Raw genomic sequence first — 48,970 nt, 5'->3', positions numbered from 1 at the left:
GGACGCGCGGACGCCGGCGGGGCCGGATATCGAGGCCATACTCCGAGCCGCGACCGACGTGGACGGCATTACGGTAGCGGGCGTCGCCGTCCCGGACGCCGATCCGTCGACGCTCCGCGCGCTGGGCGATCGGATGCGAGGACGGTTGGACTCAGCGGTCCTCGTGGCCGCCACGACCGGCAACGGCCGCATGGAGGTCATCGTGATGGCAACGCCCGGCGCGGTCGCCCGCGGCGCCGAAGCGCGGCGGGTGATGCAGGTGCTGAACCGGCGCCTCGGCACGCGGGGCGGCGGCCGGGCCGAACTCGCGCAGGGCGGCGGTGGCGATCCGTCGCGTCTTCCCTCGGTCCTTGCCGATATCGGCGCCGTCGTGCGGGAGGCGCTGGCCGGTTCCGCCGCCGGTCGCGGGTGAGCGCCGCGGCCGGCGGCGGACGTATTCTCGCGATCGACCTCGGCACCCGGCGCATCGGCGTCGCGCTAAGTGACCCGACCGGCACGATCGCGTTTCCCCTCGAGACGATAACCACCGCCAGTGCGGCGGGGCGCCGCGCCGCCGAGCGGGTCGCCGACCTCTGCCGGCGCCACGACGTGGCGCTCGTCGTGGTCGGATGGCCGCGCAACATGGACGGCTCGCGCGGCCCGGCGGCGAGGCTCGCGGAGGTCTTCGCCGGCCGTTTGCGGGCGGCGCTCCTCGTGCCGGTGGAGCTCTGGGACGAACGGCTGTCGACCGCGGCCGCCGACCGCACACTAATTGAAGCCGGCGTGCGGCGCGAGGAGCGGCGCCACGCGCGGGACCGGGTGGCCGCGGCCTTGATCCTTCAGGGATATCTGAACGCGCGCCGGGGCGAAGCCGGGTCTGTCAAGTCGACAGGTCTGCGTCCGCCCCCCTCTGGGCATAACGACGAGCGGTCATGATGGCCATCATTCGCCGGGTAAGGCGACAGCGGTGGACTGTGGGCGTCGCGATTGCCGCGCTTGTGGCGGCGGCGTCGCCGCCGGTTGCGGCCGTGCCGTCCGCCGCGGCCGCCGCGGAGCTCGTGCCCGGCGAATCGATCGGGCCGGCCCGTCTCGGGATGACGGTGAACGCCGCGGCTTCGGCGCTCGGGCAGTCCGTGCAGCTGGGTTCGGGCCGTTGGATGTATCCTCGATTCCGTCTCGTCCTGGACTTTGATGCCGGGGTGGCCGTCCGGATCTCGACCACCTCTGCGGAGTACCGAACGGCAGCCGGCGCAGGCGTCGGTACCGCGGCCGTCGATGCCGCTCGGCTCGTCGGTGACGTGAACTCCGTGACAACGACATCGGGTGAGAACGCCACCGTTCTGTACGCGTTCCAGGGCGTCGGGTTTGTCTTCCGCGGCGGACGCGCCGTCGAGGCGTTCGTGACGGCCGCGATACCGTTCGGTGCGCCGCAGAAGTCCGAGATCGTGCCGGTGATGCCCCCGGGACCGCCGATCCCAGTACAGACGGGTCCGCCGGCGGCCGGCGCATCTGCCGCGGTGGTGCGCGACGTCAGCGCCAACGTGCTTTCAGTCGGCGGGCTCACCGTGACCGGGACCGTGGCCAACGCCGGGCCGGCCCCCGTCGGCCCCCTGTTCGTGACGGCCAGGTTCACGCGCGCGTCGGGTGACCAAGTCGACGGCCGGACGATGATCGCGGGCCCACTCGCCCCCGGCGGCAGCGCGCCGTTTGAGCTGCAGACCGCGGCCCTGGTCGACATCGTCGTCCGCTACCAGGTCTTCCTCACGAACGCCACGGGAACGCTACTGGCCGAGACGAGGGCCGAGGCCGTCTCACCGGAGGCGTACGCGGACTTCGCACAGCGTCAAATTCACATCAAGGTCGATCTCGGCGCACCGTCTCAGATGATTGGACCGCCACGGGTGCAGGCGCTCGTCTCCGTGACCGACACCGGCGTGATTCCCGCGGCGTGGGTACAGCGGGTCACAGTGACCGTGCCGTATGTCAGCAACGGTGAGGCCGGATCGGCCACCGTGCAACTGTCGCCGGGGGAAACGGAGACCGTGGTTGTGCCGGCGAGCGCGACGCTCGGCGCGCCCCAAGTGACAGGAGTGGTGCTTCGTGGCCAGTAGGCCCGCCTCGTTCCCGCGCGCCGCGGCGCCGGCCCTCATCGCCGTGCTCGTCCTTCTGGCGTTCGCGCTGGGGACCGTGGCGCTGCGGACGGTGATGCACACCGCCGCGGACGAGGTGGCCGATCGGAGCGTGGCGCCCCGCGCGCGGATCGGAACGGACCCGGGTGCGATAGCGCCGGCCTTCAGTGCCCCGGCGTACCGCGGCGCGACAGTGTCTCTCGACCAATTTCGCGGACACCCGATCGTTCTCAACTTCTGGGCGTCGTGGTGCCCGCCGTGCCGGGCGGAGATGCCGGCGCTCGAGGCCGCGTACCTGAAGTATCGCGCCCGCGGCGTCGTGGTCCTGGGCATCGACGGGGCGACCGATACGTGGGCGGCGAGCCGGACATTCCTGGCCGCCCGCGGCGTGACCTATCCTGTCGGACGCGACGATCACGGGCAGGTGGCGGCGGCCTACCATGTGGCGGCACTGCCCACGACGTTCTTTATCAGGGCCGACGGGCGCGTCGCCGGCGTGGCCCTGACGGGTGGCTTCACGGGCCCGGACGGAACCGGGGAGCTGACGAGACAGATCGAGGCGCTGCTCCATTAGCATTCGACACCCGCGTGCGCGCGTGCGCTCGGCGGGCAGGGGGAGGACACAGATGCGACATGCGGTAAAGGCCGGCCGTATCGCGGCGATCGTCCTGATGCTAGCCCTTCCATTAGGCGCGGTGGCACAGTCCGGCGCGCAGCCGCCGGCGCCGCTGGTGGTGGTTCCCGGGCTAGGCGTCGGTCAGTGGACGGTGGACAGGCACCTCGCGGATATCGTCTTCGCGTTGGGCGACACGATCGTCGCCGACATGAGGCCCAGCGGGACAGATTTGGTGTTCCGCCCGCAGCTCGATGAAAAGTCCTGGTCGGGCCCCAGGATCTTCGTCGTCTATCCGCACACGTCCGACGTCGTCTGGGCCGTCGGCACCAGTGAGCCGGACGCTCGAACGATCGACCACGTCGGCATCGGATCGAGCGCGCAGCAGCTCACCGCCGCCTACCACGATCCGCAGATGACGCTCGAACTGGCGACCAGGAGCCGCACGCTGATCTACGACACCCTAGGAATCGCCTTCGAGTTCCAGTACGCACCGGAAAGCGGTCAGTTCAGCCCGACGGTCGGGCGGGTGGTTGTCTTCCGGCCCGGGCAAGGGAAAGCGATCTGGCGGGTGCCCTAGTATCCTCACAGGGCACTGCGGAAGATCCGCTCTCGGCTAGGGTGGAAGGTGTAGGGTGAAGGTATGATTTCGCGTAGGTCTGGGGGAGAACCTATTGACTTTAGGCTACGCTTGTGATTAACTTGCGGTGACAATTTCATAGCCTGACCGCTTTGTAGGGGCAAACCCAGAGCGATCTGGGGACGCAAAGCCACGGGACTGGCCAGCAGAAGCGCTGGCGAGTCGGCCGGGTTGCCAAAGCTGGCACCTCGACGCTCTCCGTGGCCGCGGAGAGCGTTTTTTTCTCCCCGGCCGCACACCCAGCATCGTCCATCCCCGCCGCGTGAACCAGCGCGGCCTTGGCTTCCCGGCAGACCCGGTGACGTGGCGCAAAAGGTGCCGGGGGGCCGATGGATATCACAGAACTGCTGATCCTGACACGAGAGCGCGACGCCTCTGACCTTCACCTGACCGTCGGGACTCCGCCGTCCCTTCGTATTCACGGGAAGCTCGTTCGCCTCGACTATCCGCCGCTGACCGCGACGTCGCTGCACGAAATGCTCTACGACGTGCTCACCGACGAGCACAAGGCCCGGTTCGAGGATACGCACGACCTCGACCTGTCGCTCGAACTGCAGAACGTCGGCCGCTTCCGCGTGAACGTGTTTGTGCAGCGGCTTGGCGAGGCGGCCGTGTTCCGGCTCATCCCCACTGTGATCAAGAGCCTCGATCAGCTCGGCATGCCGCCCGTGCTGCGGACGCTCGCGATGAAGGACCGAGGATTGGTTCTCGTGACGGGACCGACCGGGTCCGGCAAGTCGACGACGCTCGCCGCGATGATCGACGTGATCAATACCGAGCGCACCGACCACATCATCACGATCGAGGATCCGATCGAGTTCGTGCACCAGCACAAGGGCTGCATCGTCAATCAGCGAGAGGTCGGGCCCCACACCAACTCCTTCTCCGCCGCGCTGCGCAGCGCGCTGCGGGAGGACCCGGACATCATCCTCGTCGGCGAGATGCGCGATTTGGAAACGATCGCGATGGCGCTCACCGCGGCGGAGACCGGCCACCTCGTGCTGGCGACGCTGCACACCAACAGCGCCGCGCAGACCATCAACCGCGTTATCGACGTCTTTCCGCCGCACCAGCAGGAGCAGATTCGCGTGCAGCTGTCCGAGGCGTTGATCGGCGTGCTCGCGCAGACCCTGATCCCGCGGGTGGACGCCCGCGGCCGGGTGGCCGCGATCGAGATGATGATCGCCACCCCCGCGATCCGGAACCTGATTCGGGAAGGCAAGACGTTCCAGATCCCGTCGATGATCGAGACCGGCATGAAGGAAGGCATGACCAGCCTCGATCAGTGCCTGCGCGATCTGCTCCGCCGCGGGCTCATCTCCCCCGAAGACGCGTTCCTCCGGGCGGTGGATCGCGACGCCTTCGCGGCCGCCGCGCCCCGGGCCGCGGTGGGGGCGGGCGCGGCGGCCAAGGCGGCGCCGCAGCTTCGCCAGGTCGGTCCGGCCGCCGCCGTCGCGGAGCGGGCCGCCCGATGAGCCGCGTTCCGTACACGATGGAAGACCTGTTCCGGTCGGTCGTGGAGCGCGACGCCTCGGACCTCTATCTCAAAGCGGACACCCCGCCGATGCTCCGGATCGCCGGTGCGGTGGAGACCTCGGGGCTGGCCACGCCGTCGGCCGCGGCGCTCGACGGCCTCCTGGAAGGACTCATGAACGACGCGCAGCGCCAAGCGCTGCGAACGGCCGGGCACGCGGACTTCGCCTACTTCGAGCCGTCGCTCGGCCGCTTCCGCGTCAACATCTACCTCCAGCGGGGGACGAGCGCGCTCGTCGCCCGGCGCGTCCGCCAGGATATCCCGTCGTTCGAGGAGCTCGCGCTGCCGGCCGTGATCGCGGAGCTGGCGCTCACGCCCCGCGGCCTCATCCTGGTCACCGGGCCGGCCGGCTCGGGCAAGTCCACCACGCTCGCGGCGATGATCGACCACCGGAACCGCGCCATGTCGGGCCACATCATCACGATCGAGGACCCGATCGAGTACCTGCACGAGGACCGGCAGAGCATCGTCAGCCAGCGCGAGATCGGCACGGACGCCGATTCGTTCGCCTCCGCGCTGCGAAGTGCGCTGCGCCAGACGCCCGACGTGCTGCTGATCGGCGAGATGCGCGACGCCGAGAGCGCCCAAGCGGCCGTGTACTTCGCGGAGACCGGACACCTCGTGCTCAGCACTTTGCATACCATCAACGCCAACCAGGCGCTCGACCGCGTGCTCCACTTCTTCCCGCCCGAGATTCACGGTGAGATCTTCCTGCGGCTGGCGACCACGCTGGTCGGCGTCGTCGCGCAGCGGTTGGTGCCGCGGGCGGACGGCAACGGCATGGTGCCGGGCGTCGAGGTCCTGCGCGCCACGCCGCGGGTGCGGGACCTGATCCGGCGCGGCGACATCGGGGCGGCGCTGCGCCAGACGATGGCCGAGGGCCACGACGGCGGGATGCAGACGTTCGACGATTCGTTCTTCGACCTCTACCAGCGCGGGCTCGTCAGCGTCGAGACGGCGCTCGAGTCCGCGGAGAGTCCCAACGATCTGCGGCTCCGGCTCCGGGGATTTGCCCCGGCCGGACGCCGGACGAGTTGAAGACGATTCGCGGGGGGGAACGATCATGGGCAGCATGACCGGGCATGAGCGGATCGCGGGGTCGGGCGGAAGCGGGGCGCGCGGGCGCACGCCGCGGGCCGCCGGACCGGCGGCACGGACCAAAGAAGCGCCGGCGCCGCCTCAGGCGGCCGCGGTCGAGGCCGGCGCGGCGGCGGGGGACGCCGCGGACGTGCTCGACCAGTTTCACACCTACCGGCGGACGCAGGACCGGGCGCTCCAACAGACGCTGGTGCTGCGCTATCTGCCGCTGGTCAACCGGATCGCGCGGCGGTACGTGCGGCCCGGCGCCCCGCTCGAGGATCTCGTGCAGATCGGCTCGATCGGCTTGATCCACGCGGTCACGACCTTCGATCCGACGCGGGGCGTCAAGTTCGAAACGTACGCCTTCCACCACGTCGCGGGCGAGATCCGGCACTTCCTCCGCGACGGGCTCGAGGCCGTGCGCGCGCCGCGTTGGGTGCGGAAGATCTACGCGGATCTGACCGCCGCGGTGGCCCGGCTTCAGCAGGAGCTCGGCCGCACGCCGAGCGTCGCCGAGATCGCCGGCGCGATGAACATGACCGAAGCCGGCGTGCGCGAGGTCCTCGACGCGCACAGCCAGATGCGCGTGCGCTCGATGACGGACATGACCGAGGAGCACGACGTCCGGCCGGACCTGATCGCCCACCAGCGGTACGTGTCGCTGCAGCTGCCGGTGGAGGACCGGATCGTGCTGATGCAGGCGATGGACCGCCTTGCCGACCTCCAGCGCAAGGTCGTGTATTACCTCTACTACCAAGACCTGACCCAGAGCGAAGTCGCCCAGCGTCTGGGCGTTTCTCAACGGCACGTGTCGCGGCTGCTCGCCGCGGCGCTGAGGCACCTGGCCGAACCGCTTCGCGCGGCCGGCATCGGGTCGTCCGCGGCCGCGCGGTCATGACCCAGGAGGTGGGGACGGTGGTCATGCAGGACGATTTGCCGATCTATCCGATCCGGACGGTGGCGTCGCTGACCGGGGTCGACGCCCGCCGTCTTCGCAGCTGGGAGTCGGAGTACCATCTCCTCGAACCTGCCCGCAGCAAGGGCGGCCACCGGTTGTACTCGCCGCGCGACCTCCGGCTGGTGCACTTGATCCGCCGGCTGGTGGACCAGGAAGGGATGAGCCTGCAGGGGATCAAGGCCTTCCTGGCCGCGCAGTCCGAACTCGCCGGGGGATCTCCATCGCCGAACGGCTCGGCCCCGCAGACCGCGGGCGCCGCCACCGCGACGGCGACGGTGCCGCTCGCCGCGCGCTCACACAACGGACACGGCCGGACCGAACGGGGATAGGACTACCGGCTCTTGAGTGTCGAGCGTTTGCCAAATCGAGGCGCGGGTTGGCCGAGATGGCTCGGCCGCGGCGTTTTTGCGTCTTTGCCGGCGGACCGGCCGACGCCGGACTCGCCGTCCACGATATCGGCACCGCCGAACGGCGGCGCGGCCGATCCGGCGGTAGCGGCCGGCGCGCCGGGCGATGTGGAGCATACCACGAAGGGCAGCGGTAACGGCCGCGGCCCCGGCAACGGCATGAGCCACGCCGAGCTTCTCGACCAACGCGCGGCCGTGTCCCTGCGTCAACCGGGACGTCCCGCCCAACCCGAGGTTCCGCCGAGGGGCGCTCGTCCCGGCTCGCCGAACGGCCGGACCGCCGGTCCCGGAGCGATTCCGCAGGGGCCGACCAACGGCGCGGGGGCGCCACCGGCGGCCCTGGGCGACGGTAAGCCGACGCTGCCGCGCATCGAGCCGATCGGCGAGATTCTCCTGTCGCACAACGTCATCACGGTCGAGCAGCTCAAGCAGGCGCTCGAGGTCCAGCGGCGGAGCAAATCCCGCCTCGGCCGCGTGCTCGTGGAAATGGGCGTCGTCACCGAGCGCCAGCTCGCACGGGCCGTGGCTCAGCAGTGGGGGCTGCCGTATACGGAACTGGCGGAGGACAGCGTCAGTCCCGAAGCCGCGCGGCTGATCCCCGCCTACCTCGCGCAGCGTCACGGCATCATCGCCGTCGATCGCAAGCACGACCGTCTGGTCGTGGCGATGCCGGACCCCTCCAACGTGGTCGCGATCGACGACATACGCCTGCTCACGGGACTCGACGTCGAGATCATCATCGCGAGCGCGGAGGACGTCGGCCGGCTCCAGAGCAAGTTTCAGGGGCTCGTGGCGGACGTCGAGGAGCTGCTCAAGACGCAGGGCCCGGCGGTCGAATCCGAAATCCTCGACGATCCGAACCGTACCGAGGAGGTCACGATCGAGCGCCTCCGCTCGATGGTCGAAGAAGCGCCGATCGTCCGCGTCGTCAACCAGATCATTCACCAGGCCGTTCGCGCGGGAGCGAGCGACATCCACCTGGAGCCGCAGCGGCGCGAGGTCAAAGTCCGGTTCCGGGTCGACGGAATGCTGCAGGACATCATGGCGCCGCCGAAACAGATCCAGGCCGCGATGATTTCCCGCGTGAAGATCCTCGCGAACCTCGACATCGCCGAACGTCGCGTGCCGCAGGACGGCCACATTCACCTGCGTCTCGAGGGCAAGGAATACGATCTGCGGGTCAGCACGCTGCCGACCGTGCTCGGCGAGAAGATCGTGATCCGGCTTCTCGATCAGTCCAACACGAAGGCGTCGCTCAACCGGATCGGCATGCCGAGCGACCTGCTGACGACGTGGGAGGGGCTCATCACCAAACCGTACGGCATGATCATCGTCACCGGTCCGACCGGCAGCGGGAAGACGACGACCCTGTACACGTCCCTCGAGCGCATCAACACGCCGGAGCGCAACATCGTGAGCGTCGAGGACCCGGTCGAGTACCAGATCCCGCGGGTCAACCAGGTGCAGGTCAACGTCCGGGCGGGACTCACCTTCGCCAGCGGCCTCCGCAGCATTCTGCGGCAGGACCCCGACGTGGTGCTGATCGGCGAGATCCGGGACCGCGAAACCGCCCAGATCGCCGTCCAGGCGGCGATGACCGGGCACCTCGTGCTGACGACGCTGCACACGAACGACGCCCCCGGGGCGGCCACCCGCCTCGCCGACATGGGCATCGAGCCGTTCCTCGTGACGGGGTCGCTGATCGGGGTTCTCGCGCAGCGGCTGCTCCGGGTGATCTGCTCCCAGTGCAAGGAGGCGTACACGCCGCCCGCGGACGCGCTGCGCCGCCTGGGCCTCGACCCCGAGGAGCATGGCGGCCTCAGCCTGTACCGCGGGCGCGGCTGCGACTTCTGCCGCGGCACCGGGTACCGCGGCCGGATCGGCGCCTTCGAGCTGATGGTGATGCACGACCGGCTGCGCGGGCTCGTGCTGGACGGCGCCTCGGCGGACCAGCTCCGCGCGGCGGCGCACGAGGACGGGATGCGTCTGCTCCGCGAGGACGGAGTGCAAAAGGTACTGGAGGGCGTCACGACGGTCGAGGAACTGCTGCGCGTGGTCTTCGTTTCAGAGGACCGCTAGCGCACCGGAGGGGTTGGACGTGTCGACGTACGCATACGTAGGACGGAACGGGGCGGGCCAGGTCGTGAGCGGAGCGATCGACGGCGACACAGAGAGCGCCGCGATCTCCCGCCTGCAGGAAATGGGCTACCTCATCACCTCGCTCAAGCGGCGGGCCACGCAGCCCAAGATCGAGGACATGCTCGCGCGCTTCCGCGGGGTCAAGCTCAAGGACCTCACGATCTTCACGCGGCAGCTGACGACCATGATCAACGCCGGCCTGTCGATCATCGCCAGCCTTACCATCCTGCAGGCCCAGACCAGCAGCCAGCGCCTGCGCGAGATCATCGGTAAGGTGCGCGGCGAAGTCGAGGGCGGGGTGCCGCTCTCGGACGCGCTGGCGTCGCACCCGGAGGCCTTCAACCAGTTGTTCGTCAACATGGTCCGCGCCGGGGAAACCGGCGGGGCCCTCGATGATGTGCTCGGCCGTCTCGCCGGGTTCTTGGAGAAGGAACTCACCCTCCGCCAGAAGGTCAAGGCGGCGATGGTCTATCCAATCCTCGTCGCCAGCGCGGCCGGCGGCATCGTGTCGTTCATCGTGTTCTTCATCCTGCCGAAGTTCGTCGGCGTGTTCCAGGATCTCAACGTCCCGCTGCCGCTGCCGACCCGGTTCCTGATGTGGTTTACGATCACGAGCCGCCAGTACTGGTACGTGTTCGTGCTCGTCTTCGTCGTCGCCGTGTACGGGTTCCGGTACTATATCGGAACGCCGGACGGGCGCCGGTGGTTCGACCGCTTCAAACTGCGCATGCCGTTGTTCGGGCCGGTCAATCGCAACGTCGTCATGGCGCGGTTCTCCCGCACGCTCGGGACCCTGATCCACAGCGGCGTCCCGATCCTCCACGCCCTCGACGTCGTCTCGAAGGCGACCAGCAACGTCGTGCTGATGAAGGCCCTCGACACCGTTCGCACGAGCATCCGGGAGGGCGAGAGCATCTCGGCGCCGCTGCAGGCGAGCGGCATCTTCCCGGCGATGGTCGTGCAGATGGTCGCGGTCGGCGAGCGCACCGGCGCCCTCGACACGATGCTGGCCAAGGTGGCCGACTTCTACGACACCGAGGTCGAGTACGCGGTCACGGCGCTCACGTCGGTGCTGGAGCCGGCGCTGATCATGGTGATGGGCGGCATCGTCGGCTTCATCGTGATTTCGTTCTACCTGCCGCTCTTCACGCTCGTCGGCGCGATCAAGTAGGCCGCGGCGCCCGGCGGCGCGGGCGCCACGGTTACCGGGGAAAGGGCGTCTCGCCGTCGAGCGGCCACACCGGCCTCGCGAGACGCCGGTAGGGGAACGTCGTGAGGTCGAGCGTCGTCAGCCCGGGCGAGTCGGCGGTGATGATGCGCGCGGCGATCGGCTCGAACCCCGCCCGGAAGTGCTGGCTCGATTTGAGAGCGACGATGCGGCGGCGCGCGACGTCGATTCCGTGGAGCAAGAACACCTCCGCATCGAGGGTCTGCGACCGCACCGACGACACGAGCACGTCGACACCGCCGTCGGGCGGTCCGCCGGCGGGGATCACGAGCCGCGCCATGGGGCCGAGGTCGACGCGGGCGCCGCGGCCCATCGGCGACTGCTGGATGAACCGGCCGTCGGTCAGGCACTTCACGTAGGCATCCGTCTCGATCGTGGCGCCGTGCATCGTATCGGTCTTGCCGCCGAGCCGCACGCGAATCACGGCGCCCGCGCCGGCGGCGTGGGCCTGTGCCGCGGTTTGCGGATCCCACATGAAGCCGAAGCACGTCTCCGCCGCGCCCGCGTCCAGCAGCGCGCGCAGGAGGTACGTACCGTCGCCCGGGGCACCGCCGCCCGGGTTGTCGGACGTTTCGTTGATGATGACGGGGCGGGCGTCCGACGCGAGCGCGAGGTGCACGGCTTCGGCCGGCCCGGGCGCTGATTTCAGGAACGCTTCGCGCAGCCCCCACGCGTAGCGGGCGACGTCCGCGGCGGCCTCCCGCGCGGCGGCCTGGCTCCCGTCCGAGACGGCGACGACCGCGGCGGCGACGACCGGCGCGTCGGTATGCGCGAAGCCGTGAAAGAACGTGCAGTCCAGGATCCCCGGCCGGCCCTCCCACTCGCGGCAGCGCGCGTTGATCTCGCGCACGGGACTCTGGCTGCTGGCCGTGGTGGGAACGAGCATCGGAATCCGCACGAGGTGCATGCGCGGACGGACGCGGCCTTCGACCGCGCGGGCCGCGAGGACCATCGCCTCGGCGCCGCGCTCGAAGGAATCGACGTGCGGGTACTCGTTGACGCCGAGGAGCGCCGTTGCGTGCCGGGCCATTTCCTCCGTGACGTTGGCGTGGAGGTCCAGGGTCACGACGACCGGCAGCGCGGGCCCGGCGAGCGCCCGCACGCGCGCGAGGACGTCGCCTTCGACGTCGTCGACGCCGTCCGCGACGCCGGCGCCGTGGAGGGCGAGGCAGATCGCATCGACCCCCGCGGTGCCCGCCGCGGCGCGGACTCCGCCCCGCAGGGCCCCTTCCAGTCCGGCGAGGAGTTCGCCGCGCATCTCCTCGTACGCGTCCCGCCGGATCGTGCCGGACGGCGTCGCGCGCGTCGCGAAGGTCGGCACTACCTCGATGCCCCCGTCCGAGGCGGCGGCGAGCATGCCGCCGAGATAGTCCCGCACGCCGCGGTGGCGGGCCGCGAGCGCCTCGCCGTGCGTCCACTCCCGGGCCTTGAACTCGCCGACCTCGGTCGGCGCCACGCAGAAGGTGTTCGTTTCGTGCGACAGTCCGCCGATCGCGATGCGCATTTCGCGTCGCCTCCGCTTCGTGTTCCTACAGCCGGTGCCGCGGGTCGAGCGCGTCCCGCAGCCCGTCGCCCAGCAAATTGAACGCCAGCACCGTGAGGGCGATCATCACGCCGGGGGCAATCACGATCTGCGGGTAGATCGTGATGTAGCCCCGGCCGTCGGCCAGCATGCCGCCCCAGTCGGGCGTCGGCGGCCGCACCCCCAGGCCGAGGAACGAGAGGGCCGCCTCGAGGATGATGATGTTGCCGACCGACAGGGTCGCGAGGACGATCACCGGGCTCACGACGTTCGGCACGAGGTGCCGCCAGATCACCCGCCGGTCCGTCGCGCCGACCGCGCGCGCCGCGGTCACGAACTCCTGCTCGCGTAGGCTGAGCACGTCGGCGCGGACGACCCGCGCGTACGAGGCCCAGACGGTCGCCCCGATCACCAGGATCACGTTGGTCAGACTCGGGCCGACGACCGCGACGAGGGCGATGAGGAGGGCGAGGACGGGGAAGGCCATGAGCGCGTCGGTGATCCGCGACAGCACCGCGTCGGCGCGCCCGCCGAGGTAGCCGGCGGTGGTGCCGACCGCCACCCCGATCGCGACGGCGATCCCGGTCGCCAGCACCGCGACGGCGATCGCCACCCGCGAGCCGTAGATGAGGCGGCTGAGGATATCCCGTCCGATATGGTCGAATCCGAGCGGGTGCGCCGGCGTCGGCGCGCCGCCGCGCATGCCGGGGGTGATCGCGAGCGGTGAGTAGGGGGCGAGGACGTTCGCGAAGACCGCGACGGCCGCGATCGCCAGCACGACGGCGAGCCCGGCGACGCCCGGCCGGTAGCGCACGAACCGCCGCCAGGCGCGCCACCATTCGGAGCGGCGGACCGGCCGCGCGAACGGCGCGGGCGCGAACGGACGGGACGGATCGAGGGGGCGTTCCGGCGCCCGCCTCATCCGATCCGGATCCGGGGGTCGACGAGGGCGTACACGAGATCGGTGGCGATGTTGGCGGCCACGACGATCACCGCCAGCACGAGCGCGATCACCTGCACCACCTGGTAGTCCAGGTGGTAGACGGAGTCGGTCAAGAGGCGCCCCACGCCGGGCAGCGCGAAGACCGTCTCGACGATGATGGTGCCGCTCAACAGGAACGCGACCCGGTAGCCGAGGACCGTGATCACCGGCAGCAGCGCGTTGCGCACCGCGTGGCGCAGCACCACCGTCGGTTCGGCCAGACCCTTGGCGCGCCCGGTCCGGACGTAGTCCTGATTCAAGATTGCGGCGACCGAGCCGCGCATGAGGCGGGTGATTACCGCGGTCTGCTCCGTCGCCAGCACGGCGACCGGCAGAATGTAGCCGGTCCACGACTGTAGCCCGAACGGCGGCAGCCAGCGGAGCTTCACCGCGAACAGGATGATCGCCATGAGCGAGATCCAGAAGCTCGGCAGGGCGACGCCGAGCGTCGCGCCGACCGTTCCGGCGTAGTCGAAGATCGAGTACCGTCGGACGCCGGCCAGAATCCCGATCGGGATCGCGATCGCCGCGGACACCGCGAACGCAGCGACGTTCAACGCAAGCGTGACCGGCGCGGCCTGCAAGAGCATCGTCTTGACCGGCACCCCGGTGCGGATCACGGACTCGCCGAAGTCGCCGCGGGCCATGTTGCGGAGCCACGTCGCGTACTGGACGTACCAGGGCCGGTCCAGGCCCCACAGATGCTTGATGCCGGCCACCTGCTCGGGGGTAACCTCCGCTTCGCCGACCATCACGTCGACGGGGTTGCCCGGCGTGAGGCGCAGGATCAGAAAGGTGGCGGTGGCCACGAGGAAGACGACGGCCGCGCCCTGCGCGAGGCGCGTGAGGAGGTAGCGCCACATCGGCCGCGCCGGAGGCCGGCGGCCTACGTCACGCGAGCCACCACTGGTAGGCCTTGCGGTAGATCTGCGGGCCGTTGAACATCGCCTTCGGCAGGCCCTGGACGCGCTTCGTGAAGATGTTGTACCAGTTCCAGTACATGAGGTAGACGAACGGAGCCTCGTCCGCGACGATCTTCTGAATCTCGCTGTAATACGGCCGGCGCTTCTTCGGGTCCGGCTCCCGGAGGCCGGCGTCGATCAGGCTGTCGACCTTGGGGTTCGCGTAGTGCGACCAGTTGTTGCCGCCGTTGGACCGCAGCGTCAGCGAGGGATCGGGGTCGCCGCCGCCGCCGCCGTACGTCCAGTTGAACAGCGACGCGTCCATCTCGCCCTTCCGCATCTTTTCGGTGATCGTCGCGACCGGCGCCTCCGCGAGCTTCATCTCGATCCCGACCGCTCTGAGGTCCTGCTGCGCGACCTCCGCTTCAGGCCGGCGGGCCTGGTCGCCGACGATCGTGGTGCAGGTGAACGAGAACCGCACGCCGCCCTTCTGGCGGATCCCGTCGGGGCCGGGCTTCCAGCCTGCCTCGTCGAGCAGCGCCTTGGCCTTCGCGGGGTCGTGCGGGTACGTCGCGACGTTCGGCTCGTAGTACCCTTTGAAGGCGGGGGAGAGGTGCGAGGTCGCGAGCGCCGCCGTGTCCTTGAAGATGTCGTCGATCAGGCGCTGTCGGTCGATCGCGTGCATCAGCGCCCGCCGGGCCCGCTTGTCGGCAAAGAACGGCCGCTTGTTGTTGATCGGGAAGTGGTTGACGCCGGTCGTGATCGTCACGAACGTCTCGAAATTCGGGTCCTTCGCGAATCGGAGGTTGTCTTCGGTCAGTAGCGGCCACACCGAGGAGTCGGACTGGCCGGTCTGCAGGCCGATCGCCCGCACCGAGGGCTCGGGCACGATGTCGACCCGGAAGAAGTCGAGATACGGCCGGCCGCGGAAATGCTGATCGAACGCCTGGACCAGCGTGTGCTCGGAGGGCCGCCATTCCTTGAGGCGGAACGCCCCGGTGCCGATCGGCGCGTTTTTGTAGGCTTTCTCGCCGAGCCGGCCGTGATAGGCCGCCGGGACGATCATCGTGGACGCGCCCTTGGCCAGGAACGCCGCGTTGGGCTCGCTCATCTTCACCCGGACGGTGTACCTGTCGAGGGTTTCGACCGACCCCACGCCCTTGAAGTTGTTGGCCTGAACGGCGTGGTTCGCGGGGTTCATGTACCACTCGTAGGTGTACTTTACGTCGTCGGCGGTGAACGCGGTGCCGTCGTGAAACTTGACGCCGTGCACGAGCTTGAACGTGTACGACATGCCGTCCGGCGCCGCCGCGTACGACGCGGCCAGGGTGGGAACGAGATTGAAATTCTCGTCGAGTTCCAAAAGGGCGTTGTGAATCTGCGTGACGGCCGTCCAGATGACGGTTGGCCCGGAATCGTCGGGGCTCAGGCTCGAGATCTCCTGGTGCCCGGTCACAGCCATGGTACCCCCGCGTTTCGCGGCCGCCGCGGCGCCCCGCGGCAGCCAGCCCGGGGACGTGACGGATAGGCCGGCCAGCGCCGCGCTCGTCAGAAACTCGCGGCGGCTCGTCCTGCTGTGCAAGCGCTCCTCGCCCATTGATCGCACCTCGATTGTCGCTTCGGGGTTGGGCCAGAAATTCGGTCCCGCGTTCCGAACCCCTCCGGCGACCGGCGGAGGCGGGGCGCGGGCCGCGCGGCTTACACTTCGATCAACCGGTAGTCTTGCTCGGGGTTGACCTGCCGCAGCACCGGCAGCGAGACGTTGTAGACGGGGATGCCCTGCGGCGTGCGCCCTTCGGGTGAGCCGTGGTGGGCGTGCGCGTGCAGGATGGCGGCGACGCCGAACCGGTCCAGCGGGTCGACGAGGCGCGACGACCCGAGAAACGGAAAGACCTCGAGCGGCTCGCCCTGGACCGTCTCGCGAATCGGCGCGTAGTGGAGGACGGCGACGGTCCGCTCGATGCCCTGCTCGGTTTTGAGCCGGTGGAGCGCCCGCTCGAGGATGACGCCCTCGTTCACGGCGTCCTGGACGAACTGCTTCACCGCGTGCTCGCCCCAAGGCTGGAGGGCGAGGCGGCCGAAGCCACCCGCGAACCCCTTCGCGCCGACGAATCCTACGCCGTCGAGGGTCCAGGGCTCCGTGGCGAAGACCATCAGCCCGGTGCGTGTCAGGACTTTGACGAGTTCCTCCGGCGGCGTGCTCTCGTAGTCGTGGTTGCCGAGCACCGCGATCTTCGGGATCCGGCAGACTCCGAGCGCCTCCGCGAGGACGTCCGCCTCCTTGATGAACCCGTGATCGGTCAGGTCGCCGCAGAGCACGAGCACGTCCGCGCGGTCGTTCACCTCCGCGAACGCCCGCCGCAGGGGCTCGGGCACCGCCTCGCGGATGTGCAGGTCACCCAGCGCGGCGATGCGCACGCCTGCCTCCGACCTTCCGCCGTGCCCGCCGCGCGACGTCGGCGCGCGCGTCGGCGTAGCCCCACGCGGTCACGTCGGGGACGTAGTCGTGGGGCGTGAGCAGCGTCCCCCGGCAGACCGCCGCCGCCGGGTCCCGTCCGCGACCGGCATCGTTCTGCGAATGCTCGAGGCGCGAGAGCAGCTCGCGCAGCACCCACGACGGAACGACGTCCCGCTCGGCCGGGTAGGTGAATCGGAAATTGATGAGGTGCGCGAGCAGGATCTCCCACTCCGGTCCCAACCGGTCGACGAGCCGCCGCCAATCGAGCGTCGGCCCCTGCCGGCGGAGAACGTGCGCGATGTCGGCGCCGTCGTACCGGTAGCGGTCCTGTACGAACGCCTTACTCCAGATCATCTCCTCGGGGGGAATCAGCCGGACCCGCGACCCGAGCAGCCGCGCCGGCCGCGCGTGCTCGAACCACAGCCGGTCGACCGGGCAGATCCCGTTGCCGGAGCCGTAGATCACGTCGATGAAGAGATCGCCCCGGTAGACTTTGACGATCCACGTGGGGTCGGTGTGTTCCACTCGCTCGCCGGACTTGGCGAGGACGCGCAGGATGCGGGCCCGGTCGCGCCGCGCGCAGAACACATCGAGATCCTTCGTGTGGCGCACGATGCCGGCGTACACGCGCAGGGCGTACGCGCCGCCGATCATGAACGGAATCCGGCTGCGCACGAGCGCACGGAGCGCATCGGCGTAGAATCGTTCCGCCTCGATGATGCCCGCGGTGATGCTCATGCGGCGACGCCACCTCCCGGCCGGTGCCCCTGCTACATAGAGTACCCCGGCCGGGGGACGATGCTATAGGCTCGCGCAAGAACGAGGACAAGGCCGAGATCCCGTGGCCCGGCCCGCTCTCGGCGGTCATTTTACGGTGATCGCGCGCTTCCCGCGGCGCCGTCCGGCAGGCGCATGCCGTCGGGTTGCGGGTGTGCCCGGGTTTCAAACGGATCGCGCGCCCAGTGACAGGCCTGGATGACGCGGCCGCCGTGGTGCTCGTCGGTGCACAGCTGGATTTCGCGCATCCCGGTCCAGCCGTCGTCGCGGTACACGACACCGCGAGAGTTGTCCCACTGATAGTAACGTGTGCTTGTCGCTAGCCACACGAGAAGGCCTAAGCTGGCGAGTACGACCGCCGCGAACGCCGCGCTTGTCTTCACGAGACTCCACCTCGCGCGGGGACGTTTAGCCGGCCGGCCGGCGTCTTTCTACTTGGGCTCCCCGCGACCGCGCTCACGCTACGGCTCGTTCAGTTGCGCCAGCACGCGGGCAATCCGGTCGCGGAGGCGCGCCGCATCGCGAAATGCTGCGGGCGAGGGGCCGCCGGACGCCAAGTTCCGCCGGAGCGACTCCTGCCACGGCGCGAGCGACGTCCGGATCTCGGCGCCCGCGGCCTCGAGGTCGCGCGCCCACCGCGCTCGTACCGAGCCGGGGACGTCTCGCCCGGCTGCGCTCGCCAGTGTGCCGCGCACGAACTCCACCGTGCCGGCCGCCGCCTCGGCGGCATCGACGCACCGCGTCGCCGGCGAGAGGATCGGCGCATCTTCGCCCCGGCGCGCGGCGGCGCATTGCTCCCGGAGGTGCTCGAGCAGGTCGGCGAGCTGCGCGGCCATGGGCTCGAGAATGTCGCCGGCGTCCATGCCGGCGGCCCCCGGGTCTGCCGCCGCCGGGGGCTCCGGCGAGCGCTGGGCCGTCGAAGCGGCGCGCGTGTCCGCGGACGATACCTGTACGACTTCGGCGCCGGACTGACCGGGATGACCGCCGCGGCCGAGCGCGACGAACGCGGCGGCCACCGCGATCGCGGCCGCGCCGAGCGCGGCGAATTGGCGGCGGGGCGTCACGGTCGCTACAGGCGGAAGTGCACGATCTCTCCGGTGGTCGTGACGAAGATCATTTCGCGCGCGGTCCGCCCCGGAACGATTCGGAACACGGTCGCGCCGCGAATCTCGTGGGCCGGCAGAATCGTCGTCACGTCGAAATGGTTGCGCAGGAAGTGCGTCGAGGGGTCACTCTGGTACGAGTGTCCCCGATCGTCGACCAGCATGAAGTGCTCTCGATCGAGCGTCACCGGATCGACGCCGACGTTCTGCACCCGCAGATCAATGGTGACGTACACGTCGCGTTCAGCGACGACCCGCGAGTACTCGGGACGTCCAAGGTGGATGGCGACCCGGCCGGCCGGGTAGGCCCACTGCGTCACGATGACGACGGTGCTCGCGAGCACCAGCGCGGCGGCCAGTTGGAAGAGGCGTCTGGTGAGGGGCGTCATGGATGCGATCCGTTTGTTCCGGCGCGTGGGGCGGGCCGCGAGAGGCGTGCGATGTAGTAGCGGGCGGTCACCTCGTAGCCCGGGATCTCGCCCACTCTCGTCCACGCACGGATCGCGCCGGCGCGGTCGCCGCCGGCGGCGAGAATGTGCGCTTCGAGCCACAGCGCCTGAAATCTCCCCAGATCATCGGTGGTGACGCGGGCCGCCCGGTCGGCCATTGCCGCGCCCTCCGCGGGATCATGGAGGAACCTCCAGTACACCCACGCGGCGCCGGTCAACAGGCCGGCGTCGCGTGGATTGTTGCGAATGCCCTCGTCGTAAAACGCCACGGCTTCGCGGGGCCGTTCAAAGTGGAACGCCAGCCACTGGCCGCCGAGCGCGTACGCGTCGGTGAAGTGGGGGTTGAGCCACGTGATCAGGCGGACGAGCGGCATCAGCGCTTCGTCGTCCGCCCGCAGCAGGTCGCCGTTCACGATGCGGCGGCGATGCTGATACTCGTCGACGCGCAGCCAGAGAAAGTCGGCCAGCAGGCCCCGAATCTGCCCGACGAAGCCGCGCACCACGACGGCGGCGGCGCTAAACGGGACGTCGGCCTCGTCGTTCACGGCGGCCCGGTCGCGATCGACCAGCGCCTGGGTGCCGGCCACGCAGGCCATGAGCAACGTCGCGGTGATCGCCAGGCGGAGGCGGGGCCCCGTGACCGTCATTAGAACTCACGCTCCTGGAAGATCTGGACGCCGGCGTACAGGAAGAAGGCCACGAGCGAGGCGGCGTACAGGCTGGTCCGAAACAGGTACGGCCACGGGACGATCGTATTGTGGACCACCGCGGTCCGGACGTTGAAGTTCTCGAAGTTGGGCAGGAGATAGTAGAACGCCTGGCCGATAGCGGCCGCGGCGCCGCTGTTCGACACGAGCGCGATGTACGTCGTCACCGCGCCCTTGAGGTAACTGAGTACCAACACGAGGACGGTCAACGACGCGCACACGACCGTGCTGCTGAAGGACGCGATCGCAAGCGCGATGGCGGAGAGTACGACGAACGACAGCCACAGGAAGTATCCCGCTTTGACGGCCTCGAGCATCGCGCCGCCCCGGTCGACGTGGACGAAGAACACCAGGATCGCCACCATGGGCGCGATGGCGAGTCCGGTCGCCGCGATCGAGCCGCCGAACTTGCCGAGCACGAGCTCGACGCGCCGCACCGGCTTGCTGAGCACGTTGTAGATCGTGCGGCTTTCGATCTCGCCGGACAACTGGCTGCTGACGAGCACGAGCGTGGCCAGCGTCCCGAACAGGAAGATCACCGTGAGGGCGACGTCTTTGAAAAACTTGATCTCCACCCCGAGCTGAAAGAACGAGAGAAACGCGCTGCTGATAATCAGGCCGCAGCCAAACATGGCGAGGACCGGCAGCGTCCGCCGGCGCCACGCTTCCCGCAGCACCTGCCGCGCGACGACCAGGGTCACGGACGCGTTCATGCGGCACCGCCTTCCCGCTCCCCCACGAGCTTGACGAAGAGGTCTTCCAGCCGCTCGCGCTTCGCGCCGAGCGATACCACCTGGCCGCCCGTCTGCCGGACCATGTCGATGATCGGGTAGACGAAGCGCTGTTCGGGCACCACGACCACCGTCGCGTCGGTGCCGTGATGGATCGTCGCCCCCGGGATTTCCTCGACCTGCCGGCCGAGCGCGCCGTTGGCGCCGTGGACCGTGAGTTCCATCTCCCGGCTCTGCGTGAGCAGGTCCCCGATCCGCCCGACCGCGACGAGTTCGCCGCGGTGCAGAATGGCGACCCGATCGCACACCGTCTCCACCTCGGCGAGAATGTGCGAGCTCAGGAACACCGTCTTGCCGCGGGCGCGCAGGTCCAGCAGGATGTCGCGCATCTCGCGGCGTCCGATCGGGTCCAATCCGCCCGCCGGTTCGTCGAGGATGACGAGGTCCGGATCGTTGATCAGCGCCTGCGCCAGCCCCAGCCGCTGCAGCATGCCCCGTGAGTACTTGCGGACGGTGAGGCGCCGGTGCTCCCACAGCCCGACGAGGCGCAGGAGTTCCTCCACGCGGCCGCGCCGGAGTTGGTCAGGCAGTCCGAACAGCGACCCGTAGTAGTGGAGAAGTTCGTCGCCCCGGAGGTACTCATAGAAATACGGCGACTCGGGAAGGAAACCGAGACGGCGCCTCGCCTCAACTGATCCGAGCGGGTGGCCGAGGACGGCGCCGCCTCCGCCGGTCGGCCGGATGAGGCCGAGGAGCAGCTTGATGGTTGTCGTCTTGCCGGCCCCGTTGGGCCCGAGAAAGCCGTAGATCTCGCCCGGAGGAACATCCAGCGTGAGCCCCGCCAACGCCGCCCGATCCGCATGTTGGGGGTTGCGGTAGCGCTTGGTCAAGTGCTGAACCGAAATCGTCGGCTGCACGCCGTATCCTCCACTCCGATGGAAATCTCGTGCAAGTGCGCCGCAGAATCATATGCCCGCCGGGACGGCGACTTAGACGGCCGTCGCACCGGATCGATACGCCGCCGCCGGCACGCCGCGATCGCGCCCGACGGCCGCGTGCGCTTCGCGCGAGACCATCGTCGTGCGCTTGAATGAGTGCCCCCGTGCATACGTCTATCGCTTGAAACGAATGGGCATGACGAGCGTGGCACGGCCATGGGGCGGCAGTTCTCGGTCGCGTGGCGCGTCCGCGAGCACGGCAGAGGAACGAAAGGAGGGGGGAGGCGCCGGGGGACGACGACCAGATGCCTTCATGGGCGATCTCATTCAAGAGCCAGACCAATAGTCCGACACCGACAGGAGGTGGCACGTGCTGCGTAAACTCATGAAGAGAATGCGGCAGGACGAGCGGGGCTTCACGCTCATCGAGCTGATGATCGTGATCCTCGTGATCCTGGTGCTGGCCGCGATTCTGATCCCGCAGTTCGGCCTGGCGCGCGAGCGCGCGCGGAAGGCCTCGTGCGTCAGCAACCAGCGGAACCTCGAGACGGCCGTCGCGATGTGGCAGACGGACAATCCGAGCACGAACCTGCAGGGCGGTGATTTGAACGCGTCAATCCCGAGCGCGACGACGCTGTCGGGAAGCCCGCAGTACGCGCTGGCCGGCATGTACGTGGAGCCAGACGACGCAACGGTCACCACCGGCGCAGATTACTATCTGTCCAACGGCACTGCCGCCGGCACACAGGCCAATGCGGTGCCCACAAACCCGTCGTACGCGCACGTCGCGTGCCAGGCCGATAAGACCGCCGACGGATGGGTCGCCGGTTACGATGGAACCAGCGGAGCCGTCAACAACATCAACCACACCCGCGGCGCGCAGGCCTCGCCGTAGCTCGCAGCGACATCGTTGCATAGAGGCCCGGTGTAACCGCCGGGCCTCTACGTTTTGGCCGGCGCTCGATTGACCAACCGCGCGCAGGCAGCGGTATGGCGGGACCGCGCCTACTCGTTCGGCTGTGAGTCCGGTCGTCGCATTTCGGCGTTTTCTGGGCACTTTAAGACGGCAGGGGCGCGCCTGAAGAGGCTGCTCCCGGGGGGTGGGACACGCCGTGATCAGGCGCGCGCAGGCCAAGGGCTTTCGGAACGAGCGAGGCTTCACGCTCATCGAGTTGATGATAGTGATTCTGGTGATCCTGGTGCTGGCCGCGATCCTGATCCCCCAGTTCGGCCTGGCGCGCGAGCGGGCGCGGAAGGCCTCGTGCGTCAGCAACCAGCGGAACCTCGAGACGGCGATCACCATGTGGGAAACCGATAACCCGGGTCCGACATTGGCGGGCGGGACGATGAACAACTCGGTGCCGAGCGCGGCGACGTTGTCGTCCGGACTCACGCAGTTTGTGGTGTCGAGCATGTACATCGAACCCGACGACCCCACCGTGACGGATGGCTCCGACTACTATCTGTCGAACGGCGTGTCGGGCAATCCCAGCCCCGCCGGCAACGCCGTACCGACCAACCCTTCCTATGGACACGTGGCGTGCCGGACCGACCAGGTTGCCGATCCGTGGGTCGCAGGCTACGACGGTACCGGCGGATCCATCGCCGGCATCGATCACACCCGAGGCACTCAGGCATCGCCCTAAGGTGACGAGCGCGTGAGCGGCGTCCGGGTCGAAACCTGGACGGACCGGCCGCGGCCGGCGGTCCGGGCCGGCGACGCTTTGGACCGACGGCGCACGGACTCGCTGCCGCTCGCGCTCGCGGTGGGCTCGGCCGCCGTCGTGTTGCCTTTCGTCGTCGTGCCCGCGTGGTACGACGCGTACTACTGGCCGAAGGTCTGCGTGCTCTACGCCGCGGTCGCGGTGGGCGCGGCGTCGCTGCTGCGCACCGAGGGTGCGACGTGGCTTCGCGATCTCGGAGCGCCGCTCGGAGCCGCGTTCGCCGCGTGGCTCGCCTCGCTGACGATTGCGACGGTCCTCTCGGTCAATCCGCTGCTGAGCCTCGTCGGCGAGGATTACCGCTACGAGGGCCTCCTCACGTGGCTGGCCTACGGCGCCGCCGCCGCGCTGTCAGCCCGCGCGCTGCAGCCGCCGCGGCGCCTGCACACGATTCTCGCGCTGGTGCTCGCCGGCGCCGGCGTGATGAGCGCCCTCGCGCTGCTGCAGCACCTGGGATTCTCACCGGTGCCGGTGGACATCACGCGCCGCGGCTGGGCACGGGCCTGGGCGACGACGGGGAGCCCGCTCGCCCTCGGCGCGTACGCGGTGCTGGTGCTGCCGCTGACCCTGGCGCTCTACGCGGCCAGTCCGCCCCGCCGCCGGCTTGCGTATGGTGCGCTGACCATTGGGCTGTACGCCGCCCTTGTCGCGACCGCGGCGAGGGCCGAGTGGGGCGCCCTCGCGGTGGGCGTCGTCGCCTGGGCCGCGACGGTCGGAAAGACCGCGCTCGCTCGGGTCGCGCGGCCGCTCATCGTGCTGGCGGTGCTGTGCGCCGCCGTCACGCCGGCCGTGCTCTTCACGGGGCCGCCCGAACTGGGGCACGTGTCCGACCGCGGGAGCGCGATCTCGCGCCTCTTCATCTGGCGGACTGCGGCGCCCCTGGTCGTCGCTCGGCCGTGGTTCGGGTGGGGGCCCGACACCCTCGCGCAGATCTACCCGGCCTACGGCACGCCGGAGTTCGTGCGGGTCTTCCCCGAAGCCGCCATGCAGCGCGTGATCGTGGACAGGCCGCACAGCGATCTTCTCCAGCAGGCGATCGCGGCGGGGTTTGTCGGGCTCGCCGCGTACGTTTGGCTGTGTTTCGTCGTGCTTCGCACCGCCTGGCGGACCGCGCGCGCCCGGCCGCGCGGCGATCACGGGCTCCGGCGCGGCGACGACCGGCGATCGCTGCTGGTGGATCCGCAGGTGATCGCCGCCGGTCTTGTCGGCGGATTCGCCGCCTATCTCGCGCAGCTGCAGCTGTCCTTCAGTTATATCAGCGTCGCGCCGCTGTTCTGGATCCTCGTGGGCGCCGTCGCGGCCCTCCGGCCGCGCGTCGCCCGCGTCTAAAACCCCGACGCGCACGGCATAACGATCCTTTGGCGATGCGTATACCTGCGCGGTTCCGGAATCCACTGCCCGGGATCCCGTCCACTTTGCGGGACGACGGCGGGTTCACCCTGGTCGAAGTCATGATCGCGATCGTGCTGATGCTGATCGGGCTGCTCGCAGCGGCGGATTCGTACCCGCGCCTCATGGCGATGTCGCTGTACGGCAAGGATCAGACGCGCAGCGCGAACCTCGGGCTGCAGCAGGTCGAGGTGTACCGGGACACCGTGACGTCGACCCTGGCCGGGTCCGTCGGCGACTACGGTACGGTGGTCGGCAGCCAGTACTTCGACCAGAACGGCAACACCACCACGGCGTCCGCGGCGTACTTTACGCGCGACGTGCAGATCCAGTACTGGACGTGGTCCGCGTCGACGGGCGTCTTCGCCGCGCCGGTGAACCCGTACGCGGCGCCGACCGGGCCGTACCTCTTCCACATCGCCGTCGCGACGCACTGGCCGGTGCGCGGTCAGACGATTTACACGTCGGGCAACAGCACCTCGCCGAACGGGTGCGTGGCGGGCGGGGCCGCGGTGGCGGTCGGCCTCGGCTGCGTGACGGTCAGTACTTTCGTGACGCCGTAGGAGCGACATGGCGATGTACCGGCAGACCCAGGCTTCCAGGCGGCCGGCCGATCTGGGGATGACCCTGATCGAGCTGATCATCGTGCTCGCGATCCTGTCCATGGCGTCGGGCGCGATGTTCTCGCTGCTGTTCGCGAGCCTCAAGGCCTACTGGAAGGGCGACGTGGCGACGCAGGTCCAGCAGGGGGCGCGGATCTCCGTCGACCGCATGACCCGCGATCTCCGGCAGGCGGGCCAGCTGCTCAACGGGGTGACGAAGACGGTCGGCCTCAACTCGGTGACGTTCAACACGTCGTGCACGCCGCCGCAGGTGAGCATGGTGCTGCCGCATCTGGCATCGGTCACGCTGACCCCGACGGGGACGATCTTCGCGACCGACGCGGAGACGAGCACGATGCCGAACCCGGGGCTGGTCCCCTACGCCGGCTCGTACGTCACGTACTACCTTGCTTCGTCGACCAATGGCCCGACGCCCAACACGACCGGGCCGTACCTGGTCCGCGCCACGTATGATCTCGTCGCCAACACGATCGCCGTGACGTTCGTTGCCAGCAACATCACCGGGCTCAGCCTGAATCCGGGGGGCGGGTGTCCCACGACGTCGGCCAAAGAGTTCACGATCCAGGTAACCGCGTCGCAAACGCAGACCGGACAGAACGTCTCGTCGCAGGCCACCGTGACCGACGACGTGATGCTCCGGAATTCCACGCTGACCTACTGAGGCGGACGATGATGCGGGGACGGGAAGGGGAACGCGGGACGGCGCTCATCACGGCGCTCATCATGCTCAGCGTGATGGGCATGTTCCTGTTCGGCTTTGAGTCGCTCAACCGCAGCGAGTTGGGGTTTGCCGGCTACAGCCGGGACAGCGCGCTCGCGTTCGGGGTCGCGGAGGGCGGCGTCCAAGAAGGGTTCAACTGGGTGCGGACGTTCGGCGGGATCCCGGGCACCACGTGCTTCGTCAACAGCATGACCTCCGGCGCGACGTGCGGGAGCAGTACGGTGACGCCCAATGCCAACACTATTGTCTTCCAGGCGCCGCTGGCCGCCGACCGCGCGATCTTTCCCATCCTGTCGCTGGGTTCGTCGTACGGCGCGCCGCGGGGGGTGCGCATCTTCGTGCGGGCGGTGATGAAGTCGGGGTTCGGCGACACGATCGTCGGCCCGCAGGTGACCTTCCAGGGCGACTCGTCCCCGATCGTCGGGGATACGTACTCCGACACGTCGATCGTGTTCGCGTCGTATGCAAAGTCGCCGCCGCCGGGATCAGGCGCGACAGCGACAACCCTCGTCGGTCCTCAGGTCATGGGCGGGACGACCATCGATGCGGGGAGCGGCGCGCAGGAGAAAGGATCGTTCAAGGCCGAGTGCGCGAACGGCTCGACTAGCGAGGTCGCGCCGACCGCGTGCACGGGGCAGAGCGGCCGGGCCACCGACGCCCAGGGCAACACGCTGCCGGTTAACTGGCATCCGGCGACGCCGCTCGGGATGGCGGCGGCGGACTTCACGACGCTCGTGAACCAATGTTACAGCGGCTGCCCGAGTCTTCCGGTGACGATCGTGACGGCGTCGCAGAACGGGAACGGCGTCATGAACTACACGCCCGTCTCGTATACGCCGTCGTATTGGAGCCTCAGCGGCGCCAACGGCAAAGTGCTGCTCGCGGTGGTGACGCAGCCGATCTGCGTGAGCGGGAGTACGGTGTCACTCCCGAGCGGTTCGCCGCCGTGCGGGACGGGCCGCTACTACGGGACGTCGACCGCCTGCACGACTCCTCCCTGCACGATGCGGTACCTGGACTGGGGACTGGTGTCTGACGATCTGACACGCGGCGCGGCGACTACGTTCTTCCAGGCGCCGTCCTGCACCGCGCCGTGCGCGAACGCCGGCAACCAGGAGGGCATCCGCTACATCCCGCTACTGCCGAGTATCGCTGTGACGTCGCTCGCCTGCCAGCAGAACGCGAACCCCGGGACGAACGTCTTCGATCAGGTGAACACCGGCGACGGCATCTCCTGTGCGTCGCCGGTCTCGACGATCAGCAGTACCAACGTCACGTTCAGCGGGACGAAGAGCAGCCCGGAGAGCCTCGTGATCGACAACGCTGGGTTGGGGGTCGTCCACATCAACGGGTCGATCGCCGGAAACAGCACGCTGACCTGCTCCAACACGAACTTCGACAACTACAACTTCGGCGTCATCTTCGCGACCGGCGACGTGGACATCGCCGCCAACACGGTCTTCACCGGCTTCATCTACACGCCCGGAAACGTGTACTCGCACGGTACGGTGGTGATCCAGGGCGGCGTGTTCTCCCAGAACGACCCGTCGAGCACCACGTCGGTCAACCAGGTCGACGATTTGGGCACCGTCAACTTCTGCGGCGGGGCGAGCACCGAGGTGGTGCTCAACCCGCAGATCTTCAACTTTTCCACGGTCTCGTGGCAGGACCGGCCGCTCGGGCAGCCGTGACACGAGACCGGAAGGGGACGTGAGGAGATGGCACGACACGGTGGGGCGGTAGGAGTCGATATCGGCAGCGCCGCGATCAAGATCGTCGAGCTCGCCGGCGACGGATCGGGGGGCAACGGCAACGGCGGCGCCGCGCGCGTCGCGGCGTCCATCCCGACGCCGGAGGGGGCGATCGAGGAGGGCCGGATTACGAACGTGCCGGCCGTCGGCCGGGCGCTGCGCGAGCTGGTCCAGGGCGCGGGCATCCGGACCCGACGGGCCGTCGCCGCGGTGAACGGCCAGGTCGCGCTGATGCGGGAGGTGCGCATGCCGCAGCTGCCCGCCGAGGAGATGCGGCAGGCCGCTCGCTTCGAGGTGGAGCGCTACCTGCCGTATCCGATCGCGGAGGTGACGTTCGACACGGTCGTCGTCGGCGAACAAGCCGACGGCGGTGCCACCAAGACGGATGTGCTCGTCGTCGCGGCGCGGACCGACGTGCTGAAGCAGCATGCCGGCGCGCTCCAGGCGGCGGGGCTCGAGCCCGCCGTGTTGGAAGTCGAGCCGCTCGCGGTCGTGCGCGCGGTGGCGAGCCGCGCGGCCGCGGACCAAGTCACGGCCTGCATCCATCTGGGTTCGAGCGTGACGATGATCCTCGTGGCCGAAGGCGAGGTCCCCCGGGTCATCCGGACGGTGGCCTTCGGCACGACGCAGCTGCTGGAAGCCGCGGCGTCGCGGGTCGGAGCCGACGGGGAGACCGCGGATGGGTTGCGGGCCCGGATCGCGGCCGGCGGGACCGGCGACGGGGTGCCCGGGTTGCGGGAGGCGCTGGACGACAGCCTCGCGCCGCTCGTGACGGAGATCCGGCGGTCGCTCGAGTACTACGGCGGCCGCTATCGTGCGGCGGCTCCGGCCCGCATCGTCGTCACCGGCGGGGGAGCCGGGCTGCCGGGTGTTACGACGTCGCTGACGTCCGCGCTGGACGTGCAGGTAGAGCTCGGGGATCCCTTCGCGGATCTCGGCGGGCTGCCGCAAGGCGCGGCGTCGCAGTCCGCTCCAGCCTACGCGGTCGCGGCCGGCTTGGCGCGCCGCGGGGTGGTGGAGTCATGATCCGCATCAATCTTCTGCCGCAGCGGCGCCGGCGGCGCTTCATCCCCGAGTCCGGGGTCGTCCTGGTGGCCCTCTTCGTGATCGGGGCGCTTGCCGCGTCGTACGCCTGGGAGACGTGGCGCAACAATCGGGTCGCCGCCGAGACCGCGCAGATCAATCAAAAACTGATCACCGTGCGCCGTCAGGTCGCCGAGGTGCTCGCGCTGGAGGTCAAGATCGAGGATCTCAAGGCGCGGGAGACGCTTCTCAAGTCGCTCGAGGCGAGAGAGGTCCCCTGGGCCGAGATGCTGGTCGACCTAGCCGACCGTACGCCCCACGATGCGTGGCTCGCCAACGCCTCGGTGAGCGGCAGCACGGCCACAGGGCTGTCGCTGCAGGGGTCGGGTCTTTCGTACGATGCCGTGGCCCGGTTCATGACCGCGCTCACCGGCTCGCGATTCTACAGCGATGTGGATCTGCAGGCCGCCCAGCGGTCGGTGACCGGCGGGACCCCGGTGGTGCAGTTCGGATTGTCGCTCAAGATGCGCCCGCTGCCGGTGCCGGTGGCACGGGCGACGCCGGCCGCACAGGAGTCGTCCCGATGAGTCGCCGCGAACGCGTCATGTTGATCGTCGCCGTAGTGCTTCTCGGCGCGATCGTCTTCAAGTATCTGATTTACGATCCGAAGGAGGCGGAGCACGCGACGCTGGTCGCCGCCCGCGATGCGGCGGCCGACGAGCTGGCCCGGGACGAGCGCATCGTGGCGCGCGCCGAGCAGGCCCGGGCGGAGTACGAGCGCCTGCGGAGCTACATCGCCACGGTCGAGCAGAAACTGCCGCAGCAGAAGGAGATTCCGGCGCTCCTCACGTCGATGGAACGCTATACCGGGAAGGTCGGAGTAGTGTTCCAGAGTATCCGCCCCGGGCCGCTCACCGCCGTGGGCGCTCCCTCCTCGAGCGGGCAGGCCCAGAAGCCGGGCGCCGGCGCGGGGCAGGCCGGTAGCGCGGCACAAGGCAGCACCACGGCGCGCCAAGTACCGTACTCGTCGATGCCCGTGGATCTCAGCATTCAAGGTACCTTCGCGCAGACGGTCGAGTACCTAAGAGGTCTGCGGAATTTTCCGCGGCTGGTCATCGTGGACGCGATCGCTCTTACGCCGCAGAAGTTCCCGCAACTCGGGGTCACGATCAGAGCGGAAATCTACACGACCGGAACGCCGTCCGGGCAGGTGGGAGATGCGCATTAACGTGAAGCGCCTTCGGGAGTACGCAAATCAACATCGTGTCGTGGCCGCGGTGATCGCGGTCGCGCTGGCCGCGGTAGCGGCCTGGGAGATCTACGCGGGGTTTGCTTCAGGCGGTCCGGCGGCGACGCCGGCCGCCGAGCGGCCTACCGCGCCGTCCGCGCCGGCGGGGACTCCGTCCGGCACCGCCGCCGGTCCTTCGGCGGGCGCCGCGCTGCGCGCGGCGGGGCATCTCACCGGCGTGGCGGCACCGGCGCTGCCGGGCGAGCCTTCGTCCTCCGGCGCGGCAGCACCCGCCGGCACGACAACCGGCGGTGCGACCGCCGCCGCAGGCGCGGCGCCTGGGGGCCAGGCTGCCGCGGCCGCTCCATCCGGCTCGCAGCCGGTTGCCGGCCGTCCCTCGCCGGCCACCGGCCGGCCCGACCCGTTCTCGCCCCTCGCGACGGCGGGCAGTGGTTCGCCGGCTGCGGCCTCCAACCCGCCCCTGCCGCCGGTCCCGCCGCTCGCGCCAGGAATGCTCGGCCCGTCGGCGTCCGCTCCGCCCGGTCCGGGAATGCCGGCCGTTCCAAACCCGAGGGGGCAGCTTCAGCTCACGGGCATCGTCGACGGCGCGGCCGCGGTCGCGATTCTCACCGACGGGGCCGGCTCCTACATCGTGGCACCTGGAGATATCGTCACGGCCGACGTCCGGGTCGTCGCCATCGACGCCGGAAATCGCACGGTGACGCTTACGTCACAGAATCAATCGTGGCAGCTCGCGCTTGGAGGGGGGACGAGTCGATGAGTCGGGTAGCAGTGACTTCCGGATCGAGGTTCGTGCCGCACGCCGCGTCGTGGGCGGTCGTCTTGGCGCTGGTGTGCGCCGCGCTCCCGGTCGGGGCCCTGGCTCAAACCTCGGCGGCCGTCACCGTGCAGCGAGTGAACGTCGTGGAGGAGGCCGGCGCCGTGGAAATCGCCATCGAGGCGACCGGACCCGTAGATTACCGGACGACGGTCATCGGGGATCCCGTTCGGTACGTCGTCGATCTGCCCTCGGCCCGAAACGGCCTCAACTGGGCGACACGCCGGTTCGACGTCGGCGCGCTTCAGTCCGTGCGGGTCGGTCAGCTCACGGACATGCCGCCGGTGACGCGGATCGTGATCGACCTGGCCAAACCGGTGCAGTGGTCGATGCGGCGCGTGACGCCGCAGATGGTGATCGCGCGCCTCGCCGTCCCCGAGGCCCATGGACCCGCCGCCAGCCCGTGGAGCGCCGATCCGGCCGCGCCGGCGGCCGCGCTTGCCTCCGCGCCGCCCGCTCCTGAACGTCCATGGGGCGCGCCCGCGCCGGACGGCGGTGCCGCCGCCCCGAGCGTAAACGTGCGGGCCGCGCCGCCGGCGGGTGTGCCCGGCATCGTCGTCGCCCAAGCCGGCGGGACGGCACGGCTCCTGACCCTGGATCTGCGCGACGCGCTGCTCGGCGACGTATTGGACGCGCTCGCCCGTTTGTGCAGCTTCAACGTCGTCACGGACGCGTCGGCGAGCGGCGCGCGCGTCACCGTGCACCTCGTCGGGGTCACGTGTGACGAGGCGATGCGCTTCGTACTGGACGCGAATGGCCTCGGCTACCGGCGCGTCGGCGAGACGCTGATCGTGCAGCCCATCGCCAAGCTCACGCCGCCTCCGCCCGGCCCGGTGATGCGGGTCTACCGTCTCCAGTATCTGCAGCCGCCGATCGCCCAGCAGGAAGCCCTCGTCGGCGGCGCCGGCACCGGCGCCACGCTCACCGGCGGGGCCGGACCTCTCAAGAAAGACGTCGCCGCCATCACGGCGCTGTTTGCCGGAACCGGAGCGCAGATCGCCTACGACGACCGGTTGAATTCGCTGATCGTGACCGGCACGCCGGCCCAGCAGGACGCGGTGGTCGCGCTGCTGCGGCAGCTCGATGTGCCGGTCCCGCAGGTGGTCGTCCAGGCTCTCGTGGTGGACATCACCGCGACGTCGCTCAAGAACCTCGGCATCCAATGGTCTATCGCGAACGGCGTCAATTTCACGGAGGCGCCGCCCGTGCCGGGGCAGTTCGGAATCGGCGCGATCACGCGCGACGCGCTGGCGGCCAAGCTCACCGCTCTCATCACGATCGGCAACGCGAAGGTGCTGAGCGATCCGCGCCTCGCGACGTTCGACGGCCAGGAGGCCCTGATTTTCGCCGGCGACCAGATTCCGATCGTCAACACCACGACGGCCGGCAACCCGCCCGTGACGAGCCAAACGGTGACGTTTCAGCCGATCGGGGTGACACTGAAAATCGTGCCGAAGATCAATTCCGACCGCACGATCAACGTGCTGACACACCCGCTCGTCACCACGGCGACGTCGTTCACGCCCGCGACGAGCTCAAACCCGAACGGGCTCCCGATCATCGCGACCCGTGAGGCGGTGACGAGCCTGCGCGTCTCGGACGGCGACTCCGTCATTCTCGGCGGGTTGATGCGGTACTCCGACGTCAAGAACCTCCAGAAGATACCGCTGCTCGGCGACCTGCCGTTCCTCGGCCAGCTGTTCCGGTTCGCGACCGTCAACCACACCGAATCCGAGGTCGTAATCGTTCTGACCCCGCGCATCGTGTCGACGGGGCAGCCGGTGCCGCAGCCCTAGCGGTACGCACCGCGCGCCGCCGGACGCGGCGCGCGCACCGGAGCGTTTGACGTGATGAGCATCTGGGTCCGGGTGGTGTATGCGTTGCTGGCGGCGGCCGTCGCCCTCGCCGCGGCGGCTCCCGCCGGCGCCGCGGATCCGCGTGGGTTCCTCGACGCGGGGTGGCGCGCCTACCGGGCCGGGGATATGGCGGGCGCCGAGACCGCGTTTGCGCGCGCGGCGGCCGCCGCGCCCGAGTCCGCGACGCCGGCCGTGTGGCTCGGCGCCGTGTTGGTGGCGCGCGGCGATCGCGCCACGGCGCAGCGTTGGTTTCAGGCCGCGCTGCTGCGGCACCCGACGATGGCCGAGGCCGGGTACGCGGAAGCGTGGCTCGCTCGATTGGGCATCGACACCGGGCGGCCGCGCTGGCAGACCGGCACACTCGAGGGCTTGGCGCAATTCGTGCGTTCCTCGAATCCGCGGCTGTCGTGGGGGCAGGCCCTCTGGGTCGCAAACGCCATCCGCACGGCCTCGCACAACGAGGGCATCGACGGCCGGATTCTGGCCGCCGTCCTCTACATCGAGAGCCGGTTCGAGCATCAATCGATTTCATCCGCCGGCGCCGAAGGTCTCGGCCAGCTCATGCCGGACACGGCCGCCGGCCTCGGCGTCAATCCCCGCGATCCGTGGCAGAACGTCCTCGGCGCGGCGCGACTGCTGCGCGAGGACTACAGCGAACTGGGCAGCTGGCCGCTGACGCTCGCAGCGTATAATGCCGGGAGCGGCGCCGTACGGCGATGGGGCGGGATCCCGCCTTACGCGGAGACGCAGTGGTACGTCTGGGCGGTCCTGTGGGTCGCCGACGGTCTCACTTAACCGCGCCGCAGGGCCGGCCCCTTTCATTCTCTGAAAGACAGCGGCGGCGCACCCGAGCAAAGGCATAACGCACGGCCCCGCGTTCCGGCGATGTCGCCGGGAACGCGGGGCCGCGGACGAGTGCGGTCTACTTAGTCCTGGCTACGGCTGTCCGGAATCCCCCGCCTGCCGCATGAGCCGGTCGGTGTCCGCGTTGGTCATCCACTTCTTCGAGCTGTCATGCACGAGATAGCGTAGGTACCCCGAGAGTGAGAGAAAGTGCGTCTCGACGGTGTATGCTCGCAGGTGGCTGACGTCGGGCAGCCCGGCGGAGCCGGACGACGTCGCCGGGCTCGCGGCAGGCGGTGCGGCGTGCGAGGTAACGGGTCCGGCCGGCGTCGTCGGCTGGCCCGGCATAGCGGTGGCCGGCCTGAAGACGAGAATCGCGGCCACCGAGTCGTGATCGATGCCGAACGCGACGCCGGCGTCCGTGTACACGACCCCCGGATAGCCCTCCACCACGCCGTGTGCGTAGGTCTGGCCGAGGTCGCGGACGACCGCGGTTAGCGGGGTGCCCAGCGCGATCCCGTTGACGCCGCCGATCACGCTGTTGGTCGTGGACACGGCCTGCACGGTGTCGCCGTGCGCGTACACCGTGATGCCGTAGCGGTCGAAACCGTAGCCCAGGAGTCCATCGCTGCCGGTCAGCCGGACGGCGGACGGCGTGCCGAACCGGTTCAGAACATCGCCGATCGGCGCGCCAAGCTGGATATCCGCAAGCGCTTGTCCGGGGACCACCGACGACGCGCCCACGGCAGGCCGCCATGCGTGCCCGGTAGCAAGCGGAATGATGGCGACGAAGACGACCAGAACGAGCAGAATCCGCTGTCGCATGCAGTTACCCCCCGTAACCCGGGTTTCGCCCTTCATGGGCCAACATGCCCCGGATCCACCGCGGTTAGACCAGTCGTTCGGGTGCGCGAGGGCGGGCGCCGGGGGCGTTCGCGACAGGGAAACTTGCCCGGCACGCGAATACGCGAACGCATGATCCGGGATACCCTGACGTCGCGGCGGGACGGCCCCGGCGGCGCACCGGGGAGCCGCGAAGGGCGCGCCGGTGGCTGAAGCGATCGCCTTCGTCTTCGGCGCGATCTTCGGCAGTTTTGCCAACGTGCTCATTCACCGGCTTCCTCGCCGGCAGTCGATCGTCGCTCCCGGTTCGTGCTGTCCGTCGTGCGGCGCGCCGATTCGCCCGTGGGACAACGTTCCGGTCGTCAGTTACCTGCTGCTCCGCGGACGCTGCCGGGCCTGCGGAGCGCGGATCTCGCCGCGCTATCTCATCGTCGAAATCGCCACGGGAGCGCTCATCGCGGGGGTCGTCTGGCGGTTTGGCCTGTCGCTGGCCGCCTTGCGATACGGCGTGCTGGCGTTCGCGCTGCTCGTCATCTTCTTCACGGATCTCGAGCATCAGATCATCCCGAACGCCGTGACCTATCCGGGGATCTTGGTCGGACTCGTCCTCAGCGCCGCGTCCGGCCAGTTGGCCGTTTCGGTCGCCGCAGGGGCGGCCGCCGGGCTGGCGTTTCTCCTTCTCGGCGTCCTGAGTCGCGGGGGCATGGGCGGGGGAGACACCAAGCTCGCCGCGATGATCGGCGCGTTCCTCGGGTCGCCGGCGGTGATCGTCGCGCTGTTTCTCGCGGTTGCGCTCGGCGGGGTGGCCGGGCTGCTGCTCCTGGCTCTGCGCCTGCGGGGCCGGAAGGACTCGATCCCGTTCGGACCCGCGATGGCGACCGGTGCAATGATCGCGGTGTTTGGGTCGAACGCGATCGTGCATTGGTACCTGTCGACGATGTTCTGACGGGACATTGCCGCGCCGAGATGTCGGCCCGGCGCGTCTCCCTGGCGGACGGGGCGACGGAGATAGTGCCGCGCGAGCCACATCGCCGCGGTGATGACGAGACCGATGAGGATGAGCACTACGATGAGTTCGATGATTGTAAAGCCCGGCTCCCGGCGCACTCGCTTACTCAGGGCCGCGTACATATTCACCCTCCGTTAAGGCCGGCGCCTCCAGGCGGCTCAGCGCGACTGCGATGCCGGTCAATACCCAAAAGACATTGGCGTTTCCGATATGGCTCCACAGGAACTGGAGCCAGACGGCATACGCGGCAAGACCCGCGAAGACCCCGGCCGCTTCTGCCCCGAGCGAAGACGCCGGCCTGCGCGCCGCGCTGCGGGCCGCGCCCAGCGCGACCGCCCAAATCCACAGATAGGCCGCGAGCCCGGCGAGTCCCATGTTGACCGCAACTTGCAGGATGTCGTTGTGGGCGACGTCGATCAGGACGCTGGCGTCGCCGAATACGCGGTGGTAGTCGGGCGCGCCGATCCCGGGAAGATGCCCGGCGACGGCTGAGAATCCCCAGCCGAGGACGGGTCGCTCCCGAATCATCGGAAGGACGTGCCGCCAGATCCACAGTTTCCCCTGCATCGAGCTGTCTAGGGGGTTGGCCGCCGATCGCGCGCGGGCGCCGAGCGAGACATCGGGCTGGGTGGCCGTCATGATCGTCGTGATCGCGGCAAAGGCAAGGCCGAGGAGCGCCAGCCGCCGGTACACCTGCGCGGACCGCGGGAGCCGGGACAGCAGGATGACGGTGGCAAGTCCGGAGGCCGCCCACGCCGACCGCGTCTGCGACCCGACAAGCGCGGCATAGAGTAAGATGCTGGCCGCCGCGGCCCACCGCCGCCGGTGGAGTTCGTGAGCGCCCGCCGCGATTGCGAGCCCGATCGGCAGCACCAACGCGGCATAGCCCCCGAGAAAGTCCGGATTCGCGAGCGTGCCCCAACTGCGGAACCCGTAATCGAAGGGCGCGTTCCCGATCCATCGCGTGGCGTCGAAGCCGTAGAATTGACCGGCGCCCGCCGCGCCGATGAGCGCTCCGGCGCCCAGCAGGACGGCGAGGACCTCGCGGACCTCAAGGCCCGACAGCCGCGCGGCGCCGAGCGCCATCGGCAGAAAGACGAAGTAGTCGAGCAGACCGTCGCCGCGGGCGGGACTGGGCAGGAAGCTCGCGCGCGGATGTACCCCCAGCACGGTTGCGAGCACCGCCAGCGCACCGAAAATCACGACCGGGGCATCGAGCGGCGAGCGTCGAAGCGATTCGCCCGAGCGGAGGGCGACGCATCCGCCGATCAGGAGCACGCACCCCGCGAGGAGCGTGCCGGCGACTTTCATCGGATTGGTGGGCAGCATCGGCACGCCGGCCGCGCACAGCACCAGCGCCATGACCAGAGCGCGCCGGGCGAACGCTTGCGACGGTGCCGCGGCGGGCGCGCCGCCTGTCGCCGGCGGCCGGCATTCGCGGCCGGCCGGCGAGCGATGCGCGCGGTCGCCGGCATCGAGAGCGGACGTGATCGAGGTCTGCCGTTCCATGCGGCACTCATGATAAATGAGGCCCGGCCGGCGCGGCAAGTCCGCGCCGCCGCGTTGACACTCGTTCGGCGCGGATGCTATCCTCTGGTTGCCCCGTGATGCTCTCCGCGGGACACACGTACATCGAGGTCCGGGAGGCCCCGGGTGGGCGAGAACGAGGACGTAATCACCCTACTGGACGAGGAAGGCGTCGAGCACGAGTTCGGCATCGTGGACGTCCTGGAAGTCAGCGATCAGCGTTACGCGATCCTCCAGCCGCTCGAAGCCGGCGAAGAGCCCGACACCGCCGTCATCTTCCGGATGGAAGGCGACTCGCTCGTCACGATCGAGGACGACGCGGAGTTCGAGCGCGTCCGCGCGGCCTTCGAAGCCGAGGGAGACAGCGGCGACGGCGAGGCCGGTCCGTCCGACGCGAACGGCGCCGGCGAGGCGGCGCCCAACTCCTCCAACGGCGCCGATCTGCCGCCGGGCGACCGCGACAGCAGTCAGTCCCACTGACGGTCGCGGGGCGCGGTGTGGGGCGGTGGCTGCGGCCGGACGCCGAGGCCGATTCGATCTACGCGATTGACCCCACCGCGCTGCGCGCCCGCGGTATCCGCGGCGTGATCCTCGATCTCGACAACACCATCGTGCCGTGGGGCGCGTGGGACGTGCCCCAGGCGCTCGGTCCCTGGATCGCGGCGGCGCGAGCCGTCGGGCTGCGCCTGTGCATCGTGAGCAATAACATCGGCAGCCGGGTCGCGCGTCTTGCCGCCGCCCTGGACCTTCCGATCGTGCCCGCCACCTTGATGGCGTGGAAGCCGCGTCGCGGACCGCTGCGTCGGGCGATCGAGATTATGAGCACCTCACCGGAGACGACGGCGCTCGTCGGCGATCAACGGCTCACGGATATCCTGGGCGGCAACCGGCTCGGCCTCTATACCATTCTCGTGCATCCGCTGACCGACCGCGGCTTCGTGTTGACCCGCTTCACGCGCTTGGCGGAGCGGCTGATCGCCGCCCGCATGCGGAAGCGCGCGTGATTACGGCCGCCGCGGACCACCTGACGCGGACGCGGATGTACCTCACCGGGGTCCAGGCGGACGCGTTGCTCGTCGGGCGGCCGGAAAACCGGCGCTACGTCACCGGTTTCACCGGATCCGCGGGGCTCGTCGTGGTCACGTCGTCGGAGGCGATCCTCGCCGTCGACTTTCGCTACTACGAGCAGGCGGAGGCGCAGGCGCCGGGGTGCCGGGTCATTCGCGGCGGGGCCGATCCCGCGAAGGCGCTCGCCGAAGCGGTCAAGGCGCAGGCGCCGGCGCGCATCGGGTTCGAATCCGAGTTCATGCCGTACGCCCAGGTCGAGCGGCTGCGCGAGCGTTTCGCCCCCTCGGAGCTCGTGCCGCTCGCCGACGTGGACCGCATCCGCTGGATCAAGGACGGCGCCGAGATCGCCGCGATCGCGCGGGCCGGCGAGATCGCCGACGCGGCCTTTGAGCATCTGCTGAACGCGCTCCGGCCCGGAATGACGGAGCGTGACGCCGCGCTCGAACTCGAGATCGCGATGCGGCGGGCCGGAGCGGAGCGGCTGGCGTTCGACACCGTGCTTGCCAGCGGCCCGCGGGGCGCGCTGCCGCACGGCCGCGCCACCGACCGCGTCATGCGGCGCGGCGAGTTCGTGACGGTCGACTTCGGCGCGGTGTACGATGGTTACGTGTCGGACTGCACCCGCACCGTGGCGCTCGGCCCGGTCGACGGCCGGCAGCGCGAGGTCTACGACGTGGTGCTCGCCGCGCAGCGGCGCGGGCTCGAGGCGGTCTGCGCGGGCGTGGCGTGCCGTGACGTCGACGCCGCCGCGCGCGCCGTGATCGCCGCCGCCGGTTTCGGCGAGGCATTCGGCCACTCGCTGGGACACGGCATCGGTCTCGACGTGCACGAGGGTCCGCCGGTGTCGCCGCGCGCCGATGCCGTGCTGCAGGCGGGGATGGTCGTCACGATCGAGCCCGGCATCTATCTGCCGGGGTGGGGCGGTGTGCGGATCGAGGACGCGGTGGTGGTGGAAGACCGGGCGCCGCGGGTCCTGACGCGCCTCTCGAAGGAATTGATTTCGCTGCCGGTCTGACGCGCCGTCTCCCGCGTCCTCCGGCGTTGACAGCCTGGGCGTCAGACGCGAAAATACCTCCGGACCCGCCACTACGGGGCCCGACGGGACAAGGTGAAACCAGCGTGATCTCCTCGAACGACTTTCGCCCCGGCGTGCACGTCCTGCTCGACGGCGACCTCTATGCGATCGTTGAATCCCAGCACGTCAAGGTCGGCCGCGGGCCGGCGTACGTGAAGGCGAAGGTTCGCAACACCAAGACCGGGTCGATTACCGAACGCACGTTCAGGGCGGGCGAGCGCGTGCCGCTCGTCTATCTCGAAAAGCGCACCATGCAGTACCTCTACAGTACGGGCGACGAGTACGTCGTGATGGACAAGAACAGCTACGAGCAGTTGACCCTGGGCCGCGGACTCTTCGGGGATGCGGTGCGGTTCCTCCGGGAGAACCTCGATGTGACGGTCGTCTTCCACGGCGACACGCCGATCGCGGCGGAATTGCCCAACTCCGTCGACCTCAAGATCGTGGAAACTGCCCCCGGGGTACGCGGCGACACCGTAAGCGGCGGGAACAAGCCGGCGACGCTTGAGACCGGCGCGGTGGTGAACGTGCCGCTCTTCGTCGAGACCGGCGAGACGATCCGCGTCGACACCCGCACCGGGAGCTACGTCGAGCGGGTGCGGTAGACTTCCGCGAAGGCCGTTGTCGTGGCGCGTGCGCCGCAGCCGCGTTGGACGCGCATGGCAGGCTATGTTACAATTCAACCGCGTGACGGCGGGGACACGCGTAGCTCCGGCGGTGTTCCGGCTCGCGCGTAGGACATCGCGGAGGTGGAGCATTTATGAGCCCTGAGCCAGAGGGCGGTACCGTGGTCGCCGTGGACGAGTTCCGGCGGCACGCAAACGACAGCGGATCGCCGGACGTCCAGATCGCCAGACTGACCGAGCGGATCAACCATCTCAGCGAGCACCTGCGCGTCCATCAAAAAGACTTTCACTCCCGCAGGGGCCTGCTCAAAATGGTGGGGCAGCGGCGCCGGCTCCTGACGTACCTCAGCACCCACGACCTCGCGCGGTACCGCGCGATCGTGGAAAAGCTCGGGTTGCGACGCTAGCCGTCGCCGGCCGACGGGACCGCTCCGCGACGGCAGAGCGGGCCGGCGGTCCCGACGTTTCCGCGGGCGTACCATGAGGAGGTTTGAATGGCAACGGAAGTGACCGACGTACGAACCGGCCGGGTATCGTTGGAGGTCGGGGGCAAGACCGTATCGATTGAGACCGGGAAACTCGCGCGCCAGGCCGACGGCGCGGTCGTCGTCCGGTGCGGCGACTCGATGGTGCTTGTCACCGCTACGATGTCGTCCGCGCCCCGAGAAGGGATCGATTTCTTCCCCCTGACCTGCGACTACGAAGAGAAGATGTTCGCCGCCGGGAAAATCCCCGGCGGTTTCTTCAAGCGCGAGGGCCGTCCGGGCGAGCGCGCCACGCTGACGGCGCGGCTCATGGACCGTCCGCTGCGGCCGCTGTTTCCGAAGGGCTTCCGCAACGACGTGCAGGTCGTCGCCACGGTGCTCAGCACCGACATGGAGAACACGCCCGACATTCTCGCCGTCGTCGGCGCGGGCGCGGCGCTCGCGATCTCGCGCATCCCGTGGGCCGGTCCAATCGCGGCGGTCCGCGTGGGCCTGATCGACGGGCAACTTGTCGTGAACCCGCCGCTCCCGGCGATCGACGAGAAGACGACCGACCTCGATCTCGTGGTCGCCGGCACCGCCGACGCGATCACCATGGTCGAGGCGGGCGCCCGCGAGGTCCCGGAGGCGCGGCTCCTCGAGGCGTTCGACCTCGCACACACGGAGATCCGCCGGATCATCGAGGCGATCAACGACCTGGTCCGCCAGGCCGGGCACCCGAAGATGGAGCCCGCGCTCGCGGCGCCCCCGAAGGAGATCGTGGACGCGGTGCGCGCCGCCGCCGGACCGCGCCTCGCCGAGGCGCTGCGGTCGGCGGACAAGCACGCGCGCGAGCAGGCCGTCGCCGAGGTCGCGGGAGACGTGCAGGAGGCGCTGGCCGCACAGTTCCAGAGTCAGCACAAGGCAATCGGCGAAGCGCTTGACGCGCTGACCAAGAACGAAGTCCGTCGCATGATCCTCGACGAGGGCGTGCGCACCGATGGCCGGACGACGGTCCAGATCCGTCCGCTGTCCGCGGAGGTCGGCCTGCTGCCGCGCGCGCACGGATCGGGGCTCTTCCGGCGCGGCCAGACCCAGGTCCTGACCGCGGTGACGCTGGGGACCGGGCAGGACGAGCAGATCATCGATGACCTCAGTACCCGCGAGCGGAAGCGCTACATGCACCACTACGATTTCCCGCCGTACAGCGTTGGCGAGGCGCGGCCGATGCGCTCGCCGGGCCGCCGCGAGATCGGCCACGGCGCGCTCGCCGAGCGCGCGCTCGAACCCGTGCTGCCGCCGGAGGAAGCCTGGCCGTACTCGATGCGGCTCGTGTCCACCGTGCTGGAGAGCAACGGTTCCACGTCGATGGCGTCGGTCTGCGGCAGCACGCTGTCTCTGATGGACGCCGGCGTGCCGATCCGCAAGCCGGTGGGCGGCATCTCGATGGGCCTCATCACCGGGCCGGAAGGCGATCGGCGGACGGCCGTGCTGACGGACATCCAGGGCATCGAAGACGCGATGGGCGACATGGACTTCAAGGTCGCCGGCACCCGCGACGGCGTCACCGCGCTGCAGCTCGACATCAAAATCCAAGGGCTCAGCCGCGAGATCATTGAGCGCGCGTTCGCGCAGGCACGCGACGCCCGGCTGCAGATCCTCGACGTCATCGAGCGGACGATTCCGAAGCCGCGCGCGGATCTCTCGCCCTACGCGCCGCGGATCACGACGATCATGATCAACCCGGAGCGGATTCGCGAAGTGATCGGTCCCGGCGGCAAGATCATCAACAAGATCACGGCCGAGACCGGCGTCAAGATCGACATCGAGCAGGACGGCCGCGTGCTGATCGCGTCGGCGAACGGCGAGGCGGCCGCCCGCGCGCAGCGCATGATCGAGGACATCGTGCGCGAGGCCAAGCCGGGCGAAGTGTACAAGGGCCGCGTGACGCGCCTCATGAACTTCGGCGCGTTTGTCGAGATCTTCCCGGGCAAGGAAGGCCTGGTGCACATCTCCGAGCTGTCGCACGACCGGGTGGCGCGCGTCGAGGACGCGGTCAAGGTTGGCGACGAGATCGAAGTGAAGGTCAAGGAGATCGACAACCTCGGCCGGGTGAACCTCTCCCGCCGCGCGCTGCTGCCGCGCCCGGAGGGCCAGTCCGGCGAAGGCGGGGAGAACGAGGAGATGCACGCGGAGCGGTCCGGCACGGACCGGCGCGGCGGATACGACCGCGGCGACCGGGGCGGGCGGGATCACGACCGGCGGGGCGGGCGGCGCCACAGCGGGCCACGGCACGACGGCCCGCGCCACGACCGAAAGCCGTCCGACGGCGGCGCGCCGGGAGGATCGTGATCGCTTTGTACCCCGTCGCGCGCGAAGCCTCCGTAAGGAGGCTTCTTCGTTAATGGCGGTCGACGGAGCGCTGTACCGCCGCGCCGTGCTGCCGAACGGCCTCGTCGTTGTGACGGAGCCGATGGCCAACGTGCGCACGGTCTCGCTCGGCGTCTGGGTCGACGCGGGGTCCCGCTACGAGGATCCGCGCACGATGGGCGTGTCGCACTTCATCGAGCACGCGCTGTTCAAGGGCACGACGAGCCGCACGGCGCTGGCGATCGCGCAGGAGATGGACGCGCTCGGCGGGCACCTCAACGCGTTCACCGACCGCGAGCACACGTGCTTCTACCTCCGCGTGCTCAGCGACCACCTCGATGCGGCGCTCGGCGTGCTCGCCGACATGGTGCTGCACCCCGCGCTCGAGCCCGCGGCGATGGACCGGGAGCGACAGGTGATCCTCGAGGAGATCGCGAGCTACGAGGACGCGCCAGACGATCTCGTGCACGACGTTTTCGCGGCCGCGCTGTGGCCGGGCCATCCGCTCGGGTGGCCGGTCGCGGGGAGTGCGGCGAGCGTCGGCGGTCTGGGCCCGTCCGAGCTGCGGGCGTTCATGGAGGCGCGGTACCGGCCGGGCGTGTCGCTCGTCGCCGCGGCCGGTCAGCTGGACCACGACGAGGTCGTCGGTCGTGTCGGCCGCGCGCTCGGCGCCTGGAACGGCGCGGCCCGTCCGGCCGCGCTCACCGTGCCGGCCGCCCGGCGGGCGGCCGCGTTCCGGACCAAGGACGTCGAGCAGGTCCACCTGTGTCTCGGCGCGCCGGGCCTGCCGCAGAACCACCCCGACCGCTACGTCATGGCGGTGCTGGAGACGGCGCTCGGCGGCGGCATGAGCAGCCGGCTCTTCCAGGAGATCCGCGAGGAGCGGGGTCTCGCCTACTCCATCTCCGCCTATCACGCCGCCTATCGCGACACCGGCGCCTTCGTGGTCTACGCGGGCACGAGCCCGGGGACGTGCGTGGACGTGGTCCGGCTCACCGTCCGGATCCTCGCCGAGGCGCGCCGGGGGCTTCCGTTAGACGACGTCGCCCGCGCGAAGGAATCGCTCAAGGGCGGCCTGATGCTGGACCTCGAGACGCCGGGGAGCCGGATGTCCAAGCTCGCGCGGTCGGAGCAGTACTTCGGCCGCCAGTTTACGCTCGACGAGATCCTCGCCGCCGTGGACGGAGTGACGGAGACGGACGTGCGCCGCGTCGCCGGCACCGTTCTCGACCCGGCGGCGTTCACGTTTGCGGCAGTCGGGCCGTTCGACCAGTACCGAGAGTTGACAAAAGCCCTCGAGGGAGCGGTGCAGGATGGCGATGCATAGGGTCGTCGTGGCGGGCGCGGCGGGGCGGATGGGACGGGCCGCGGTGCGGACGATCGCGCGGCGGGACGACATGACGCTTGTCGGCGCGCTTGGGCGGACGAGCGCGCTCGGGCAGGATGCCGGCGTCGTCGCCGGCGCGGGCGCGATCGGCGTGCAGGTCGGCGCGGATCTCGGCCAGATCTTCCTCACCGCGCGGCCGACGGTGCTCGTCGACTTCAGCCACGGCGACGCGGCGGCCGCGCACGCCGAGGTCGCGCTGGACCACCACGTGCCGTCGATCATCGGTGCGACGGGCCTGTCGGCGGACGCTCTCGCGCTGCTTGCGGCGCGCGCCGCGGCGGAGGAGACCGGGGTGCTGCTCGCGCCGAACTTCGCGGTCGGGGCGCTCTTGATGATGGAGTTCGCGGGGCGGGCGGCCCGCTTCTTCCCGCACGTCGAGATCACGGAGCTTCACCACGATCGAAAGCGGGACGCGCCGTCGGGGACGGCGGCGCGGACGGCGCGCCTGGTGGCGGCGGCGCGGGGTCCGGCGCCCGCGCCGGCGGTCCGGGAGACCGAGCAGGTCCCGGGCGCCCGCGGCGGGGTGATCGAGGGAATCCACGTGCACAGCGTCCGGCTGCCCGGCCTGGTCGCCCACCAAGAGGTGCTCTTCGGGGGCGCCGGGCAGACGCTCTCGATTCGGCACGACTCCGTGAGCGAGGACTGTTTCATGCCCGGGGTGGTGCTGGCGATCCAAAAGGCGGGGACCCTCCGGACCTTCGTGGAGGGCCTCGAGCATCTGCTTGATCTCTGAGCACCGGGCGAATGGAGGTGTCGTGATGGCAGGGGGCTATCGAGTAGCGGTCGTCGGCGCGACGGGCGCCGTCGGCCGCGAGGTGCTGCGGATCTTGGAGTCGCGGCGGTTTCCGGTCGCGCGGCTGCGGACCGTGGCGACGACGCGGTCGGCCGGGCAGCGCATCGGGCCGAACGTGGTCGAGCCGATCGCGCCGGAGGTCTTCGACGGCGTTGACGTCGCGATCTTCGACACGCCGGACGAGGCGGCCGCGGAGTGGGTGCCCGTCGCCGCGGCGCGAGGCGCCTGGGCGATCGACAACTCCGCCGCGTTCCGGATGGCCGACGGCGTCCCGCTGGTGATTCCGGAAGTTAACGCACACGCGCTCCGGCGCGCGTCACGGCGGATCATCGCCAATCCGAACTGCACGACGGCGACGGTGGCGGTGCCGCTCGCGCCGCTCCACCGGGCGGCGCATCTCAGGCGGTTGATCGCGTGTTCGTATCAGTCCGCATCCGGCGCCGGCCAGCGCGGGCTCGACCAGTTGTGGGCGGAGTTGAAGGAAGCCGCCGCGACGGGCCGCGCCCCGCAGGCGCCCCGCGGCGAAGCATCGCCCAGGCATCCGCTGGCGCTCAACATCATCCCGGCCGTCGGCTCGCTGCGCGGCGCGCACACGAGCGAAGAGGCGAAAATGCAGGCCGAGCTTCGCAAGATGCTCGACGCACCCGACCTCGTCTGCGGCGCCACCTGCGTCCGCGTCCCGACGCTGCGGGCGCACGGCGTCGCCGCGCACGCCGAGTTCGCCGAGCCGCTGTCTGCGGTGCGGGCCCGTGAGTTGCTGGCCGGCGCTCCGGGCGTGGAGGTGGTCGACGATCCGGCCGCGGGCGACATTCCGACCGCGATCGCGGCGTCGGACCGCGAGCCCTGCTATGTCGGGCGCATCCGCACCGACGCCGCGGGTTGTCTCGCGTTCTTCGCGGTGACCGACAATCTGTGGAAGGGCGCCGCGCTCAACACCGTGCAGATCGCGGAAACACTCGTACGCGATGGGCTGCTCGCGGGCGCCCGCGCGTAGGCGGGAGGCGCGAAGGCGCGGGCGGTCCCGCGGAGACCGGAAAAGACGTTTGTCACGGAAACGGTGAAGGAGGCGGCGCCCGAGGGGTGAACGTCTCCACCAACATCAAGGCAAGGGGGTGACCGGGATGGCGGAGTTTGGGCGTGTGATCACGGCGATGGTGACGCCGATGGATAAGTCCCTCGCGGTCGATTACGCGAAGGCGGCCTCCCTTGCGAAGCGCCTGGTCGATCACGGCTCGGACGGCCTCGTGGTCTGCGGGACGACGGGCGAGTCGCCGACGCTGAGCGATGAAGAGAAGATCCGGATGTTCCGTACGGTCCGCGAAGCCGTCCGCCCGCAGACGGCGGTGATCGCGGGGACCGGGACGTACGATACCGCACACAGCATCCATCTCACGAAGGAAGCGGAGCAGATCGGCTGTGATGGCGTCCTGCTCGTCAACCCCTACTACAACAAGCCGTCGCAGGAAGGGCTGTACCGGCACTTTCGCGCGATCGCCGAGAGCACGCGCCTGCCGGTGATGCTTTACAATATTCAGGGCCGGACGTCGGTCAACTGCGAGCCGGCCACGATTGCCCGTCTCGCCGAGGTCCCGAATATCGTCGCGGTCAAAGAGGCGAGCGGCAGCCTCGACCAGATGTCGCAGATCCGCAAGCTGACGCCGCCCTCGTTCAGGCTCTACAGCGGCGACGACAGCCTGACACTTCCGCTGCTCGCCGTTGGAGGCTACGGGATCGTGAGCGTCGCGTCGCACATCGCGGGGCGCGAGATCAAGGAGATGATCCTCGCGTTCGAGGCGGGCGACGTCCGGAAGGCGCAGACAATCCACATGAGGTTGTGGCCGCTGTTCAAGGTTTTGTTCATCACGACGAACCCGACGCCGGTGAAGGCCGCGCTCGCGATGACGGGCTTCGACGCGGGCGGTCTGCGTCTGCCGATGGTCGAAGTCACGGCGAAAGAGCGGGAGCAGATCGCGGGGGTGCTGAAGGAGCTGGCGCCGACCGCGGTGCCCGCGTAGCGCCCCGGGTCACCGACCGGCACTCCGCGCAAGTCGGGGGGATGGCGCGATGGCCGCCCAGCGGTCCGGAGGGGGGCTGGGCGTGCGCAGCTTTTTGCCCATCCTCGTGCTCGACATCGCGTGCCCGTACGTGACGTACCAATACCTGCGCGGGCACGTCCCGCAGATGCCGGCGGTCACCGCGTTGCTCCTGTCGGGGATGTTCCCGGTTCTCAATAACTTGGTGAGCCTGGCCAAGAGCCGAACGCTCGACATTATTGGCATCGTCATCGTGGTCGGCATCGCGGTCGGGGCCGCGACCGCTTTCGTCACCGGCGACGAGAAGCTGCTGCTGATTCGCGAGTCGTTCGTGACCGGCGCGCTGGCTCTCGTTTGCCTGTCGTCGCTTCTCTGGCCGCGGCCGCTCTTGTTTTTCGTCGGCCGGGATTTCAGCACGGGCCACGATCCCGCGAAGATCGCCGCGTTCAACGCGGTCTGGGAGCGACCCGGGGCCCGCCGCGTCTTCCGGGTAATGACGATTGTCTGGGGACTGGGATGGCTCGGGGAGTTTTTATTGAAGGTCGTGCTCGTGCTGACGCTGACGGTTCCCCAGGTTCTGGTCGTCGGCCCCATCGAGTCCAACGGCATCACGATCGCGCTGATCCTCTGGACCATCCGCTACGCCAACGAGTCGCGGCGCCGCGGCGAAGCAGTCCGGGCCGCGCAGGCGGCCGAGACAGGGTAGGCACCCGGGCGGCCGTCTTCACACCCTTGGGGCTCTTCACAATCGAACGCGTTCACACATATGAGCTACTTGTGATTTTTCTGAACGAAAGCGCTGCCCACCGCGCCTTCTGGGCATCCACAGTAGCGTATGACGATCGAACGGGGGGCGGCGGGCATGCGGCGGAGAGGCATCGCACCAAAGACGGCTCGTTGGGTGGCGGTGGCGGCTGTGGCGGCGCTGCTGGCGGCACCGGGGTTCGCGCAGCGCGCGTCGGCGCAGCCCGGATCGTACACCGGGCTCGTGATCGTGGTCCGCGCGATCCATCTCGACCGGTCGATCAGTCCCGCGGTGCTGTCGCCCGCGGGTGAAATCATCTACGGGCGCGGCTGGTGGAAGCCGGGCCAGCTCAACGACGACTTCGCCGAGCGCTACGGCATCGTGGAATACGCGCCGACGCCCGAGACGGCCAACCGCGTGGGCCCGCGCCCGCTCGTAGTGTTCGCGATCGGCGTGACCGGGCCGGCGCTCTCCAACTTCAAGACCGACGTGGTTGTCAGCGATGAGGACGCGCTGCGGATCCGCGACGCGAACACGCGGAGCCGGTTCCTGCAGCAAATGCGGGTCGCGTTCGTCAACTAACCGCCGTGCACCGTTTGTCCTCCTCGCGGTCGCCGGCCGCGGCGCGTTCTGAGGAGCCGGTTCCGAGGGGAACCGGCTCCTCCGATGTAGGCGCCCGTGTTTTCGCTATTATGGTGGGCGTGGCGCGGGAGCGAAGAGAAGAACGGCTGGCGGCACTATGCCGCCGGGTGGCGCGGTGCCGACGCTGCCCGCTGTGGCGGCTCGCCACGCATCCCGTGCCGGGCGAAGGGGCTCCTCGTGCCGCGGTCATGGTTGTGGGGGAAGGCCCGGGCCGGCAGGAGGACCTTTCCGGCCGGCCGTTCGTGGGCCGCGCCGGCCGCCTGCTCGAGGAGCTGCTGGCGCACGCGGGGCTCCGGCGGGAAGACGTCTACATCACGAACGTCGTCAAACACCGCGCGGCGACGCACACCCCCTCGGGGCACGACCGGCCGCCCCACGCCCGCGAGATCGAAGCCTGCCGCGTCTGGCTCGAGACCCAAGTCGAGATCATCCGGCCCCGCGTAATCGTGACGCTCGGCCGGCATGCGCTGGCCGCGTTTCTGCCGCACGCCGCGATCGGTGAATGCCACGGGTCACCCCAACCGGGACGGGGCTGCACCATTCTACCGCTGTACCATCCGTCCTACGCGCTGCACAACCCGGGCGTGCGGCCTCTACTCTTCCGGGACATGGGTGCCCTCAAGCGTGTGCTTCGCGACGCCGGTGCGGTCGAAGCCCGCGGATGAACGCGCCGTCCCTGCTCCGCGCCACCGGGGCCGCAGTCGGCGGCCGCAGTCGGCCGGCCCGGCAGGTGTTCGAGCCTCGTTTCGTAAATTGACGCGCACGTGAGCCCCGAACAGCCAAACCGGACGACGGTACCCGACGACCAGCGCGTACGGTCGCGTCGCCGCCGGCGGCACCGCACGCCGGCGGGCGACCGGGGCGCGGTCCCGCAACGCCAGACGTCCGCGCCCCGCGCGCCGCAGCGACGGCCGTCCCCGGGGCCGGTCCTCGAAGTGATTCCCCTCGGCGGCCTCGGTGAGATCGGGAAGAACTGCACGATCGTCCGCGTCGGCCGCGATTGCCTCCTCATCGACGCGGGATTGATGTTTCCGGACGAAGAGGATCTCGGCATCGACTTCGTCATTCCGGACTACCGGGCGTTCGAGCAGGCGGGCACGATCCACGGGGTCGTGCTGA

The 48,970-nt window shown here is 69.6% G+C and carries 52 protein-coding genes and 1 riboswitch (1 of these 53 running past the window's edge); of the genes, 38 read left to right on the top strand and 14 right to left on the bottom strand.

Annotated features, from left to right (window positions below; genetic code table 11):
* From VFL28_12950 to VFL28_12900, 11 genes are all read left to right on the top strand, one after another.
* On the top strand, window positions 1-412 hold a 412-nt coding region (locus tag VFL28_12950; protein ID HET7265572.1), incomplete at its 5' end, for a DHHA1 domain-containing protein.
* Window positions 409-915, top strand: coding sequence for a Holliday junction resolvase RuvX (gene ruvX, locus VFL28_12945; protein ID HET7265571.1), 507 nt, complete (start codon window positions 409-411; stop codon window positions 913-915). The genes VFL28_12950 and ruvX, both read left to right, overlap by 4 nt.
* Window positions 912-2,090 carry an FxLYD domain-containing protein gene (locus VFL28_12940; GenBank protein ID HET7265570.1) on the top strand — a complete coding sequence of 393 codons (1,179 nt, stop codon included), beginning with the start codon at window positions 912-914 and terminating at the stop codon, window positions 2,088-2,090. Before ruvX ends, VFL28_12940 begins: the two co-directional genes overlap by 4 nt.
* Window positions 2,080-2,682, top strand: coding sequence for a TlpA disulfide reductase family protein (locus VFL28_12935; GenBank protein HET7265569.1), 603 nt, complete (start codon window positions 2,080-2,082; stop codon window positions 2,680-2,682). The genes VFL28_12940 and VFL28_12935 overlap by 11 nt, the downstream gene beginning before the upstream one ends.
* A gap of 52 nt (window positions 2,683-2,734) precedes the next feature.
* Window positions 2,735-3,301, top strand: a complete 567-nt coding sequence (locus VFL28_12930) for a hypothetical protein (GenBank protein HET7265568.1) — start codon at window positions 2,735-2,737, stop codon at window positions 3,299-3,301.
* 149 nt (window positions 3,302-3,450) lie between these two features.
* Window positions 3,451-3,540: riboswitch (cyclic di-GMP riboswitch) on the top strand.
* A gap of 150 nt (window positions 3,541-3,690) precedes the next feature.
* On the top strand, window positions 3,691-4,836 hold the full coding sequence (locus tag VFL28_12925) for a type IV pilus twitching motility protein PilT (GenBank protein HET7265567.1): 1,146 nt from the start codon (window positions 3,691-3,693) through the stop codon (window positions 4,834-4,836).
* Complete coding sequence (locus tag VFL28_12920; GenBank protein ID HET7265566.1) at window positions 4,833-5,933, top strand: PilT/PilU family type 4a pilus ATPase; 1,101 nt, start codon at window positions 4,833-4,835, stop codon at window positions 5,931-5,933. Before VFL28_12925 ends, VFL28_12920 begins: the two co-directional genes overlap by 4 nt.
* 25 nt (window positions 5,934-5,958) lie before the next feature.
* A complete protein-coding gene (locus VFL28_12915; protein ID HET7265565.1) occupies window positions 5,959-6,873 on the top strand; it encodes a sigma-70 family RNA polymerase sigma factor in 915 nt (304 codons plus the stop codon).
* The gene (locus VFL28_12910; protein ID HET7265564.1) at window positions 6,870-7,262 is read left to right on the top strand and encodes a MerR family transcriptional regulator; all 393 of its coding nucleotides are present in this window, start codon (window positions 6,870-6,872) and stop codon (window positions 7,260-7,262) included. Before VFL28_12915 ends, VFL28_12910 begins: the two co-directional genes overlap by 4 nt.
* A 186-nt stretch (window positions 7,263-7,448) precedes the next feature.
* Window positions 7,449-9,419 (top strand): ATPase, T2SS/T4P/T4SS family, encoded by a 1,971-nt coding sequence (locus VFL28_12905; protein ID HET7265563.1) that lies wholly within the window; start codon window positions 7,449-7,451, stop codon window positions 9,417-9,419.
* 19 nt (window positions 9,420-9,438) lie between these two features.
* Window positions 9,439-10,650, top strand: coding sequence for a type II secretion system F family protein (locus VFL28_12900; GenBank protein ID HET7265562.1), 1,212 nt, complete (start codon window positions 9,439-9,441; stop codon window positions 10,648-10,650).
* Between the two features lie 31 nt (window positions 10,651-10,681).
* On the opposite strand, the gene VFL28_12895 is transcribed toward VFL28_12900, so the two are convergent.
* From VFL28_12895 to VFL28_12840, 12 genes are all read right to left on the bottom strand, one after another.
* Window positions 10,682-12,211, bottom strand: a complete 1,530-nt coding sequence (locus VFL28_12895; GenBank protein HET7265561.1) for a M81 family metallopeptidase — start codon at window positions 12,209-12,211, stop codon at window positions 10,682-10,684.
* Between the two features lie 25 nt (window positions 12,212-12,236).
* On the bottom strand, window positions 12,237-13,151 hold the full coding sequence (locus VFL28_12890) for an ABC transporter permease (protein ID HET7265560.1): 915 nt from the start codon (window positions 13,149-13,151) through the stop codon (window positions 12,237-12,239).
* Window positions 13,148-14,074 (bottom strand): ABC transporter permease, encoded by a 927-nt coding sequence (locus VFL28_12885; GenBank protein ID HET7265559.1) that lies wholly within the window; start codon window positions 14,072-14,074, stop codon window positions 13,148-13,150. The genes VFL28_12890 and VFL28_12885 overlap by 4 nt, the downstream gene beginning before the upstream one ends.
* 28 nt (window positions 14,075-14,102) lie before the next feature.
* A complete protein-coding gene (locus VFL28_12880) occupies window positions 14,103-15,710 on the bottom strand; it encodes an ABC transporter substrate-binding protein (protein HET7265558.1) in 1,608 nt (535 codons plus the stop codon).
* A gap of 101 nt (window positions 15,711-15,811) precedes the next feature.
* On the bottom strand, window positions 15,812-16,531 hold the full coding sequence (locus tag VFL28_12875) for a metallophosphoesterase (GenBank protein ID HET7265557.1): 720 nt from the start codon (window positions 16,529-16,531) through the stop codon (window positions 15,812-15,814).
* On the bottom strand, window positions 16,509-17,309 hold the full coding sequence (locus VFL28_12870; protein ID HET7265556.1) for a nucleotidyltransferase family protein: 801 nt from the start codon (window positions 17,307-17,309) through the stop codon (window positions 16,509-16,511). Before VFL28_12870 ends, VFL28_12875 begins: the two co-directional genes overlap by 23 nt.
* 131 nt (window positions 17,310-17,440) lie before the next feature.
* Complete coding sequence (locus VFL28_12865) at window positions 17,441-17,731, bottom strand: hypothetical protein (GenBank protein HET7265555.1); 291 nt, start codon at window positions 17,729-17,731, stop codon at window positions 17,441-17,443.
* A gap of 78 nt (window positions 17,732-17,809) precedes the next feature.
* Window positions 17,810-18,412, bottom strand: a complete 603-nt coding sequence (locus tag VFL28_12860) for a hypothetical protein (GenBank protein ID HET7265554.1) — start codon at window positions 18,410-18,412, stop codon at window positions 17,810-17,812.
* Between the two features lie 5 nt (window positions 18,413-18,417).
* Window positions 18,418-18,840 (bottom strand): DUF4352 domain-containing protein, encoded by a 423-nt coding sequence (locus tag VFL28_12855; protein HET7265553.1) that lies wholly within the window; start codon window positions 18,838-18,840, stop codon window positions 18,418-18,420.
* Window positions 18,837-19,547 (bottom strand): hypothetical protein, encoded by a 711-nt coding sequence (locus VFL28_12850; GenBank protein ID HET7265552.1) that lies wholly within the window; start codon window positions 19,545-19,547, stop codon window positions 18,837-18,839. The genes VFL28_12855 and VFL28_12850 overlap by 4 nt, the downstream gene beginning before the upstream one ends.
* Window positions 19,547-20,320, bottom strand: a complete 774-nt coding sequence (locus tag VFL28_12845) for an ABC transporter permease subunit (protein HET7265551.1) — start codon at window positions 20,318-20,320, stop codon at window positions 19,547-19,549. Before VFL28_12845 ends, VFL28_12850 begins: the two co-directional genes overlap by 1 nt.
* Entirely contained in the window at window positions 20,317-21,255 is a 939-nt protein-coding gene (locus tag VFL28_12840; protein ID HET7265550.1) for an ABC transporter ATP-binding protein, read from the bottom strand. The genes VFL28_12845 and VFL28_12840 overlap by 4 nt, the downstream gene beginning before the upstream one ends.
* Before the next feature lie 391 nt (window positions 21,256-21,646).
* Here VFL28_12840 and VFL28_12835 point away from each other — a divergent pair, with 391 nt between their 5' ends.
* The 12 genes from VFL28_12835 (at window position 21,647) to VFL28_12780 (ending at window position 33,221) form a co-directional block, all read left to right on the top strand.
* Window positions 21,647-22,171, top strand: a complete 525-nt coding sequence (locus VFL28_12835) for a type II secretion system protein (protein HET7265549.1) — start codon at window positions 21,647-21,649, stop codon at window positions 22,169-22,171.
* Between the two features lie 205 nt (window positions 22,172-22,376).
* On the top strand, window positions 22,377-22,922 hold the full coding sequence (locus tag VFL28_12830; GenBank protein HET7265548.1) for a type II secretion system protein: 546 nt from the start codon (window positions 22,377-22,379) through the stop codon (window positions 22,920-22,922).
* A 12-nt stretch (window positions 22,923-22,934) separates the two neighbouring features.
* Complete coding sequence (locus VFL28_12825) at window positions 22,935-24,326, top strand: O-antigen ligase family protein (GenBank protein ID HET7265547.1); 1,392 nt, start codon at window positions 22,935-22,937, stop codon at window positions 24,324-24,326.
* A gap of 86 nt (window positions 24,327-24,412) precedes the next feature.
* Window positions 24,413-24,949 carry a prepilin-type N-terminal cleavage/methylation domain-containing protein gene (locus tag VFL28_12820; GenBank protein HET7265546.1) on the top strand — a complete coding sequence of 179 codons (537 nt, stop codon included), beginning with the start codon at window positions 24,413-24,415 and terminating at the stop codon, window positions 24,947-24,949.
* Between the two features lie 7 nt (window positions 24,950-24,956).
* The gene (locus VFL28_12815) at window positions 24,957-25,670 is read left to right on the top strand and encodes a prepilin-type N-terminal cleavage/methylation domain-containing protein (GenBank protein HET7265545.1); all 714 of its coding nucleotides are present in this window, start codon (window positions 24,957-24,959) and stop codon (window positions 25,668-25,670) included.
* A gap of 8 nt (window positions 25,671-25,678) precedes the next feature.
* Window positions 25,679-27,421, top strand: coding sequence for a hypothetical protein (locus tag VFL28_12810; GenBank protein HET7265544.1), 1,743 nt, complete (start codon window positions 25,679-25,681; stop codon window positions 27,419-27,421).
* 27 nt (window positions 27,422-27,448) lie between these two features.
* The gene (pilM, locus tag VFL28_12805) at window positions 27,449-28,507 is read left to right on the top strand and encodes a type IV pilus assembly protein PilM (protein ID HET7265543.1); all 1,059 of its coding nucleotides are present in this window, start codon (window positions 27,449-27,451) and stop codon (window positions 28,505-28,507) included.
* Window positions 28,504-29,091, top strand: coding sequence for a PilN domain-containing protein (locus tag VFL28_12800; GenBank protein ID HET7265542.1), 588 nt, complete (start codon window positions 28,504-28,506; stop codon window positions 29,089-29,091). Before pilM ends, VFL28_12800 begins: the two co-directional genes overlap by 4 nt.
* Window positions 29,088-29,732 carry a type 4a pilus biogenesis protein PilO gene (gene pilO / locus VFL28_12795; GenBank protein ID HET7265541.1) on the top strand — a complete coding sequence of 215 codons (645 nt, stop codon included), beginning with the start codon at window positions 29,088-29,090 and terminating at the stop codon, window positions 29,730-29,732. Before VFL28_12800 ends, pilO begins: the two co-directional genes overlap by 4 nt.
* Window position 29,733: 1 nt before the next feature.
* Window positions 29,734-30,513, top strand: a complete 780-nt coding sequence (locus tag VFL28_12790; protein HET7265540.1) for a hypothetical protein — start codon at window positions 29,734-29,736, stop codon at window positions 30,511-30,513.
* Window positions 30,510-32,366: an AMIN domain-containing protein gene (locus VFL28_12785; protein ID HET7265539.1), complete on the top strand. Its 1,857-nt coding sequence runs from the start codon at window positions 30,510-30,512 to the stop codon at window positions 32,364-32,366. The genes VFL28_12790 and VFL28_12785 overlap by 4 nt, the downstream gene beginning before the upstream one ends.
* A gap of 54 nt (window positions 32,367-32,420) precedes the next feature.
* Window positions 32,421-33,221 (top strand): lytic transglycosylase domain-containing protein, encoded by an 801-nt coding sequence (locus VFL28_12780; GenBank protein ID HET7265538.1) that lies wholly within the window; start codon window positions 32,421-32,423, stop codon window positions 33,219-33,221.
* 141 nt (window positions 33,222-33,362) lie between these two features.
* Here the strand turns inward: VFL28_12780 and VFL28_12775 are convergent, their stop codons facing one another.
* A complete protein-coding gene (locus tag VFL28_12775; protein ID HET7265537.1) occupies window positions 33,363-34,094 on the bottom strand; it encodes a hypothetical protein in 732 nt (243 codons plus the stop codon).
* Between the two features lie 223 nt (window positions 34,095-34,317).
* On the opposite strand from VFL28_12775, the gene VFL28_12770 reads away from it, so the two are divergent.
* Window positions 34,318-35,058: a prepilin peptidase gene (locus tag VFL28_12770; GenBank protein ID HET7265536.1), complete on the top strand. Its 741-nt coding sequence runs from the start codon at window positions 34,318-34,320 to the stop codon at window positions 35,056-35,058.
* Between the two features lie 165 nt (window positions 35,059-35,223).
* Here VFL28_12770 and VFL28_12765 read toward each other — a convergent pair whose 3' ends face one another.
* The gene (locus VFL28_12765; GenBank protein HET7265535.1) at window positions 35,224-36,630 is read right to left on the bottom strand and encodes an O-antigen ligase family protein; all 1,407 of its coding nucleotides are present in this window, start codon (window positions 36,628-36,630) and stop codon (window positions 35,224-35,226) included.
* 144 nt (window positions 36,631-36,774) lie between these two features.
* Between VFL28_12765 and VFL28_12760 the strand changes: the two genes are divergently transcribed.
* From VFL28_12760 to VFL28_12695, 14 genes are all read left to right on the top strand, one after another.
* On the top strand, window positions 36,775-37,128 hold the full coding sequence (locus VFL28_12760; protein ID HET7265534.1) for a DUF1292 domain-containing protein: 354 nt from the start codon (window positions 36,775-36,777) through the stop codon (window positions 37,126-37,128).
* Between the two features lie 17 nt (window positions 37,129-37,145).
* Window positions 37,146-37,652 carry a YqeG family HAD IIIA-type phosphatase gene (locus tag VFL28_12755; GenBank protein HET7265533.1) on the top strand — a complete coding sequence of 169 codons (507 nt, stop codon included), beginning with the start codon at window positions 37,146-37,148 and terminating at the stop codon, window positions 37,650-37,652.
* The gene (locus VFL28_12750; GenBank protein ID HET7265532.1) at window positions 37,649-38,731 is read left to right on the top strand and encodes a Xaa-Pro peptidase family protein; all 1,083 of its coding nucleotides are present in this window, start codon (window positions 37,649-37,651) and stop codon (window positions 38,729-38,731) included. Before VFL28_12755 ends, VFL28_12750 begins: the two co-directional genes overlap by 4 nt.
* Window positions 38,732-38,835: 104 nt before the next feature.
* Complete coding sequence (gene efp / locus VFL28_12745; protein ID HET7265531.1) at window positions 38,836-39,396, top strand: elongation factor P; 561 nt, start codon at window positions 38,836-38,838, stop codon at window positions 39,394-39,396.
* 155 nt (window positions 39,397-39,551) lie between these two features.
* On the top strand, window positions 39,552-39,824 hold the full coding sequence (rpsO, locus tag VFL28_12740; protein HET7265530.1) for a 30S ribosomal protein S15: 273 nt from the start codon (window positions 39,552-39,554) through the stop codon (window positions 39,822-39,824).
* An 87-nt stretch (window positions 39,825-39,911) separates the two neighbouring features.
* Window positions 39,912-42,233, top strand: coding sequence for a polyribonucleotide nucleotidyltransferase (locus tag VFL28_12735; protein ID HET7265529.1), 2,322 nt, complete (start codon window positions 39,912-39,914; stop codon window positions 42,231-42,233).
* A gap of 52 nt (window positions 42,234-42,285) precedes the next feature.
* Complete coding sequence (locus VFL28_12730) at window positions 42,286-43,578, top strand: pitrilysin family protein (protein HET7265528.1); 1,293 nt, start codon at window positions 42,286-42,288, stop codon at window positions 43,576-43,578.
* Window positions 43,565-44,371, top strand: coding sequence for a 4-hydroxy-tetrahydrodipicolinate reductase (gene dapB / locus VFL28_12725; GenBank protein ID HET7265527.1), 807 nt, complete (start codon window positions 43,565-43,567; stop codon window positions 44,369-44,371). Before VFL28_12730 ends, dapB begins: the two co-directional genes overlap by 14 nt.
* A gap of 25 nt (window positions 44,372-44,396) precedes the next feature.
* Complete coding sequence (locus tag VFL28_12720; GenBank protein ID HET7265526.1) at window positions 44,397-45,425, top strand: aspartate-semialdehyde dehydrogenase; 1,029 nt, start codon at window positions 44,397-44,399, stop codon at window positions 45,423-45,425.
* Between the two features lie 127 nt (window positions 45,426-45,552).
* Window positions 45,553-46,446: a 4-hydroxy-tetrahydrodipicolinate synthase gene (gene dapA / locus VFL28_12715; GenBank protein ID HET7265525.1), complete on the top strand. Its 894-nt coding sequence runs from the start codon at window positions 45,553-45,555 to the stop codon at window positions 46,444-46,446.
* 49 nt (window positions 46,447-46,495) lie between these two features.
* Complete coding sequence (locus VFL28_12710; GenBank protein ID HET7265524.1) at window positions 46,496-47,170, top strand: VC0807 family protein; 675 nt, start codon at window positions 46,496-46,498, stop codon at window positions 47,168-47,170.
* Window positions 47,171-47,365: 195 nt separating this feature from the next.
* Window positions 47,366-47,791 (top strand): hypothetical protein, encoded by a 426-nt coding sequence (locus VFL28_12705; GenBank protein HET7265523.1) that lies wholly within the window; start codon window positions 47,366-47,368, stop codon window positions 47,789-47,791.
* Window positions 47,792-47,958: 167 nt separating this feature from the next.
* Window positions 47,959-48,516 carry a uracil-DNA glycosylase gene (locus tag VFL28_12700; GenBank protein HET7265522.1) on the top strand — a complete coding sequence of 186 codons (558 nt, stop codon included), beginning with the start codon at window positions 47,959-47,961 and terminating at the stop codon, window positions 48,514-48,516.
* Between the two features lie 99 nt (window positions 48,517-48,615).
* Window positions 48,616-48,970: the 5' end (the start) of a ribonuclease J gene (locus tag VFL28_12695; protein ID HET7265521.1), read on the top strand. 1,442 nt of this gene lie beyond the right edge of the window; the window shows 355 of its 1,797 coding nt (coding positions 1-355); its start codon is at window positions 48,616-48,618; the stop codon falls past the right edge of the window.

It is taken from the genome of bacterium (assembly GCA_035691305.1).
GTDB lineage: Bacteria > Sysuimicrobiota > Sysuimicrobiia > Sysuimicrobiales > Segetimicrobiaceae > DASSJF01.
Note: the sequence above shows the minus strand (reverse complement) of the source record. Positions and strands in the feature narration are given on the sequence as shown.

Excerpts from the sequence above, each read along its gene's own strand:
- VFL28_12775 (HET7265537.1), bottom strand. The coding sequence starts at position 34,094 with ATGCGACAGCGGATTCTGCTCGTTCTGGTCGTCTTCGTCGCCATCATT.
- VFL28_12885 (HET7265559.1), bottom strand. The coding sequence starts at position 14,074 with ATGTGGCGCTACCTCCTCACGCGCCTCGCGCAGGGCGCGGCCGTCGTC.
- VFL28_12710 (HET7265524.1), top strand. The coding sequence starts at position 46,496 with ATGGCCGCCCAGCGGTCCGGAGGGGGGCTGGGCGTGCGCAGCTTTTTG.
- VFL28_12815 (HET7265545.1), top strand. The coding sequence starts at position 24,957 with ATGGCGATGTACCGGCAGACCCAGGCTTCCAGGCGGCCGGCCGATCTG.
- VFL28_12910 (HET7265564.1), top strand. The coding sequence starts at position 6,870 with ATGACCCAGGAGGTGGGGACGGTGGTCATGCAGGACGATTTGCCGATC.
- VFL28_12915 (HET7265565.1), top strand. The coding sequence starts at position 5,959 with ATGGGCAGCATGACCGGGCATGAGCGGATCGCGGGGTCGGGCGGAAGC.
- VFL28_12780 (HET7265538.1), top strand. The coding sequence starts at position 32,421 with ATGAGCATCTGGGTCCGGGTGGTGTATGCGTTGCTGGCGGCGGCCGTC.
- VFL28_12735 (HET7265529.1), top strand. The coding sequence starts at position 39,912 with ATGGCAACGGAAGTGACCGACGTACGAACCGGCCGGGTATCGTTGGAG.
- pilM (HET7265543.1), top strand. The coding sequence starts at position 27,449 with ATGGCACGACACGGTGGGGCGGTAGGAGTCGATATCGGCAGCGCCGCG.
- VFL28_12765 (HET7265535.1), bottom strand. The coding sequence starts at position 36,630 with ATGGAACGGCAGACCTCGATCACGTCCGCTCTCGATGCCGGCGACCGC.
- VFL28_12890 (HET7265560.1), bottom strand. The coding sequence starts at position 13,151 with ATGAGGCGGGCGCCGGAACGCCCCCTCGATCCGTCCCGTCCGTTCGCG.
- VFL28_12810 (HET7265544.1), top strand. The coding sequence starts at position 25,679 with ATGATGCGGGGACGGGAAGGGGAACGCGGGACGGCGCTCATCACGGCG.
- VFL28_12800 (HET7265542.1), top strand. The coding sequence starts at position 28,504 with ATGATCCGCATCAATCTTCTGCCGCAGCGGCGCCGGCGGCGCTTCATC.
- VFL28_12785 (HET7265539.1), top strand. The coding sequence starts at position 30,510 with ATGAGTCGGGTAGCAGTGACTTCCGGATCGAGGTTCGTGCCGCACGCC.
- dapA (HET7265525.1), top strand. The coding sequence starts at position 45,553 with ATGGCGGAGTTTGGGCGTGTGATCACGGCGATGGTGACGCCGATGGAT.
- VFL28_12940 (HET7265570.1), top strand. The coding sequence starts at position 912 with ATGATGGCCATCATTCGCCGGGTAAGGCGACAGCGGTGGACTGTGGGC.
- VFL28_12925 (HET7265567.1), top strand. The coding sequence starts at position 3,691 with ATGGATATCACAGAACTGCTGATCCTGACACGAGAGCGCGACGCCTCT.
- VFL28_12880 (HET7265558.1), bottom strand. The coding sequence starts at position 15,710 with ATGGGCGAGGAGCGCTTGCACAGCAGGACGAGCCGCCGCGAGTTTCTG.
- dapB (HET7265527.1), top strand. The coding sequence starts at position 43,565 with ATGGCGATGCATAGGGTCGTCGTGGCGGGCGCGGCGGGGCGGATGGGA.
- VFL28_12845 (HET7265551.1), bottom strand. The coding sequence starts at position 20,320 with ATGAACGCGTCCGTGACCCTGGTCGTCGCGCGGCAGGTGCTGCGGGAA.
- VFL28_12720 (HET7265526.1), top strand. The coding sequence starts at position 44,397 with ATGGCAGGGGGCTATCGAGTAGCGGTCGTCGGCGCGACGGGCGCCGTC.
- VFL28_12730 (HET7265528.1), top strand. The coding sequence starts at position 42,286 with ATGGCGGTCGACGGAGCGCTGTACCGCCGCGCCGTGCTGCCGAACGGC.
- VFL28_12870 (HET7265556.1), bottom strand. The coding sequence starts at position 17,309 with ATGAGCATCACCGCGGGCATCATCGAGGCGGAACGATTCTACGCCGAT.
- VFL28_12855 (HET7265553.1), bottom strand. The coding sequence starts at position 18,840 with ATGACGCCCCTCACCAGACGCCTCTTCCAACTGGCCGCCGCGCTGGTG.
- VFL28_12895 (HET7265561.1), bottom strand. The coding sequence starts at position 12,211 with ATGCGCATCGCGATCGGCGGACTGTCGCACGAAACGAACACCTTCTGC.
- VFL28_12920 (HET7265566.1), top strand. The coding sequence starts at position 4,833 with ATGAGCCGCGTTCCGTACACGATGGAAGACCTGTTCCGGTCGGTCGTG.
- VFL28_12930 (HET7265568.1), top strand. The coding sequence starts at position 2,735 with ATGCGACATGCGGTAAAGGCCGGCCGTATCGCGGCGATCGTCCTGATG.
- VFL28_12850 (HET7265552.1), bottom strand. The coding sequence starts at position 19,547 with ATGACGGTCACGGGGCCCCGCCTCCGCCTGGCGATCACCGCGACGTTG.
- rpsO (HET7265530.1), top strand. The coding sequence starts at position 39,552 with ATGAGCCCTGAGCCAGAGGGCGGTACCGTGGTCGCCGTGGACGAGTTC.
- pilO (HET7265541.1), top strand. The coding sequence starts at position 29,088 with ATGAGTCGCCGCGAACGCGTCATGTTGATCGTCGCCGTAGTGCTTCTC.